General features: G+C 41.8%; 52 protein-coding genes, 1 other RNA gene and 1 pseudogene (2 of these 54 cut by a window edge). 24 read left to right on the top strand and 30 right to left on the bottom strand.

Annotated elements, in window-relative coordinates; genetic code table 11:
- The 12 genes from nuoM to ndhC form a co-directional block, all read right to left on the bottom strand.
- On the bottom strand, positions 1-1,296 hold the 5' portion of the coding sequence (gene nuoM, locus FTU98_RS02360) for an NADH-quinone oxidoreductase subunit M (protein WP_004975471.1). 318 nt of this gene lie to the left of the window's left edge; the window shows 1,296 of its 1,614 coding nt (coding positions 1-1,296); its start codon is at positions 1,294-1,296; its stop codon lies off the left edge, out of view.
- 1 nt (position 1,297) lies between these two features.
- The gene (nuoL, locus tag FTU98_RS02365) at positions 1,298-3,193 is read right to left on the bottom strand and encodes an NADH-quinone oxidoreductase subunit L (protein WP_096901802.1); all 1,896 of its coding nucleotides are present in this window, start codon (positions 3,191-3,193) and stop codon (positions 1,298-1,300) included.
- A complete protein-coding gene (gene nuoK / locus FTU98_RS02370; RefSeq protein WP_004975463.1) occupies positions 3,190-3,498 on the bottom strand; it encodes an NADH-quinone oxidoreductase subunit NuoK in 309 nt (102 codons plus the stop codon). Before nuoK ends, nuoL begins: the two co-directional genes overlap by 4 nt.
- Complete coding sequence (nuoJ, locus tag FTU98_RS02375) at positions 3,498-4,016, bottom strand: NADH-quinone oxidoreductase subunit J (protein ID WP_171062597.1); 519 nt, start codon at positions 4,014-4,016, stop codon at positions 3,498-3,500. The genes nuoK and nuoJ overlap by 1 nt, the downstream gene beginning before the upstream one ends.
- A complete protein-coding gene (gene nuoI, locus FTU98_RS02380; RefSeq protein WP_004975460.1) occupies positions 4,016-4,558 on the bottom strand; it encodes an NADH-quinone oxidoreductase subunit NuoI in 543 nt (180 codons plus the stop codon). The genes nuoJ and nuoI overlap by 1 nt, the downstream gene beginning before the upstream one ends.
- 18 nt (positions 4,559-4,576) lie before the next feature.
- The gene (gene nuoH, locus FTU98_RS02385) at positions 4,577-5,596 is read right to left on the bottom strand and encodes an NADH-quinone oxidoreductase subunit NuoH (RefSeq protein WP_004975457.1); all 1,020 of its coding nucleotides are present in this window, start codon (positions 5,594-5,596) and stop codon (positions 4,577-4,579) included.
- Between the two features lie 3 nt (positions 5,597-5,599).
- Positions 5,600-8,284 carry an NADH-quinone oxidoreductase subunit NuoG gene (nuoG, locus tag FTU98_RS02390; RefSeq protein WP_180050286.1) on the bottom strand — a complete coding sequence of 895 codons (2,685 nt, stop codon included), beginning with the start codon at positions 8,282-8,284 and terminating at the stop codon, positions 5,600-5,602.
- A gap of 11 nt (positions 8,285-8,295) precedes the next feature.
- Positions 8,296-9,633 carry an NADH-quinone oxidoreductase subunit NuoF gene (gene nuoF, locus FTU98_RS02395; RefSeq protein WP_004975453.1) on the bottom strand — a complete coding sequence of 446 codons (1,338 nt, stop codon included), beginning with the start codon at positions 9,631-9,633 and terminating at the stop codon, positions 8,296-8,298.
- A complete protein-coding gene (nuoE, locus tag FTU98_RS02400; protein WP_004975451.1) occupies positions 9,630-10,139 on the bottom strand; it encodes an NADH-quinone oxidoreductase subunit NuoE in 510 nt (169 codons plus the stop codon). The genes nuoF and nuoE overlap by 4 nt, the downstream gene beginning before the upstream one ends.
- Before the next feature lie 14 nt (positions 10,140-10,153).
- The gene (nuoC, locus tag FTU98_RS02405) at positions 10,154-11,941 is read right to left on the bottom strand and encodes an NADH-quinone oxidoreductase subunit C/D (RefSeq protein WP_004975450.1); all 1,788 of its coding nucleotides are present in this window, start codon (positions 11,939-11,941) and stop codon (positions 10,154-10,156) included.
- Between the two features lie 85 nt (positions 11,942-12,026).
- A complete protein-coding gene (locus tag FTU98_RS02410; RefSeq protein WP_004975447.1) occupies positions 12,027-12,704 on the bottom strand; it encodes an NADH-quinone oxidoreductase subunit B family protein in 678 nt (225 codons plus the stop codon).
- A 6-nt stretch (positions 12,705-12,710) separates the two neighbouring features.
- Positions 12,711-13,256, bottom strand: a complete 546-nt coding sequence (gene ndhC, locus FTU98_RS02415; RefSeq protein ID WP_004975445.1) for an NADH-quinone oxidoreductase subunit A — start codon at positions 13,254-13,256, stop codon at positions 12,711-12,713.
- Positions 13,257-13,696: 440 nt separating this feature from the next.
- Here ndhC and FTU98_RS02420 point away from each other — a divergent pair, with 440 nt between their 5' ends.
- Positions 13,697-14,053: a hypothetical protein gene (locus tag FTU98_RS02420; protein WP_004975444.1), complete on the top strand. Its 357-nt coding sequence runs from the start codon at positions 13,697-13,699 to the stop codon at positions 14,051-14,053.
- 124 nt (positions 14,054-14,177) lie between these two features.
- On the opposite strand, the gene FTU98_RS02425 is transcribed toward FTU98_RS02420, so the two are convergent.
- Together FTU98_RS02425 and prpF are read right to left on the bottom strand one after the other, a co-directional pair.
- Positions 14,178-15,113, bottom strand: a complete 936-nt coding sequence (locus FTU98_RS02425) for a polyprenyl synthetase family protein (protein ID WP_179996967.1) — start codon at positions 15,111-15,113, stop codon at positions 14,178-14,180.
- A 157-nt stretch (positions 15,114-15,270) separates the two neighbouring features.
- The gene (prpF, locus tag FTU98_RS02430) at positions 15,271-16,461 is read right to left on the bottom strand and encodes a 2-methylaconitate cis-trans isomerase PrpF (protein WP_179996966.1); all 1,191 of its coding nucleotides are present in this window, start codon (positions 16,459-16,461) and stop codon (positions 15,271-15,273) included.
- A 321-nt stretch (positions 16,462-16,782) separates the two neighbouring features.
- Here prpF and FTU98_RS02435 point away from each other — a divergent pair, with 321 nt between their 5' ends.
- From FTU98_RS02435 to FTU98_RS02460, 6 genes are all read left to right on the top strand, one after another.
- The gene (locus tag FTU98_RS02435) at positions 16,783-18,138 is read left to right on the top strand and encodes an amino acid permease (protein ID WP_178867000.1); all 1,356 of its coding nucleotides are present in this window, start codon (positions 16,783-16,785) and stop codon (positions 18,136-18,138) included.
- Positions 18,139-18,421: 283 nt separating this feature from the next.
- Positions 18,422-19,540, top strand: coding sequence for an ABC transporter ATP-binding protein (locus FTU98_RS02440; protein ID WP_180050289.1), 1,119 nt, complete (start codon positions 18,422-18,424; stop codon positions 19,538-19,540).
- A gap of 21 nt (positions 19,541-19,561) precedes the next feature.
- Complete coding sequence (locus FTU98_RS02445; protein ID WP_179989368.1) at positions 19,562-20,578, top strand: extracellular solute-binding protein; 1,017 nt, start codon at positions 19,562-19,564, stop codon at positions 20,576-20,578.
- 86 nt (positions 20,579-20,664) lie between these two features.
- Entirely contained in the window at positions 20,665-22,287 is a 1,623-nt protein-coding gene (locus FTU98_RS02450; protein ID WP_180050291.1) for an iron ABC transporter permease, read from the top strand.
- Between the two features lie 356 nt (positions 22,288-22,643).
- Positions 22,644-23,972 (top strand): OmpP1/FadL family transporter, encoded by a 1,329-nt coding sequence (locus FTU98_RS02455; protein WP_179994120.1) that lies wholly within the window; start codon positions 22,644-22,646, stop codon positions 23,970-23,972.
- A 309-nt stretch (positions 23,973-24,281) separates the two neighbouring features.
- Complete coding sequence (locus tag FTU98_RS02460) at positions 24,282-25,433, top strand: OmpP1/FadL family transporter (protein ID WP_180050294.1); 1,152 nt, start codon at positions 24,282-24,284, stop codon at positions 25,431-25,433.
- Between the two features lie 72 nt (positions 25,434-25,505).
- Here FTU98_RS02460 and thrH read toward each other — a convergent pair whose 3' ends face one another.
- Positions 25,506-26,123, bottom strand: a complete 618-nt coding sequence (gene thrH / locus FTU98_RS02465; protein WP_004975426.1) for a bifunctional phosphoserine phosphatase/homoserine phosphotransferase ThrH — start codon at positions 26,121-26,123, stop codon at positions 25,506-25,508.
- A 193-nt stretch (positions 26,124-26,316) separates the two neighbouring features.
- Between thrH and FTU98_RS02470 the strand changes: the two genes are divergently transcribed.
- Together FTU98_RS02470 and FTU98_RS02475 are read left to right on the top strand one after the other, a co-directional pair.
- Positions 26,317-27,048 (top strand): phosphoadenylyl-sulfate reductase, encoded by a 732-nt coding sequence (locus FTU98_RS02470; protein ID WP_180050297.1) that lies wholly within the window; start codon positions 26,317-26,319, stop codon positions 27,046-27,048.
- A 181-nt stretch (positions 27,049-27,229) separates the two neighbouring features.
- Positions 27,230-28,609 carry a wax ester/triacylglycerol synthase family O-acyltransferase gene (locus tag FTU98_RS02475; protein WP_168419207.1) on the top strand — a complete coding sequence of 460 codons (1,380 nt, stop codon included), beginning with the start codon at positions 27,230-27,232 and terminating at the stop codon, positions 28,607-28,609.
- 185 nt (positions 28,610-28,794) lie between these two features.
- Here the strand turns inward: FTU98_RS02475 and FTU98_RS02480 are convergent, their stop codons facing one another.
- The 6 genes from FTU98_RS02480 to FTU98_RS02505 form a co-directional block, all read right to left on the bottom strand.
- Complete coding sequence (locus FTU98_RS02480) at positions 28,795-28,965, bottom strand: PA1571 family protein (protein ID WP_180050300.1); 171 nt, start codon at positions 28,963-28,965, stop codon at positions 28,795-28,797.
- A gap of 129 nt (positions 28,966-29,094) precedes the next feature.
- Complete coding sequence (rng, locus tag FTU98_RS02485; RefSeq protein ID WP_104852376.1) at positions 29,095-30,549, bottom strand: ribonuclease G; 1,455 nt, start codon at positions 30,547-30,549, stop codon at positions 29,095-29,097.
- A gap of 39 nt (positions 30,550-30,588) precedes the next feature.
- Complete coding sequence (locus tag FTU98_RS02490) at positions 30,589-31,155, bottom strand: Maf-like protein (RefSeq protein WP_180050303.1); 567 nt, start codon at positions 31,153-31,155, stop codon at positions 30,589-30,591.
- A complete protein-coding gene (mreD, locus tag FTU98_RS02495; RefSeq protein ID WP_154320436.1) occupies positions 31,143-31,649 on the bottom strand; it encodes a rod shape-determining protein MreD in 507 nt (168 codons plus the stop codon). Before mreD ends, FTU98_RS02490 begins: the two co-directional genes overlap by 13 nt.
- Positions 31,636-32,493, bottom strand: coding sequence for a rod shape-determining protein MreC (gene mreC / locus FTU98_RS02500; protein ID WP_167846190.1), 858 nt, complete (start codon positions 32,491-32,493; stop codon positions 31,636-31,638). Before mreC ends, mreD begins: the two co-directional genes overlap by 14 nt.
- A gap of 16 nt (positions 32,494-32,509) precedes the next feature.
- Positions 32,510-33,556: a rod shape-determining protein gene (locus FTU98_RS02505; protein WP_004975408.1), complete on the bottom strand. Its 1,047-nt coding sequence runs from the start codon at positions 33,554-33,556 to the stop codon at positions 32,510-32,512.
- Between the two features lie 137 nt (positions 33,557-33,693).
- On the opposite strand from FTU98_RS02505, the gene gatC reads away from it, so the two are divergent.
- The 5 genes from gatC to FTU98_RS02530 are packed head-to-tail and all read left to right on the top strand — an operon-like array spanning position 33,694 to position 39,170.
- Complete coding sequence (gatC, locus tag FTU98_RS02510; RefSeq protein WP_004975405.1) at positions 33,694-34,008, top strand: Asp-tRNA(Asn)/Glu-tRNA(Gln) amidotransferase subunit GatC; 315 nt, start codon at positions 33,694-33,696, stop codon at positions 34,006-34,008.
- Positions 34,009-34,060: 52 nt separating this feature from the next.
- The gene (gene gatA, locus FTU98_RS02515) at positions 34,061-35,539 is read left to right on the top strand and encodes an Asp-tRNA(Asn)/Glu-tRNA(Gln) amidotransferase subunit GatA (RefSeq protein WP_004975402.1); all 1,479 of its coding nucleotides are present in this window, start codon (positions 34,061-34,063) and stop codon (positions 35,537-35,539) included.
- On the top strand, positions 35,539-37,014 hold the full coding sequence (gene gatB, locus FTU98_RS02520; protein ID WP_179996961.1) for an Asp-tRNA(Asn)/Glu-tRNA(Gln) amidotransferase subunit GatB: 1,476 nt from the start codon (positions 35,539-35,541) through the stop codon (positions 37,012-37,014). The genes gatA and gatB overlap by 1 nt, the downstream gene beginning before the upstream one ends.
- Before the next feature lie 60 nt (positions 37,015-37,074).
- Positions 37,075-38,568 carry an FRG domain-containing protein gene (locus FTU98_RS02525; RefSeq protein WP_179996960.1) on the top strand — a complete coding sequence of 498 codons (1,494 nt, stop codon included), beginning with the start codon at positions 37,075-37,077 and terminating at the stop codon, positions 38,566-38,568.
- A complete protein-coding gene (locus FTU98_RS02530) occupies positions 38,565-39,170 on the top strand; it encodes a hypothetical protein (RefSeq protein WP_179996959.1) in 606 nt (201 codons plus the stop codon). Before FTU98_RS02525 ends, FTU98_RS02530 begins: the two co-directional genes overlap by 4 nt.
- Before the next feature lie 210 nt (positions 39,171-39,380).
- Here the strand turns inward: FTU98_RS02530 and FTU98_RS02535 are convergent, their stop codons facing one another.
- Together FTU98_RS02535 and sbmA are read right to left on the bottom strand one after the other, a co-directional pair.
- Positions 39,381-40,346, bottom strand: coding sequence for a hypothetical protein (locus tag FTU98_RS02535; RefSeq protein ID WP_180050306.1), 966 nt, complete (start codon positions 40,344-40,346; stop codon positions 39,381-39,383).
- 281 nt (positions 40,347-40,627) lie between these two features.
- Positions 40,628-41,824: a peptide antibiotic transporter SbmA gene (sbmA, locus tag FTU98_RS02540; protein ID WP_004975393.1), complete on the bottom strand. Its 1,197-nt coding sequence runs from the start codon at positions 41,822-41,824 to the stop codon at positions 40,628-40,630.
- Between the two features lie 395 nt (positions 41,825-42,219).
- Between sbmA and FTU98_RS02545 the strand changes: the two genes are divergently transcribed.
- Positions 42,220-42,426, top strand: coding sequence for a hypothetical protein (locus FTU98_RS02545; RefSeq protein WP_004975391.1), 207 nt, complete (start codon positions 42,220-42,222; stop codon positions 42,424-42,426).
- A gap of 664 nt (positions 42,427-43,090) precedes the next feature.
- Positions 43,091-44,449: an NAD(P)-binding domain-containing protein gene (locus FTU98_RS02550; protein WP_180050309.1), complete on the top strand. Its 1,359-nt coding sequence runs from the start codon at positions 43,091-43,093 to the stop codon at positions 44,447-44,449.
- Between the two features lie 119 nt (positions 44,450-44,568).
- On the opposite strand, the gene glpK is transcribed toward FTU98_RS02550, so the two are convergent.
- Entirely contained in the window at positions 44,569-46,053 is a 1,485-nt protein-coding gene (gene glpK, locus FTU98_RS02555) for a glycerol kinase GlpK (protein WP_180050312.1), read from the bottom strand.
- Positions 46,054-46,183: 130 nt separating this feature from the next.
- Here glpK and ssrA point away from each other — a divergent pair.
- The 7 genes from ssrA (at position 46,184) to FTU98_RS02590 (ending at position 51,639) form a co-directional block, all read left to right on the top strand.
- Positions 46,184-46,543, top strand: a transfer-messenger RNA (tmRNA) gene (gene ssrA / locus FTU98_RS02560).
- 284 nt (positions 46,544-46,827) lie between these two features.
- Positions 46,828-47,070, top strand: a complete 243-nt coding sequence (locus FTU98_RS02565; protein ID WP_004975383.1) for a hypothetical protein — start codon at positions 46,828-46,830, stop codon at positions 47,068-47,070.
- 185 nt (positions 47,071-47,255) lie between these two features.
- A complete protein-coding gene (locus tag FTU98_RS02570) occupies positions 47,256-48,407 on the top strand; it encodes an efflux RND transporter periplasmic adaptor subunit (RefSeq protein ID WP_004975381.1) in 1,152 nt (383 codons plus the stop codon).
- Positions 48,404-49,612, top strand: coding sequence for an ABC transporter permease (locus FTU98_RS02575; RefSeq protein WP_136144179.1), 1,209 nt, complete (start codon positions 48,404-48,406; stop codon positions 49,610-49,612). Before FTU98_RS02570 ends, FTU98_RS02575 begins: the two co-directional genes overlap by 4 nt.
- Before the next feature lies 1 nt (position 49,613).
- A complete protein-coding gene (locus FTU98_RS02580) occupies positions 49,614-50,321 on the top strand; it encodes an ABC transporter ATP-binding protein (protein ID WP_096902281.1) in 708 nt (235 codons plus the stop codon).
- Positions 50,322-50,595: 274 nt separating this feature from the next.
- Positions 50,596-50,853 (top strand): hypothetical protein, encoded by a 258-nt coding sequence (locus tag FTU98_RS02585; RefSeq protein WP_180050315.1) that lies wholly within the window; start codon positions 50,596-50,598, stop codon positions 50,851-50,853.
- 30 nt (positions 50,854-50,883) lie between these two features.
- On the top strand, positions 50,884-51,639 hold the full coding sequence (locus FTU98_RS02590; RefSeq protein ID WP_180050318.1) for a hypothetical protein: 756 nt from the start codon (positions 50,884-50,886) through the stop codon (positions 51,637-51,639).
- A 94-nt stretch (positions 51,640-51,733) separates the two neighbouring features.
- Here FTU98_RS02590 and FTU98_RS02595 read toward each other — a convergent pair whose 3' ends face one another.
- The 3 genes from FTU98_RS02595 to FTU98_RS02605 all read right to left on the bottom strand — a co-directional run bounded on the left by FTU98_RS02595 (position 51,734) and on the right by FTU98_RS02605 (position 53,702).
- Entirely contained in the window at positions 51,734-52,051 is a 318-nt protein-coding gene (locus FTU98_RS02595) for a hypothetical protein (RefSeq protein WP_004975369.1), read from the bottom strand.
- Positions 52,052-52,191: 140 nt separating this feature from the next.
- Positions 52,192-52,974 carry a sulfite exporter TauE/SafE family protein gene (locus FTU98_RS02600; protein ID WP_180050321.1) on the bottom strand — a complete coding sequence of 261 codons (783 nt, stop codon included), beginning with the start codon at positions 52,972-52,974 and terminating at the stop codon, positions 52,192-52,194.
- Between the two features lie 44 nt (positions 52,975-53,018).
- On the bottom strand, positions 53,019-53,702 hold the full coding sequence (locus FTU98_RS02605; RefSeq protein WP_136144181.1) for an MBL fold metallo-hydrolase: 684 nt from the start codon (positions 53,700-53,702) through the stop codon (positions 53,019-53,021).
- A 193-nt stretch (positions 53,703-53,895) separates the two neighbouring features.
- On the opposite strand from FTU98_RS02605, the gene FTU98_RS02610 reads away from it, so the two are divergent.
- On the top strand, positions 53,896-55,233 hold the full coding sequence (locus FTU98_RS02610; RefSeq protein ID WP_180050324.1) for a sigma-54-dependent Fis family transcriptional regulator: 1,338 nt from the start codon (positions 53,896-53,898) through the stop codon (positions 55,231-55,233).
- Here the strand turns inward: FTU98_RS02610 and FTU98_RS02615 are convergent.
- From FTU98_RS02615 to FTU98_RS02625, 3 genes and pseudogenes are all read right to left on the bottom strand, one after another.
- On the bottom strand, positions 55,228-56,061 hold the full coding sequence (locus FTU98_RS02615; protein WP_180050327.1) for an SDR family oxidoreductase: 834 nt from the start codon (positions 56,059-56,061) through the stop codon (positions 55,228-55,230). The two genes, FTU98_RS02610 and FTU98_RS02615, sit on opposite strands and share 6 nt — an antisense overlap.
- 40 nt (positions 56,062-56,101) lie before the next feature.
- Positions 56,102-56,969 (bottom strand): annotated as a pseudogene (locus FTU98_RS14075) (TauD/TfdA family dioxygenase).
- Positions 56,923-57,671, bottom strand: partial view of an AMP-binding protein gene (locus tag FTU98_RS02625; protein WP_180050330.1) — the 3' portion only. Its footprint extends 943 nt past the window's final position; the window shows 749 of its 1,692 coding nt (coding positions 944-1,692); its start codon lies off the right edge, out of view; it ends in the stop codon at positions 56,923-56,925. Before FTU98_RS02625 ends, FTU98_RS14075 begins: the two are co-directional and overlap by 47 nt.

Here is a 57,671-nt window from a genome sequence, read left to right on the forward strand (position 1 = left end):
GAAGGCTGGGAACTGTTCAAATGAACCCATTAAAATCAGGAATTCACCAATAAAGTTACCTAAACCAGGAATACCGACTAACGCAGCCACAAAGAACATGAGGAAGAATGAAAGGTATTGGAATTGACCACGAATACCGCCCATTAAACGCATGTCACGTGTATGTACGCGCTCGTAAATTTGACCACACATAATGAACAATGCTGCAGATGACAAGCCATGTGCCAACATCATGATCATTAAGCCTTGGTAAGTCAGGATATTACCTGCATAAATTGCAAGTAATACAAAGCCCATGTGCGAAATTGAGGTATAGGCAAGTAAACGCTTCATATCGGTTTGCTGGAAAGCACACCACGCGCCGTAGAACACACCAATTAAACCCAAAATAATGGCAATGTCTGCAAACTGAGCAGAAGCCGCTGGGAAGAATGGAATCACGAAACGTAATAAGCCGTATGCCGCAGTTTTAATCAAAATACCTGCAAGGTCGACAGAACCCGCTGTAGGCGCTTGTGCGTGTGCATCTGGTAACCAACCGTGTAATGGGAAAACTGGAAGTTTTACCGCAAAACCGATGAATAAACAGATCATGAAAGCATAAGCGACTGCTGGTAATTGTGCGTCAAGGGTATTCGCTACAGCCAATAAATAGTTGTAGTTGAATGAAATAGTACCTGACATCATGTATCCATAGATCACTAGACCTAAGATACCAATCAACATGATTAAACCAGCAACTTGCGTGTAGATAAAGAATTTGGTTGCAGCGTAAACACGTGAACGACCGTTTGAACCTTTATGACCCCATAACGCAATCAGGAAGTAGATTGGTACAAGCATCATCTCCCAGAAGAAGAAGAACAGGAACAAGTCAATCGCAAGGAATACGCCAATTACCCCACCCAAAGACCATAAAAGGTTAAGGTGGAAGAAACCGACGTTCTTTTGAATCTCACCAAATGAACAGCCTACCGCTAAAATACCCAGTAATGCAGTTAAACCCACCATGAGTAAAGATAAGCCATCCACCGCTAAGTGAATGTTGATGCCTAGGGTTTGAATCCAAGGCAGCATAAATTCAGCCGACCAAGTTGGAACTTGAGCGCCTAATTCATAGTTATAGCTAGCACCTTGCCACAATGCGACAGTTAAGCCCAAAGTAACAAGCATGCCCACTAAAGCAATGTAACGCGGTAATTTATCGTCGAGTTTATCGACCAACCAGCAAATAAAACCTGCAATGAACGGAACAAGGATCAGCGCGGGTAGAATTAAATTGTTTGGAGTATCCATCTTATTTCCCCACGACCTGAATCACGATCAAGATCATTAGTAAGACCACCACACCAAGTGCCATACTTGATGCGTACTCACGCAATGAACCTGTTTGACGTGAACTTGTGAAGCTATGACCACCTTTCACCAGTGCAGGCAGTACCAACCACATACCATCAACTGGATCACGACCTAATAGTTTGGCAATCAGCAAGAATGGTTTTACAAATACGATGTCATACAACGCATCGAAACCAAGTGCATTACGGCAAATGTTGGCAAGGCCTGCGCCCAATGAAGTTTGCGCAAAACCTTTTACAGCATTGTAAGCAAAGGCAAATAACACCACACCTACTGCTAAACCAGCCAAAGCCACACCAATTGCAACATACTCTGCACCATGTGCGCCTGCTTCTAATGCTTCAGGAATCACAAATGCTGGGATTTTTGCAGCATCAAGAATGCTCATCACTGGTGCTTTTAATACAATCGCTAAACCAGTTGAAAGTACTGCAAGCACTGCCAATGGGAACCAGTAAGTTGCGCCTTTGATCTCGTGATACGGTGTGTTTTCTTTACCAAAGAATACAACCCAAATTAAGCGGAATGTATAAATTGACGTTAAGAATGCACCTGCTACACCCACCCAATATAAGGTGTTATATAGCGGAATACCTGCGATATGACTTTGCGTCCAAACTGCTGCCAAAATAGCGTCTTTTGAGAAGAAACCAATGGTCAAGAATGGAATCGCTGCCAACGCACCGCCACCAATCGCGAAACATGCAAACAGGAATTTGTTCTTGTAGAACAAGCCACCCATTTTGAAAATGTTTTGTTCGTGATGGTAAGCCAAAATCACCGCACCAGAAGACAAGAATAATAATGCCTTGAAGAATGCGTGAGTTAACATGTGGAATAGACCCGCTTGGTATGCTTCTGCACCAACTGCCATAAACATATAACCCAGCTGACTCATAGTTGAGTAAGCCAAAATACGTTTGATGTCGGTTTGAACCAATGCTGCAAAACCAGCAACTAGCAAGGTCACAGCACCTGTAATTGAAATGAATAACATCACTTCAGGTGCAAGTTCAAATACGCTGAACATACGGCAGCATAAGTAAACACCCGCAGTTACCATGGTTGCAGCGTGGATTAATGCAGATACAGGTGTAGGACCTGCCATCGCATCGGCTAACCAAGTTTGCAACGGAATTTGTGCAGATTTACCCGCAGCACCCAAGAACAACATTAACGCTGTCCAAATGGTGATGGATGAGCTTTGAGTCATTACATTGGCTGCATTTTCTACGATGTATTGCGTATTCAAGGTGCCGAATTGTTGATACAGCAAGAACAATGCAATCAGTAAGAAAACGTCACCCACACGTGTTACGGTAAATGCTTTGATTGCCGCAAAACCATTTGCAGGGTTTTGGTAGTAATAACCAATCAGCAAGTAAGAGCACAGACCTACACCTTCCCAACCTAAGAACAATAACGCTAAGTTATCGCCTAGAACCAACAGCAACATGCTCGCAACGAACAGGTTGAAGTAAGAGAAGAAACGTGCAAAGTCTTCTTCACCACGCATATACCATGATGCAAAGATGTGAATTAAGAAACCCACGCCTGTAATCATGCCCAGCATGAGCAAAGATAAACCGTCTAAGTGCAAGCTAAACGCAGGTGCAAAACCACCTACATTGAACCAAGTCCATAAATGTTGAGTCGTTGCAACTGAACCGTTGTTCACAAAGTCCATGCCTGCAATTAACGCAAATAATGCAGACAGACCGACTGAACCTACGCCAATAATCGCAGCAACTTTTTCAGGTAAGTTGTTACGCCCTGCCGCTAAAAGGATAAAACCAATGAGCGGAAACAATACTGTTAGATATAAATAACTCATCCGCGCATCTCACTAGCAGCATCCACATCCAAATGATGGAAGCGATGATAGAACTGAAGGACGATCGCAAGACCGATACACGCCTCTGCCGCAGCAAGTGTCAAGATCAGGATAAACATGATCTGACCATCTGGTTGTACCCATGCACTACCAGCCAAGACAAACGCCAATGCCGCAGCGTTCATCATGATTTCAAGGCCCATTAAAATAAATAGTAGGTTGCGTCGCACCATCACACCGTAAAAACCGAGTGCAAAAAGAATGGTTGCGACAATCAAACCATGTTCTAAAGGGATGTTGCCCATTATTCTTTTTCCTCTTCTGCACTTGGTTCACGTTTACCGATGTGGAAGCCTGCAACCAAAGCTGCAAGTAATAACATTGCGGCAACTTCAACCAACAATAAGTACTGAGTAAAGAGTGCTTGACCCACTGCTTTTGGACCCACCATTTCGGTGCCCATAAGTGCGCTTGGTGCAGTGTAGTCTGAGCTTAATGACCACACTAAAACCAAACCAATCAGGAAGCTCATCAAAGCTGGGTATGCCCAAGTTGATGAAGTCAACCATTTACGCTCTTGCTCAACAGTTTGCTGACCAAGGTTGAGCATCATCACCACGAATACGAACAAGACCATGATCGCACCCGCATAAACAATGATTTCCAAGGCGCCAGCAAATGGTGCACCCACGATCATGAACATGCCTGCAACCGCAAGTAATGACACGATCAAGCTTAATAAAGCATGTACTGGGTTCGCGTTAGTCACTACACGAACCGTAGAAACAATGGCCACGAGTGCCATCAAATAAAACGGCCACATCATGGTAATAGACTCCGTACATCAATAGGTGCGCTTTCACGTTGCGCTTGACCTTTGTCTTTACCTGTAACAGCCATACCCGTTACACGGTAGAAGTTGTAGTCAGGATATTTACCAGGACCTGAAATGAGTAAGTGTTCTTTCTCATACACCAAGTCTTGACGCACATATTCACCTAACTCAAAGTCAGGTGTTAACTGAATTGCAGTCGTTGGACATGCTTCTTCACACATACCGCAGAAAATACAGCGTGAGAAGTTGATACGGAAAAACTCTGGGTACCAACGACCATCTTCCTGTTCTGCTTTTTGCAGTGAAATACAACCAACTGGACAGGCAACTGCACAGAGGTTACATGCTACACAACGCTCTTCGCCATCTGGATCGCGTGTTAACACAATACGACCACGGAAGCGTGGAGGTACAATTTCTTCGGCTGGCACTTCCGGATACAAAATGGTGTCACGTTTACGTGTCACGTGTGAGAAAACCATCCACAGTGAACGTACAATTGACCCAAACCCAGCTAGAAACTTAAACATATTGTTCTCCCTGCTGTCTTAGGCCGAATGATTCATAAGAATCACAGCACCAGTTACCAAAAGGTTAACAAGCGCCAATGGCAAGCAAATTTTCCAACCAAAGTTCATCACTTGGTCATAACGTGGACGCATTAAAGAACCACGAGCCAAGACAAACATCATCACAAAGAATGCTGTTTTGATAATGAACCAGAAAGCTGCTGGAATGAATGGAATTTCAAGGTTAAACGGCGCTAGCCATCCACCGAAGAATAGAGTCACGATAAGCGCAGAGATCAGTACCACGTTGACATATTCTGCAACGAAGAACATCCCCCACTTCATACCGCCATATTCGACGTGATAACCTTCAGCCAATTCTTGTTCTGCTTCTGGTTGGTCAAATGGGTGACGGTGAGTTACCGCAACGCCTGCAACCACGAAAATCAAGAAACCTAAGAATTGTGGAATCACAAACCAAACATCACGTTGCGCTTCAACAATTTCACGCATGTTGAATGAGCCTGCAATAGCAACCACACCCATGAGTGAAATACCCAAGAACACTTCATAAGAAATGGTTTGAGCGGCTGAACGTAAACCACCAAGCAATGCGTATTTGTTGTTTGATGACCAACCACCAAATAACACCGCATACACTGCGATACCTGCCATTGCCATAAAGAACAACAGGCCAATGCTCATGTCTGCCACACCTAAATAAGGTGATACAGGAATAACCATGAACGACAGTACCGCAGTTGCCATTGCAACTGCTGGTGCCATACGGAACGTAAGTTTGTCGGCAAATTTTGGTGTCCAGTCTTCTTTGAACATGATTTTAAGCATGTCGGCTACAATCTGGAACATACCGCCTGGACCTACACGGTTCGGACCATAACGGTCTTGCCATAAGCCCAGTAAACGACGCTCAATAAAAGACATGAGTGCAGCAATCAATACCACAACCAGTAAGATGACAATCGCTTGAATGACTGAATAGGCAATTGGCCAGTTCTCAGCCCACAGCGGCGTCTGACGGATTAATTCTTGTTGCATGAATTACACTCCTACCGCGACTGAAACAGGCTCTGCAAGAGATACCGTTGGTGCAAGACCAATTGGGTAGCCAATATAACCTGTAGGTAAATATTCAATCACTTGTACTGGCAACACGATAGATGTTTCGCCTGCTTGTACAGTAATTGTTTGACCATCTTGTAGATTCAAACGCTGCGCATCCTGCGTACCTACAGCAAATACTGCTTCAGGAATACGTGATTCCATTGCAGGAGTTTTCACCGTAAATTCCCCCGATGCAAAAATGTGATGCATTGGAATTAAACGGAAGCTGTCTGGATTAGCAAGTACTGGTGCAGGTGCAACATAGCTACGTGCAGGACGTTTCGCCAAACGGTCGAATAAACGAATACCTGAGTCACCCCCTTTTAAGTGACCACCCACGTTGTCTTGGAATTTGTTCCAAGCTTGTGGCGAGTTCCAACCTGCAGACCAAGCAAATGGTACAAGTGCCGCTGGCGTTTGATTACCCACATAACCTTCCATAGAGAATGTTAATGCTGAATCTACATCGACAGGTTGTTTCGGTTCGTGAATGGATAGCGGTGCACGCATAGCGGTACGACCTGAGTAACGACGTGGTTCACGCGCAACTTTTAAACCATGCACACGGAAGCCTGCATCTGGTGCAACATCTTGAATTGCTTCAAGTGCTGGAACATTCTTCGCTACAGATTCAATCACGTCATCTAAAACAGTCCAAGCAATTGCTTTGCCTTTTAAGCCTGTTTCAAGTGCGTGTAACCAGCGCCAAGATTCCTTAATCGCCAATTCAGGTTTGTAGTAGCTTGGGTCATAAACCTGGAAGAAGCGTTGTGCACGACCTTCCTGACTCACCACCGTACCATCACCTTCCGCGAAGCTTGCTGCAGAAAGTACGATGTTGGCTTTTTGCACAGTTGCAGTTTCAGCATGATCTAACACAATGACATCTTGTGCTTTCGCTAAAGCTGCATCAACTTGTGCTGCAGGTAAACGACGGTATAAGTCATTTTCAACCACAATCACAGCATCGTAATCTTGCGCAAATGCTTGCTCTAAGCTTTGACCACCAAAAATAGCCAAGCCCATTGAGTTCACTTCTGGCACAGTTAAGCTTAAACCTGCGTTTTCACCCAAGTTTTGTGCCACTTGTGCAGCCGCTTCCATAATGGCAGCGTCTTGTAAGCTTGTACCTGAAATCACCAATGGTTTTTTCGCAGCTTTTAACGTGTCAGCAATGGTTTGTGCAAATGCTTTCGCATCGTCATCTAAACCTGTGATCACTTCACCAGCAACCGCAGCAGCAATAGCAAAACCTAAACGTGCGATATCATTTGGAGAAGCAACCACTTCACCTGTTGCGACATCGGCTAAACGAGTTTGCGTTGCAGCCAAAATGTAAATTGGTGATTTTGCATCTTGCGCAATACGTTGCACAGGCTCAGCCAACCAGTCTGGCGTACGACGCTCTGCTGCCATTTCTTTGGCTTTGTTTTTCGCCGCTTGACGAACAGACAACGCCATACGTGGTGCAGTTTGAGTTAAATCTTCACCCAAAATTAACACAGCATCGTAGTCTTCAATTTCACGCATACCTGGGTTATAAATTCCTTCGGTTTGCATGATTGAAGCAGCAAGTTCAACCAAGTTTTGCTCTTTTTGCGATAAACCTGTTGAGTAGTTGTCTTGACCCACCAACTCACGCAAAGCAAAGTTTGATTCAAGCGATGCACGCGGTGAACCAATACCCAAAACTTTTTTGCCTTGAACTTTGGCAATAATCGTATCAAGAGCAGTATCTACAGAAACGGTTTCTACGCTCGCACCGTTACGGAACTGTGGCTGACGTGGACGATCTTCACGGTTCACGTAACCTGTACCGAAACGACCTTTATCGCATAGGAAGTATTGGTTGACTTCACCGTTAAAGCGGTTTTCTACACGACGCAATTCGCCATAACGCTCACCCGGAGAGATGTTACAACCTGAAGAACAGCCTTGGCATACGCTAGGCGCATACTGCATGTCCCACTTACGGTTATAACGCGCAGAGTGAGTTTTGTCGGTGAATACACCTGTTGGACAGACTTCAGTCAAGTTACCTGAGAATTCAGATTCCAAAGTACCCGATTCAGGACGACCAAAGTAAACACGTGATGCGTTGGCATAGACACCAAAGTCTGTACCGCCTGCATAGTCTTTGTAGTAACGCACGCAACGATAACACGCGATACAACGGTTCATTTCATGCGCGATGAACGAACCAAGCTCTTGGTTATAGTGAGTACGTTTAGTAAAGCGGTAACGACGACGATCGTGCTGTGTCATTACAGTCATATCTTGTAAATGACAGTGACCACCTTCTTCACAGACTGGACAGTCGTGTGGGTGGTTGGTCATCAAGAACTCTACAATTGAAGCACGGAACTCAGTTGCTTCCTTGTCTTCAATCGAGATATAGGTATTGTCAGCAGCAGGTGTCATACATGACATCACCAAGCGACCACGAGTATCTTCAGGGTTCGCATATTGGGTCACGGCACATTGACGGCAAGAACCGACAGAACCTAAGGATGGATGCCAACAAAAGTACGGAATGTCGATCCCAAGGCTCAAACATGCTTGCAGCAAGTTTTCCGAGCCATTGACTTCGTACGATTTTCCATCGACATGAATTGTAGCCATAGTCGAATTCCTTAAGCTTGTTCTACGTTGCTAGCTTGAGCAGCAGGACGGCTATTTGCCACTTTTGCTTCAAACTCGCCACGGAAATATTTGAGTGCGCCCATTAATGGCTCCATCGCACCTGGTGCGTGAGCACAGAAGGTCTTACCAATCCACAATTTTTTGGTGAGTTCTTGAAGATGTTGAATGTCTTCTTCTTTCCCTTCGCCATTTTCAATTGCTTTGAGTGCTTTTACAGCCCACGGTAAACCATCACGACATGGGGTACAGAAACCACATGATTCGCGCGCAAAGAATTCTTCTAAGTTACGGGTTGCAGAAACCATACACTGGGTTTCATCGACCACCATAAGCAAACACGTACCTAAACGTGAACCTGCCTTCATGATGCTTTCTGCATCCATTGGCAAGTCAATGTGTTCTGCTGCCAAGAAGTCGGTAGATGCACCACCCGGTAACCATGCTTTTAGCTTCAAGCCATCACGCATGCCACCCGCATAGTCTTCAATTACTTCACGTGCAGTCGTACCAAATGGAAGCTCCCATAGACCTGGGAATTTCACCTTACCAGAAGCACCGTAAATTTTTGTGCCAGGGTCTTTCGATTTACCTGCAGATAAACCGATATACCACTCTGCACCACGCAACATGATTGCAGGTAAGTTGTTATAGGTTTCTACGTTGTTGACAATCGTTGGACGACCCCATGCCCCTGCAACTTGCGGGAATGGTGGTTTAGTACGTGGGTTAGCACGACGACCTTCAAGCGAGTTAATCAATGCGGTTTCTTCACCACAGATATAACGGCCTGCGCCCGTGTGCACGTATAGTTCAAAGCCCCAGTTAGTACCTAAAATGTTTTCGCCCAAATAACCTTTGGCACGAATTTGCTCAATCGCTTCATTTAAGTACTGTGCAGCTTCGATGTATTCGCCACGGATAAAGATATAGCCGTGGGTTGCTTCAAGCGTGTACGCAGCAATCAGCATACCTTCAATCAGTTGGTGTGGAAGTTTTTCCATCAACAAACGGTCTTTGAAAGTACCCGGTTCCATCTCATCGGCATTACAAATCAGGTAACGTGGACCTGAATTGTCGTTTGGCGCCATCAGTGACCATTTGATCCCTGCTGGGAAGCCTGCACCACCACGACCTTTTACTGTCGCAGCTTTAATGACTTCAAGCACATCTTTAGGCGGCATAGAAATCGCTTTCTTAAAGCCTGCATAACCTTCTAGTGCTTCGTAATCATCTGCATTACGCACGTGCTCTTGCTTGCTTAAACGCCAAGTTAATGGATGCGTTTCTGGGTTACCGTCACCATAAATTGGTCTTGGTTCGGTATTCATACATACTTCTCCAATAACTGTTGCACCGATGTCACCTCAACTAAACCGTGAGTATCTTCATCAATCATCAAGGTTGGGCCCTTATCGCAATTTCCTAAACAGCAAATTGGCAATAACGTGAAACGACCATCTGCAGTCGTTTGACCAAACTGAATGCCTAATTCACGCTGGAATGCTTCTGCAAGTGTTTCTGCACCCATCAGGAAGCATGCAATCGAGTCACACAATAAAATCACGTGACGACCTACAGGCTGGCGATAAATACGGTTATAGAATGTTGCAACACCTTCTAAATCAGCAACGCTGATGGTTAGAAGCTGTGCAATCGCATTTAACTGCGCATCATCTACCCAGCCATTACGGCGCTGTACACACTTCAAGGCATCTAAAGATGCTGCACGTGGGTACGGATAATGACCAATGTGATGTTCAATTTCATGGATTTCTTCCGCAGTCAAAATCCCTTCAACATTCACACGTGGCTTTTTATCAGTCAAAATCATCATAATGCGTTTACCCCTTAGCGATCCACGTCTGCCATTACGACATCAATGGTCGCTAAATAAATGATTAAGTCAGATACCAGACTGCCGTTAATCACAGAAGGCATTTGCTGTAAATGCGTGAAAGTTGGTGTACGAATACGGGTACGGTAACTCATCGTTGACTTATCTGAAGTCAAGTAGTAATTCGATGCACCTTTCACCACTTCTGCCATTACAGATGCTTCACCAGCAGGCATTACAGGACCCCAAGACACGCTTAAGAAGTGCGTAATCAGGGTTTCAATATCTTGTAATGTCTTGTCTTTTGGTGGTGGAACAGCCAATGGATGGTCTGCTTTATATGGACCAGATGGCATGTTATCTAGACATTGTTTGATGATTTTCAATGACTCTTCGATTTCACGGAAGTGAACCAGTACACGTGCGTAAGCATCGCCTTCGTACTCTACAGGTACTTCGAAGTCATAGTTTTCATAACCACTGTATGGACGGTATTTACGCACGTCAAAGTCGATACCTGTTGCACGTAAACCAGTACCTGTCACACCCCAAGCCAAGGCAGATTTCGCATCATACTGCGCTACGCCTTGCGTACGACCCATGAATACCGAGTTGCGTAATGCCGCAGTGTAGTATTCGTTCATACGTTTTGGCATCCACTCTAAGATTTCACGAATCAGGTGTTGCCAGTTGTTTGGTAAGTCGTGTGCGGTACCACCGATACGGAACCATGCTGGATGCATACGGTAACCCGTAATAGCTTCAATCGCATCGTAGATTTTTTGACGGTCTGCGAACATATAGAATACAGGGGTCATACCGCCCGCATCCTGAATTGCAGTACCAATGAACAATAAGTGGTTATTGATACGGAACAATTCCGACATCATGACACGGATACATTGTGCGCGGTCTGGCACAGTAATGCCTGCCAGTTGTTCCACACCCATGACATACGGCATGTTTTGCGCACAACCACCCAAATAGTCCACACGGTCAGTATACGGAATGAATGAATGCCAAGTTTGACGTTCAGCCATCTTTTCCACACCACGGTGGTGATAGCCGATATCTGGCACACAGTCTTTCACTTCTTCACCATCCAACTGCAAAATTACACGGAACGCACCGTGCGCAGATGGGTGGTTAGGACCCAAGTTCAGGAACATGAAGTCTTCGTCTTTATTACCGCGCTTTAAGCCCCAATCTTCAGGCACAAAGCGAAGGTGTTCTTGCTCGAAGTCTTGTTTGGCTTGGTTCTGCATATACGGTGTATATTCCGTTGCACGTGCAGAATACTCTTTGCGTAACGGGTGACCTTCCCAGTATGTTGGCAACAAGATACGACGAAGCATTGGATGCCCTTCGAAGTTGATACCAAACATATCGTAAGCTTCACGCTCGTACCAGTTGGCATTTGGCCAAATGTTGGTTGCTGTTGGAATGTTGAGATCGCTCTCATTCAACGCAACTTTAATACGAATGTCCGTGTTACGCTCAAGCGATAACAAGTGATAGAACACAGTAAAGTCAGACGCAGGTAGACCATCGCGGTGAGTACGCAAACGCTCATCTACCGCAGACAAGTCGAACAACATCACGTATGGACGTGACACTGTACGCAAGAACATTAAAACTTCTTGTACACGTGCGCGCTCAACCCAGACTGTTGGAAAATCTTCAAAAGTCGTTTGCACGTAGAAGTTCTCACCAAATTTGGTTTTGAGCTCTTCTACAATTGCAAATGCTGGGCGTGAATCAACTGCTGTTGATTCTGGCATAGCAATGTCAGTTTCAGCCATTGGCTTGGCTTCCTATTTAATACAAATTCAGTCAACCTAAACGACAACTACACCCGTCGGGTGCATCAATATTTGTACGTTTAAATTATTTAATTTCATCCATAGAGCGTAAGTTTTTCACCGCAATACGCTGTGCATTCTTACGGTCACGTTCTGGCATCATCTTCGGCTTATATACTGGCTTAAGATCATCACCAATCACCGCAGACAACGGACGACGCTCTAATTGAATTTGGTCTTGTAATAACATTAATGCTTGGATTAATGCTTCAGGACGTGGTGGGCAACCCGGAATGTACACATCCACAGGAATGATTTTATCCACACCTTGCACAACTGAATAAATGTCGTACATACCACCTGAGTTTGCACATGCGCCCATTGAGATTACCCATTTAGGCTCAAGCATTTGCTCGTACAAACGCTGAATTACAGGTGCCATTTTCACAAAACACGTACCTGCAACAATCATCAAGTCTGCCTGACGCGGTGAAGCACGAATAACCTCTGCACCAAAACGTGACAAGTCATGCACACCTGTTAAGGTCGTCGCATACTCTACGTAGCAGCACGATGTACCAAAGTTAAACGGCCAAACTGAGTTCTTACGTCCCCAGTTTACTGCTGTATGTGCCAAGTCCTCTAAACGAGTCATGAACACATTTTTATTCACTTCTTCTTCAAGCGGATCGGTTACGATCTGACGCTCTTGAAGTGGATATTGATCAGCATCGGGATTCGCACGGGTTAAGGTATATTTCATCCCGAGTTACTCCTTGTCAGATGAGGTAGTCGCAGATTTTTTTACACGACCAGAGGATTGAGCTGGAATTTGACCGGTAGGGTCCGTTACCAATTCTTCAATTGAGTTAAAGCGTGTGATTTCTGCAAGATCCATATTTGGCGAACCAATTTTAGGTTTAATCCCTGCTGCTTTACGCTTATCAGATGGAGCCCAGTTCAGCGCACCAGTTGATAATTCATAAATTAAGCCAACGAGTAAAACTAAAATAAATACAGCAGCCGTTGCAAAGCCCACCCAACCTACTTCACGAACAGAAGCTGCCCATGCGTATAGATAAAGTGCTTCTAAGTCGAAAACAACGAAGAAAATTGCAACCAAATAGAACTTTGCAGATAAGCGGATACGTGCTCCACCAGCACCTACAACACCCGACTCAAACTGCTCTTGCTTCGCACGCCCCCATGATTTACCCCCAAGGAGTAAAGGAACGGTCAGCATAAAGACGCATAAAAATGTAACGCCGATCACGAAGGCAATAATTGCCCATTCGTATGGAGTAATGGCACTCATGCGGGGATAACTCCTGGCAGGCCTATTTATTAACAAAGAATGTATGTATTGGCCTTCAAATACACCAAACACAAAATTAATCACGCCAATTGTACCTGATTTATGATTTCACTTGCTAGTTCATAAGTCTTAGTCTTTCGGATGATTTTTTATTCAAATACTTGATATTTTAGAATTCCACTACTCCGTAGGGCTCTTAATCGCTTTAACAAATAGATAAGTCAGTTGTGATTATTTTTTCCAAAACACCAATTGAGCGGTTCGTTGCAAAGTTTTTAAATTTATAGAGAGATCATCGCAACTTCAGGTTTCAGCTTAGTTTAAGCCGTACAAAAGTTTGTGTAGTTTTTGCAACTTAAGCCCTGAGTTTCTTTAATTTTTCACTCAGAGTGTGCTATTCCTAGTAAGCATTAAAAATTTGAATAATAAGGAGTAAACACATGAGCTTAGACTATACCCACAAACCAAATTACTTTATGTTTGCGCAATTATTTATTCGTCATTTGCAAAATTATTTTGAAAAACATCCTGACGCACAAAATGCAATTTTTGACCTGCGTGATATTTACGAATTATTTCGCCAAGACAAAGCATCTGCCACCATTAATTTAGACGGCATTATGAATATTGCAGATGAATACCGCCTTGAAACCTTACAAGGCGATCAAAAATTAATTAGCCGTTATGCGATTGATCCACAAAACAATTCTTTATTGGTAGATTTTAACCGTGAGGCTTTAGACAGCTTAAAACAAGGCAAAGTAATTTTGCCACCTGATGCAACGCTGCAAGAATAAAGCCGTATAGAATCTGCATTAAAGTGTGTCGCTTAAAACAGCTAACACTTTCATAAAGCACAAAAAAGCGAGCATCTGCTCGCTTTTGAGTATTTATTATCACAAGAACCACATCTAAAATAATTTAGCTTTTACGTGACAATAAAAACTCTGAAATCTGCTGTAACTCTAAGACGGTATCAGTTTTAAAATATGCCAATGCAGCAAAGGCTTGATCGTGCAATTCTTGTGCATAAGCCTGTGCTTTTTCCAAGCCCATGAGTGCAGGATAGGTCGACTTTTCAACTTGTTCATCTTTCCCCGCAGTTTTACCTAACACTTCAGTATCCGAAATAATATCTAAAATATCGTCTTGTACCTGAAAGGCTAAACCAATCGCCTGTGCATATTCACGCAATTGCGGAATCGCTTTATCTCGTCCATCAAACACGGTCACAGCTGCCATCATCACCGCTGCAGAAATTAACGCCCCTGTTTTATTACGGTGGATATTTTCCAAAGTCGCCTGATCCACCTGTTTACCTTCAGACTGCAAGTCTAAAACCTGACCACAGACCATTTTTGAAGAAGCGGTGGCTAAAATTTGCATCTGTTTGAGCACAATGCCTTGATCTACTGCAACAGCCTGATCAAACAAACGGCTGCCTAAAACCTCAAATGCCATCGACTGTAAAATATCGCCTGCCAACAATGCTGTATCTTCACCATACGCTGCATGGCAAGTGGGCTGCCCACGACGCAACAAGTCATTATCCATACATGGTAAATCGTCATGTGCCAGTGAATAGCAATGAATCAGCTCAATTGCAACTGCAGCACGGCGTACTGCCGCATAGTTCTGATTAGGTCTTAACGCAGCTGTGGCATAACACAAAGCTGGACGCACACGCTTACCACCCAACATGACGGCATGATGCACGGCAGACTTTAACGGTTCTGGCAATGCAAAAGCCTCTAAAGCGGTAAGCAAGTCTTGCTGAATACGTTGTTGGGCTGCGGTTAATGCATGCGCCTGTAAATCGTGAAGTGATGACACATTCGCCTCGAGTTGTTGGTTCATGTCTAATAAGCAGTAAGCTGCCTGTGTTGCAGCATTGTACCTGTAATTCAAAGTTTTTTAAGCCTTAACTGAACTGATATAACATTTCAGCCATAAATAAGCCCCTATCGAAATAGAGGCTGCATTTAGTTAATTAGGGTCTGTTCGACAGCAAAACTTATTCTAATGTTTCCGCAGGTACACGCACCCAACCTTCCATTAATACACGTGCACTACGGCTCATCACAGCTTTTTTGACTTGCCATTGTCCATTTTCCTGCACGGCTTGCGCACCCACACGAAGCGTACCTGATGGATGTCCAAAACGTACAGCTTCACGCTCACCCCCGCCCGCAGCCAAGTTGACCAATGTTCCCGGAATGGCTGCAGCTGTACCAATCGCGACTGCTGCTGTGCCCATCATGGCATGGTGTAATTTACCCATCGACAATGCACGTACCAATAAATCGGTATCTTCAGCCTGAATTTGTTTACCACTTGAAGATACATAACTTTTTGGCGCAGAAACAAAGGCAATTTTTGGCGTATGTTGGCGTTTTTCAGCTTCGGCAATTTCCTGAATTAGTCCCATTTGTTTAGCGCCATAAGCACGAATGGTTTCAAAACGTGCCAAAGCTTGTGCATCACCATTGATTGCATCTTGCAGTTCTGTGCCTGTATAACCAATTTCTTCTGCATTTAGGAAAATTGTTGGAATACCCGCATTAATAAAGGTCGCTTGGAATGTACCAATATCTGGCACATGCAAAGTATCCACCACATTTCCAGTGGGGAACATTGCCCCACCTTCTTCGCCATCATCGGCAGGGTCTAAAAATTCAATTTGTACTTCTGCGGCAGGAAAAGTCACGCCATCCAACTCAAAATCACCCGTTTCCTGCACCTGACCATGCGTCACAGGCACATGCGCGATAATGGTTTTTTCAATATTTTTTTGCCAAATGCGTACGGTACAAATGCCATTTTCTGGAATTTTACTGGCATCGACCAAGCCATTGCTGATCGCAAATGCACCGACTGCAGCTGTTAAGTTACCGCAGTTGCCACTCCAATCGACAAATGGCTGATCAATCGAAACTTGCCCAAACAAATAATCGACATCGTGATCGAGTTGAGTGCTTTTGGCTAAAATTACGGTTTTACTGGTACTTGAGCTTGCACCGCCCATTCCATCAATTTGCTTGGCATAAGGGTCTGGACTGCCAATGACGCGCAATAAAATTTGATCTCTAATTTTGCCTGGCTGCTGTGCTGCTGCAGGTAAATCATCAAGTTTAAAAAATACGCCTTTACTGGTACCTCCGCGCATATAAGTCGCTGGAATTTTAACTTGTGGTGCAAAACGCATGAATTTTATTCCCTTGTTTTTGATTGTTATGGTCAATATAAAAAGACCCTTTTGCATGATAACGGTTTTTATTCAAAAGGTATCGTGGTCTTGACTTAAGTATAAAAAAACAACATTTGGTAAAATTTACCCTAGTCAGTCATCTTGATTTATAAGACAAAAATAAAATTAATATATTGATTACGCTAATTTTTAAAATAAAAACCAACTAAACTTATTTTTATAATTTGCATAAATTTAATTCATAAATGTATAGCTACTAGGCTAATGAAATTTGATCTATTACAATCTTGTCACTTTTTCATTGTCGGGCTGAATACTTTGAACAACGAGTCTTCACAACTTCAGCGTGGCTTAAAGAACCGCCATATTCAATTGATTGCCATGGGTGGCGCAATTGGTACAGGCTTATTCTTAGGTTCCGCGCAGGTCATCCAATCTGCTGGCCCTTCTATTATTTTGGGTTACGCCATTGGTGGTCTTATTGCATTTTTAATTATGCGCCAATTGGGGGAAATGATTGTTCATGAGCCCGTTGCAGGATCATTCAGTCACTTTGCCTATAAATATGCAGGTAAATTCCCTGGCTTTTTAGCAGGTTGGAACTACTGGATTTTGTATATTTTGGTGGCAATGGCAGAACTCACCGCAGTTGCCAAATATATTAACTACTGGTGGCCGCATATTCCTGCTTGGACTTCGGCATTGTTCTTTTTCATTGTGATTACCATTATTAACTTGGGCAATGTAAAGTTCTATGGTGAGTCAGAATTCTGGCTAGCAATCATTAAAGTCGCTGCTGTGGTTTCGATGATTGTGTTTGGTTTATATCTCTTACTTTCTGCAGATGCCAATTCAACCGCATCATTCAGCAACCTTTGGGCGCATGGGGGGTTCTTCCCGAATGGCTTTGAAGGTCTGTTCTTCATGCTTGCATTCCTCATGTTTGCCTTTGGCGGCATTGAGTTGATTGGTATGGCTGCCGCAGAAGCGCAAGATCCTGAAAAAACCATTCCTAAAGCCATTAACCAAGTGGTGTTCCGTATTCTAATTTTCTATATCGGTTCACTCACCATTCTATTGTCTTTAGTGCCTTGGAATCAGTTAGATTTAGGTGGTTTAGATAAAAGTCCATTCGTAATGATTTTTAGTCAAATGGGCATCGAATGGGCAGCGCACTTACTGAATTTCGTGATTTTGACTGCGGCACTTTCTGTGTATAACAGTGGGATGTATGCCAACAGCCGTATGCTGTTTGGTTTGGCCAAACAAGGTAACGCACCAAAAATTTTCCTAAAAGTGAATAAACAAGGTGTGCCAATTCCAGCAGTATTATTCTCTGCGGTATTAATTTTCGGCTGTGTATTGTTGAACTACTTTGTACCTGAAGAAGCTTTAAGCCACCTCATGTATATTGTTGTGGGTGCATTGGTTTTAAACTGGGCGATGATCAGTTTGACTCACCTCAAATTTACCAGCACACTGAAAAAATTAGCGATTCCAACCAAATTCCCTGCACTCTGGTCACCATTCAGCAACTATTTGGTTTTAGCGTTTATTGCAGTGGTACTTTATATTATGTGGACACAAGGCTTTAAAGAATCAGTCATTATGATTCCTCTATGGGTGGTCTTGATGTACATTTTATTTAGAGTGCTTAATGCGAAAAAACCTTAATTTGCATAGTACGCATAGTACAGATTTCTAAAAATTAAAAAGTTATTGCTTCGGCAGTAACTTTTTGCTTTTAAGCCCCCCTTTTAATAGCCCATAAATAAAGTGCTGCACTTAAAATAATTTAAATTCCAACCCATTCTTTTCAGTTGATATTTCAACTTTTTTGTAGCAAAAGCTACATCATTTACATTCTAATCATTTACATTCTAAATGATAAAAAGACTCTACATGAGAAGAGTTCTTAGTTATCATTTGAGCACAAAATTTGTCGTGTGAATAAACTATGAATGCGTACGCTGCTCAACCTGCCAATGTCTTGACGATCCAACAGCTCAGTAAAAAGTTTGGTTCGCGTTTTGCAGTGCAACAAGCAACATGGTCAGCGATGAGTGGACAAATTGTGTGTTTATTAGGTCATTCAGGCTGCGGCAAAACCACAATGCTACGTCTGATTGCAGGCTTGGAAACACCAAGCAGCGGCACAATCCAACTGGAACAAAATACCTTGTGGAGTGAGCAAGCACAGATTCCTGCGGAAGCACGCAATATTGGTTTAGTGTTTCAGGATTATGCACTTTTCCCACATTTAAGTGTGTTAGACAATGTTATGTTTGGCTTAAAGAAATTTCCCAAAGCGCAGCGGGAAACCATTGCCAAACAAGCTTTAGCGCATGTTTCCATGTTGCATCATCAAGATAGCTACCCATATACACTTTCAGGCGGCGAACAACAACGCGTTGCCTTAGCACGTGCCTTAGCACCAGAACCGCAAGTTTTGTTGATGGATGAACCTTTTTCAAATTTGGATCATCGTCTGCGTGATCAAATTCGTCAAAACACCATTCAACTGCTCAAGCAAACTGAAACGACTACGGTTATCGTGACACATGACCCAGAAGAAGCACTGCAAATTGCCGATCAAATTATTTTGATGCATCAAGGTCAAATTATTCAAATTGGTTCACCGAAACAACTTTATTTACAGCCTAAAACCTTGTTTGCTGCACGTTATTTTTCAGCATTGAATGAAATCCCAGTGCAAATCAATCATCAAGAAATTCATACAGTATTTGGCAAAATTGATTTACCAGAACATACCACCGCTCAAGATTCACTGGTTTGCTGCTTCCGTCCGCATCAATTGCGTGTCAGCCAAACACCAAGTGAAAATGCATTGCCAGCAAGCATTGTGTCATCAAGTTTTATGGGCCATGCGCAACAACTGCGTCTAAAACTACGCGATCACGATCTCACTCTTTTGGCACAAGTCAGCCATCTTCAAGATATTCAGCCCGCTGAACAAATCTATGTTTCTGTCGATTTAAACAGCTGTTATTTCTTGGCGTCTGATGAACAATCACCCACTGCTTCATCTTCTACTCAAGCTGCTGTTCAGGTTTAAATTTTTAATTAGGAATACTGTATGAAACCATTGTCGAAACTATCATTGCTTGTTACAGGTTTACTTGCATTTGGTGCAAGTGTCGCACAAGCAGCGGAAGTCAATTTATACACCACACGTGAACCTGTACTCATTCAAACTTTATTGACTGAATTTACCCAAAAAACTGGGGTAAAAGTGAATACGGTTTTTATTAAAGATGGTTTATTAGAACGTGTGAAAGCGGAAGGCCGTCGCTCGCCTGCCGACGTTATGTTGACTGTAGATTTTGGGAATTTGGTTGATTTAGTTGAAAGTGGTCTAACTCAGCGCGTGAGTTCTAAAACCTTAAATAGTGCAATTCCTGCCAATTTACGTGCTGCCAATGGTCATTGGTATGCCTTGTCGATGCGTGCACGTGCCGTCTATGCCTCTAAAGACCGTACACCGCTTAATGCGATTACTTATGAAGATTTAGCCAATCCAAAATGGAAAAATAAAATCTGTATTCGCTCAGGCAACCATCCATATAACACTGCTTTAATTGCGGCTTATATTGCCCATCATGGTGAAAAACAAGCCGAAACTTGGTTGCGTGGTGTGAAAGCCAATTTAGCTCGCCCAGCCAGCGGTGGTGACCGTGATGTGGCACGTGATATTTTAGGTAAAATTTGTGATATTGGCGTTGCCAACACCTATTATGTCGGCACGATGCGTACAGGTGATACGGAACAAAAGCGCTGGGGCAATGCGATTAATGTTGTGTTACCACGTTTTAAAAATGGTGGAACGCATGTCAACGTATCGGGTGCAGTGGTTTCTAAACATGCACCAAACCGTAAAGAAGCGGTACAGCTGCTCGAGTTTTTAGCCTCGGATCATGCGCAAGCCATCTATGCACAAAACGGCTTTGAATACCCTGTCAAACCTGGGGTAAAAATTGACCCGATTATTGCTAGTTTTGGCAAACTGAATATTGATTCAATTCGTTTAAGCGATATTGCACGTCACCGTAAAGCCGCCAACTTATTGGTCGATAAAGTCCAGTTTAACCGCTAAAATTTTCTGCTTTTGTCTTACAGTGCAGCGCTTTGCACTGTAAGATGCTCAGCTGTTCCCTCCCCTTATTTAGTACCTCTATTGCAATGCTTAAAAATAAATTTAATTTTTTATTTTCGCTCAGTGGGTTATTGACGCTACTCGCCTGTTTACCTGTGCTCACTTTAATTTGGACAGCATTACAAGGTGATAGCGAAATTTGGGGGCATCTGCTGCGTTATGTAATTCCACACACGTTGGCAGAAACAGGGATTTTATTGTTGGGTGTGGGGATTCTCACCATCCTGATTGGTACAGGCAGCGCATGGATTGTAACAGCGTATCAATTCCGAGGTCGTGCATTTTTAGATTGGGCCTTACTGCTGCCTTTAGCCGTACCAACTTATATTATTGCGTATAGTTATATCGACATTTTGCACCCCATTGGTCCTGTGCAAAGCATCCTGCGTGATTGGTTTAATTTAGAATTACAACAGTTTTGGTTTCCTAATATCCGTACTGTTTGGGGCGGCATCTTCTTACTCAGTTTTGTGCTGTATCCGTATGTGTATTTAAGCACCCGTGCAATGTTTCTGATGCAATCGGCCAGTTTAATTGAGGTTGCTCGTTCATTAGGATTAAAACCCGATCAAGTGTTTTTACGTGTTGCAATTCCACTGGCACGTCCTGCGATTGCTGTGGGTACTAGTCTGGTTTTAATGGAAACCATTAATGATATTGGTGCAACAGAATTTTTAGGCATTAAAACCTTAACTTTGTCGATTTATTCAACCTGGACCAATCAGTCCGATTTAGCCAGTGCCGCACAAATTGCCATTTTCATGTTGATGATTATTACTTTATTGGTGTTAGTAGAGCGTTTAGGACGACGTAAACAGCGCTATATGAACTCGGCTCAACGCAGCCGCTTAATGCCTGCACAATCGGTCAAAGGGCTTAAAGCGCTTGTGTTACTAGGTTTGGGCTTAATTCCTGTTTGTATTGGTTTTTTAATTCCCACCAGTCACTTACTTGTAGAATCTTATAAACGCATTCAATATGCAGGCTTTTCAGATTTCCTATTACAAGCCTCAATCAACACACTAATCCTTGCCAGTCTTGCAACTGTGGTAACTATTTTGATTGGTTTCTTTATTGTCAGTGCGGCACGTTTTAGTAAACACACTTGGTTTAGCCGTATTGCCAGTTTAGGTTATGCCATTCCAGGAACTGTTTTAGCCATTGGTCTCATGCTGGCTTTGGGCAAAATTGATCATGCCATTGCCGACTTTTTAGAATTTAAATTGGGGATACACACTGGTTTATTATTTCTCGGTACTAGTTTTACCCTTATTTATGCTTATGCTGTGCGTTTTTTAGCTATTTCGGTGGGCGGCATTGAGTCAGGTTATAACCGTATTCATGGTGTTTTTGATGATGCTGCACGCAATTTAGGGCAAAACAACTTTGCATTGTTGTGGCGTGTACACCTACCATTATTACGCCCTGCTATTATTTCTGCAGCTTTATTAATTTTTGTAGATTGCATGAAAGAGCTGCCTGCTACTTTGTTGCTCCGTCCCTTAAATATGGAAACACTCGCTACCCAACTATATGCAGAAGCCTCTAGGGGCACTTATGAAGATGGCGCAGTAGCAGCTTTACTAATTGTATTGGTTGGGCTGATTCCTGTCATTCTTTTGGCAAAGCTTGGAAAAACCACACGTTAATGCACCCCATTTTGTTGCAAAATATGCCTTGCAACAAAATGAGTTTAGATAAAAAAGTATTTTTTTTAACCAATTAAAAACATTTAAACAAGAGATTGATTTTTAAATTTTATTATTTAATTTCAATCACTAACAAGCCAAAAACCCACGCCAATTAGAACAAATACTCTATTCAGCTTAATTTTTAAACTAATTAGTTTTTCCTAGAGCATTTACTCTTATTTTAATTGTGATATTTTTGTCACATGGAGTAACAAATGATCTCGGTGGATACAAGCTGAAATCATTCTCAACGAAAGCTTAAAGCATCAACAAAAACTGTCATAAAAGACTTTATAGCCCAAGGGAAATGAATAATGAAATTAAAAGCACTTAGCACAGCAATGATTTTAGCAACTGTACCAATGACAGGCGCATTTGCAGCAGCACTAGATCGTTCAGGCCAATCTATTGCAGCCTTCCTACAACCTGGTAACTATTTTGAAGCAGGTATTTCTGTTTTAGATCCATCTGTATCTGGTAAAGCTAATGCAGGTTATACACCTAACGCTGCTATTCCTGCAGCTTTAGCTGGTCTTGAGAATACCTCTCTATCAGACATGGGCGAAGATTATTACTTCCCAAGTGCAGCATTAAAGTTTCAAGTAGCTGATAAATTATCAGTGGGTCTTTTATACGATCAACCTTTTGGTGCTGATGCAGCCTATTCAGTTGGTGATGCTGGAGCAAACCCAGCATTAGCAGGCTTGGGGCTTCCAGCTGCATTATTTGCTGGACAGGGCTTATTCCATGATGGCCAAGAAGCAACTGAAGTAGAAGTTACAACCGAAAATTTAACGTTCCTATTAGGTTTCCAACCAACTGAAAACTGGAATCTATATGGTGGTGCGGTATACCAGACCGTTAAAGGGAATGTTCAACTACGTGGTACTGCATACGGTTCTACTATTGCATTAGGCCAATATAATGCAGATATGAAGGAAGATTCTGCAGTAGGCTGGATTGCAGGTTTAGCTTACCAAATTCCTGAAATCGCATTAAAAGCATCTTTAACGTATCGCTCTGAAATTGATCACGAAGCAGCAACGAATGAATATGGTACAAGCTTAATTTTAACTGGTTTAGTTCCTGGACCAGGTGCGGTATATAACGAAAACACTACTACCAAAATTACAACTCCACAATCTGTAAACCTTGATTTCCAAACTGGTATCATGGCTGACACAGTCGCTTTTGCTAATTTGCGCTGGGTAAACTGGGAAGATTTTTCAATTCGTCCTGAACAGTTTGGTACAGTTTCAGAAGCTTTAGGTGCCGCAGGCTTAACCCCAGATAATCCAAATGGTTTTGACTTAGTGGGTTATACAGATGATCAATGGTCAGCTACTGTAGGTGTAGGCCGTAAATTTAATGAAAAATGGGCAGGTAATGTCTCTGTAGGTTGGGATTCAGGTGCAGGCAACCCTGTTTCAACTTTAGGTCCAACTGAAGGTTACTGGAACGTTGGCCTAGGTCTACAATTCTCACCTGCTGCAAACTACTTTATCGCTGGTGGTGTGAAGTACTTCTGGTTAGGTGATGCTAAAGCTCAACCTGCATCAATGTTTGGTACAGGAAACTCTGTGGCACAATTTGAAGATAACCATGCTTTAGGTTATGGCTTAAAAATGGGTTACCGTTTCTAATCTTTTATTTTTTTAAAGGAGCCGCCCTTCAGGGTGGCTTTTTTACACTTAAAACTCCCAGTTTTTATACAAGTGTTAACCAAATGTTCAAATTTAAAACAATCAAACTTATACTTACCCGAACATCCATCCAAAAAATTATTCAATAAAATTCAATGAATTAAAATTAATTAATAGTATATTTACTCTAATCAAGTACAATTTATAACTTATTCAGTTCATTTATTCTGCGAAGTCGAGCATTTACTCTTTTTTTAAATATGTTACTTTTCCTGCACTTTTTGTTACATAAAGCATCAGGGAACGGCCATGAAGCTCAATAAAATTTATTCGGCTATTTTACTTAGTACTCTCCCACTTACACCTGCGCTTGCTGCTGGTTTAGACCGTTCTGGTCAATCTATTGCTGCATTTTTACAACCGGGTAATTATGCAGAAGCAGGTATTTCAGTTTTAGATCCCAAAGTTCAATCTAATCAATTGAAAGTTAACGATATGGCAGAAGATTATTATTTCCCTTCTGCTGCGATTAAAGTACAAGCAACTGAACACATTTCTATAGGTCTTTTATATGACCAACCATTTGGCGCCGAATCTCTCTACCCTTCAAATAATCTAGTTTTTGGCGCGAATGGTGAAGCAACCCAAGTAGAAGTAGAAACACACAATCTTTCAGCTTTAATTGGTTACCAACCTACAGAAAACTGGAATTTCTACGCAGGTCCTGTTTATCAAACAGTTAAAGGTAATGTATCTTTACGCGGTACAGCCTACTTATTACTTTCTGGCTACAACATTGACCTGAAAGAAGACGATGCATTTGGTTGGTTAGCTGGTGCAGCTTACCAAATCCCTGAAATTGCTCTAAAAGCAGCGATCACGTATCGCTCTGAAATTAAACATGAATTAGATACTTCAGAAACTTCAAATGTTTATATTCCATCATACGGTATTGATCTACGTTCTATGACAAGCCAAACAGAAGTGGTTACACCACAATCTGTGAACCTTGATTTCCAAACAGGTATTGCAAAAGATACTTTAGCTTTTGCTAATCTACGTTGGGTACATTGGGATCAGTTTGCCGTAAGCCCAGCAGCTTTAGCAAGTGCTAGTAAACTCGCTAAAGGTAAAGCTCAAAATTTAATTGACTATTCAGATGATCAAATTTCTGCAACCGTTGGTGTAGGTCATAAATTTACTAGCAAATGGTCTGGTTCTGCATCTGTAGGTTGGGATTCTGGTGCAGGTAACCCTGTAACTACTTTAGGCCCTGTTGAAGGCTTCTGGAGCGTAGGTTTAGGTGGTCAATATAGCCCTGCGGAAAATTATTTTATTCAAGCTGGCGTAAAATACTTCTGGTTGGGTGATGCCACTGCACGTACGGGTACAACAGACGTTGGTGAATTTGAAGACAATTATGCTTTGGGTTATGGTCTAAAAATCGGCTACCGCTTCTAAATCAATACACTGTTAATATCGCATAAAAACAAAGGGCATCAAATGATGCCCTTTGTTGTACTCAGCTTCAGATTAAGCTGGAATATCACGTACCGAAGCACCACGAATTGCTTCTTTTAATGCTTCATAACCATGAATTGCAGGGAATTGTGGGAATTCTGCAATCACATTCTCAGGTGCATCAAATAAGAAACCATGATCCGCTTCACCTAGCATTGTGGTATCGTTATATGAATCGCCTGCAGCAATTACACGGAAATTTAAACCGTGTAAGGCTTTAACGGCTTGACGTTTTTGGTCTGGTTGACGCAATTTATAAGCGGTAATCATGCCATTTTCATCTGATTCTAACTTGTGGCAGAAAATTGTTGGCCAGCCCAATTGCTTCATCAACGGATGTGCAAATTCATAGAACGTGTCTGAAAGAATAATCAATTGGAAGTGTGTACTCACCCACTCTACAAACTCTTTCGCGCCAGGGAATGGCCCCATGTCTGCAATCACGGCCTGAATATCATTTAAGCCCAAGCCATGCTGTTTTAGAATATTTAAACGCTGAGTCATCAACACATCGTAGTCAGGAATATCACGTGTAGTTGCTTCAAGTTCTTTAATGCCAGTTTTTTTAGCAAAGTTGATCCAAATTTCTGGAACTAACACACCTTCAAGATCAAGACATACGATTTCCATGGGTTCTCCCAAAATACCAATAAAAATTTTCACTATCATAGCCGAAGATTCGGTTTTTGCCTTGTTCTTTTTTAAATCTATTTAGTTCATAAGCATTTATTTTTTAGTGATAATAGAGTTTTGACAATTCTATTAAAATAAGCGCTTAATTCAGTAAGATTAGCTTCTCCAAGCCGAATGCTAGGAACATATAATGACCACCATTCCAACTATAGATATCGTTGATGCACTCGCAACCGAATATGCAGACAAATCGCCTAGCGAGATTTTAAAACTTGCTTTGAACCAGCAGGGTGAAGTTGCAATTTCTTTTTCTGGCGCAGAAGATGTGGTACTGATTGATATGGCGTCTAATTTAGGTTTGCCATTTCGTGTATTTAGTTTAGATACAGGACGTTTGCATCCTGAAACCTATCAATTTTTAGAAACTGTACGCAAATATTATAATATTGAGATCGAAATTTGCTTTCCTGAAACCGAAGCTACGCAACAACTGGTACAGCAAAAAGGCTTGTTCAGTTTCTTTGAAGATGGCCATCAAGAATGTTGCGGTATTCGCAAGGTTCAACCGCTGCGTAAAAAATTAGCAACGCTGGATGGTTGGATTACAGGACAGCGTAAAGATCAAAGTCCTGGCACACGTCAGGATATTCCTGTGGTGCAAGCCGATGCAGGTTTTTCAGGCCCAGGGAAACAATTAATCAAATACAATCCACTAGCGAACTGGTCAAGCAGTGATGTTTGGAATTATATTCGTATGATGGAAATTCCATACAACCGCTTGCATGAAAAAGGTTTTATTTCGATTGGCTGCGAACCATGCACCCGACCTGTATTGCCAAACCAACATGAACGTGAAGGCCGTTGGTGGTGGGAAGAAGCCACCCACAAAGAATGTGGTTTGCATGCAGGGAATCTAAAATAATCTCCTAGTTAAGGTCAATAAAAATCACAGACCCACTGGTGATTTTTATTGACGGATGATGGCGCAAAAACCACTATATTTGTTTGATAAAAAAGATATACTGAAATTAAATCTTATATAACTCTAAAAAGCCTGTTCAGCAAAGAACAGGCGTAGAAATTGCAGTGAGGCAATCCATAATATGCGTCCATTACACCCTATTGATTTTATATTTTTATCATTAGAAAAACGCCAACAGCCCATGCATGTGGGTGGATTATTCCTATTTCAAATTCCAGAACATGCACCTGCCAGTTTTATTCAAGACTTAGTTGCCGATATACGTGAATCTAAGTCTATGCCAATCGCACCTTTTAATAACAAACTGAATGGCTTGTTTTGGGATGAAGATGAAGAATTCGATCTTGATCATCATTTCCGTCATATTGCCTTGCCTAAACCAGGGCGTATTCGTGAATTATTAACCTATATTTCACAAGAACATAGCTCACTGATTGATCGTGCTAAACCACTCTGGACTTGCCATATTATTGAAGGTATTGAGGGCAACCGCTTTGCAATGTTTTTTAAAATTCACCATGCCATGGTGGATGGTATTGCAGGCATGCGTTTGGTGGAAAAATCCCTCTCTCACGATGAAAATGCAAAAAGCATTGTGCCGCCTTGGTGTGTTGAAGGGCCACGCGCCAAACGCCTAAAAGAACCTAAAGTGAGCCGTTTAAAGAAAATTTTTGGTGGGGTCAAAGGTCATGTTGAAGCCACTCCGCGTGCAGTCTATGAAGTGTCGCAAACCGTTGCCAAAGACATGGGACGCAACCCTGACTATGTTTCTAGCTTCCAAGCACCAAGCAGTATTCTCAATCAGCGTGTAAGCGCATCACGTCGTTTTGCCGCTCAATCTTTTGAATTTGCACGTTTGCATCGTATTGCCAAATCATTGGGTGTGACCATCAATGATGTTGTTCTTGCAATCTGTTCAGGTGCGCTACGTGAGTACTTACTTGGTCAATACGCACTGCCGAAAAAACCCCTGATTGCAATGGTGCCTGCGTCTATTCGTGATGATGATTCAGAAGTTTCTAACCGCATCACCATGATTTTAGCTAACTTGGGTACACACAAAGAAGACCCGCTAGAGCGTTTAAAAATTGTACGTCGCAGTGTGCAAAATGCTAAACAGCGTTTTAAGCGTATGAATGCCAATCAAATTATGAACTACAGTGCCTTTGTATATGGCGCTGCAGGCATCAATATTTTGTCTGGCATTATGCCAAAGCGTCAGGCCTTTAACTTGGTCATTTCTAACGTGCCAGGCCCACGTGAGCCTTTATATTGGAATGGTGCGAAGCTAGATGCGCTCTATCCTGCTTCAATTGTGCTAGATGGACAAGCTTTGAATATCACTATGACCAGTTACTTAGATAAGCTGGAAGTTGGTTTAACGGCATGTCGTCATGCCTTACCAAAAATGCAAAACTTATTACAGCATTTGGAAGATGAAATTCAGCGTTTTGAACAGATTATTGATGCACCTGAGGGTGTAAATAAAATTGTAGATTGATCTTTGAACAAGGCTTGCTAAAACTCACTCGATCTTCACCTTCAACCTGAAGGGCTTTCCCAATATTTGGAATAGATTTGAGTGGGTTTTTATCCTGTATTTCATATAACACTCAATATGTTATATGACGCATAAAATGAGTTAAGGATAGATTTTACAATCAATTAAGGGGCAATTTATGCCCCTTATTTTTGAATACTACGACACTGTTTTAATAATTGCTGACAAACTGCGCTAACCATTGCAGTGGTAATTTGAGTTTCTTTACCTTGCTCATCCACAATATAACCGTTATGTGTCACTTTACGATCTAATACTTTTAAACTCTTTTGAATCACAACTTTACTCATACCCATGACATACCTCATTTGCTAAACCGAGGGAGATATTCGGTTTTGGCTACTCTGTATGCTTAGTATTGAGAATTCACTCAAAAAAGTAAAATTTCAGATGTAACAACTGTTTAGCGATATCCTGTTACAATTTCAGCTCAAAATGATATCGTATTGCTCTTGCGTATATAAATTTTCCACCTGAAATTTAATCACACGGCTGACAAAGTGCTCTAAATCCGCCACTGCTGGCGCTTCGGCAGTTAACAATCGGTCAATCACCGATGGGTGCGCAACGACAGTAAAGCCACGTTGTGATTCAAATGCGCGTGCGTATCTTAAAATTTCTCGAAAAATTTCGTAACATACTGACTCTGCTGTTTTGACATATCCCCGTCCCTGACAAGTTGGACAGGCTTCACAAAGTAAATGTTCTAATGATTCACGGGTGCGTTTACGGGTCATCTCGACCAAGCCCAGTTCAGACACTTGGGTAATTTTGGTCTTGGCATGATCTCGTTCAAGCATACGCTCAAACTGACTCAAGACTTCATCACGATGCTGTACTTCTTGCATATCAATGAAGTCGATAATGATGATGCCACCCAAATTACGCAAACGTAACTGGCGGGCAATGACCTGTGTCGCTTCCATATTGGTTTTAAAAACAGTGTCTTCTAAAGTCCGACCACCGACATAAGAACCCGTATTCACATCAATGGTGGTCATGGCTTCGGTCTGATCAATCATCAGATAACCGCCTGACTTTAATGCCACACGGGTTTGCAACGCTTTTTGAATATCTTCTTCGACATTGTATAAATCGAACAGTGGGCGCTCGCCTGGGTAATGAATCAGGCGATTGTGCATATTGGGCACAAACTCATCCACAAATTCTTTTAATTTGGCGTGAATTTCACGAGAATCGACATAAATTTTGGCGGTGTTATCATTCGCCAAATCACGAATTACGCGTTGCGGTAACGGCAACTCTTCAAAAATCAAAGAAGGCACAGCAATGCTTTTTTGTTTACGCTGAATGTATTCCCACAATTTTGCCAAGTAACACATATCTTGCACTAAGGCCGCTTCATCGACGCCTTCGGCTGCTGTGCGTACAATCACTGAGCCTGGTAATTTATGCTCAGCCTGAATGGTTTCAATGATCCCGCGTAGACGCTCACGTTCTTCACTCGATTCAATGCGTTGTGATACGCCAATATGACTGCCATACGGCATTAGAACCAAATAACGCGAAGGAATGGAAAGATCAGTGCTCAGTCGTGCGCCTTTAGTACCGAGCATATCTTTCATCACTTGCACGGTTAGAATTTGCCCAGGCTGCAATAATTCAAAGACATTCGGTGTAGGTTGGCTGCGCGGCCAAATCATGTCATTGATATGCAAAAAAGCAGTACGCGATAAACCAATATCGACAAAAGCGGCTTGCATGCCTGGCAGCACGCGCACCACTTTGCCTTTATAAATATTGCCCACCAAACCACGCTTGGCGGTACGTTCAACGAATAGTTCATTGACCGTGCCGTTTTGAATTAACGCCACCCGACACTCCATCGGTGTGACATTAATCAACAACTCGTCAGACATAATAAAACTCAAAACATTATAAAGATTTTTGTGCGGCAGTTAATTTAGTGCCTTAACTGTCTGTAATAACTGTACGGTTTCATAGAGTGGCAAGCCAACAACATTGCTATAACTGCCCTCAATACGCGGAATATAACGTGCTGCGATGCCTTGAATTGCATAAGCACCCGCTTTTCCAATGGGCTCACCTGTTGCCCAGTAACTTTCCATATCATCTAGGCTAAGCGATTGAAATTCAACCTGTGTACGTACCACTATACTGGATTTTTTCTGTTTTGTACCCACACAAACTCCTGAAAAAACATCATGTTTTCGACCAGAGAGTTGTGACCAAATGGCAAAGGCATGCGCCTTAGACTCAGGCTTACCCAAAATCTGCCCATCTACCCCTAAACTAGTGTCGGCAGCAATCACAATAGCATCAGGAAATAGCCGTAAAACCGCATCGGCTTTGGCACATGCCAACCGCTCAACATACGCGGCAACATCTTCGCCCGCTAAAATAGATTCATCGATGTCTGGACTGTAAATTTCAAATTCCAGCCCAAGCTGTTGCAGGAGTTCCCGACGGCGCGGTGAACTTGAGGCAAGAATTAAATGCGCCATTTTCGCAAGAAATAATACAGCACAGGCCAGAGCAAAATACTACTCAGCAAAGGTTGCCAATGACGGGCAAATGGGAACTGAATCCCACCCATGACTTGCATCACCCAAATCAGGGCGAGGTGAGCCAAAATTGCGATTACACTAATGACCCATAAATTCGCAAACGTCATAATACGGCGCTCACGAGTCAGGAAACGCGCCACAAAAGTAATCACCACAAAACTTAGGGCATTCATGCCCAAAGGTGCATCGAGGAGCAAGTCTGCAAACAAGCCTGTACCAAAGGCAAACCAAATACCACACCAAGTTGGTTGCCCAAGCACCCAAAACAAGGTCACCATCAACATAAACAATGGTCGCCAACCCGAGCCTGTATAAGACAGCGGATACACCATGAGTACAGATGCAGCAATTACAGAAAAAATAATCGGAAATAGTGGATCTTTATTCTTGTTTTGTCCGAGTCGGGTTTGTCCAATTTTAGCGATTGGCATTTGGCTGCTCCTTCGCTAAAGATTCTGAGAACAGCACCACCACATGATGACCACCCGCCAATTGTGCTGCAGGCATCACATCAATTTGTGCAAACTCACCAGAATTATGTCGGCTGATTTTGGCAATGCTTCCAACCAAATATCCTGCAGGGAAATGCTCGCCCAAGCCTGAGCTATAGACTTTCTCTCCAACCTGAATATTGGCACTGGTCGGTACATATTCCATTTTCAAACGCCCTAAATCGCCCGTACCCGACACAATGGCTCGCATGCCTGTATGTTCCAAACGCACTGAAAGTGAGTGTTCTTTGTCAGAAAGCAACATGACACGGCTACTGTGTGGATACACAGCAATGATCTGCCCCATAATGCCTTTATCATCCAAAACGGTTTGCCCGACTTTGAGCTGATTTTGTGAACCACGGTTAATCACAATAATGTGGCGCAAAGGATCGGCATCGGTACCAATTACTTCAGCAATTTCCATGCGTCCATCAATGATTAGAGGCGTATCGAGTAGACCACGCAGGCGGGTATTTTCTGCAGAGAGTTCAGACAATTTTTGCAAACGGACTTGAGCCTGTAATAGCTCTGCCTGCATCGCGGTATTTTCACGACGCAATTGAGCCTCAGACTTACTTTGTTGACTTAGCCATTCTCGCGACAATACAGGATAGCTTGCAAGGGCATAAATTGGGTTATATGCCGCATACAAAACATCACGTGCGGGTTGAATTACATGAGGTACACGCCAGTTAAAAAACAGGATGACCAAACAAGTAATGACCGCAATGATAAAAGAGCGAAAAGATGGCGGTTGTCTGGAAAACAGATTTGTTTGCACCGCCGAATCCTATGTATTAGCCAACAAATAACATATCGTGGTTTGGATTATCAAAGAATTCCAAGACCTTACCGCCACCACGGGTCACGCAAGTTAATGGTTCTTCTGCAACTACCACAGGCAAGCCTGTTTCTTGTGCCAAAAGCTTGTCTAGGTTACGCAATAACGCACCTCCACCAGTGAGCACAATTCCACGCTCTGCAATATCGGAAGAAAGTTCTGGTGGAGTTTGTTCCAGTGCAGATTTTACTGCCGATACAATGCTTTGTAACGGATCAGAAATAGCTTGGGTAATTTCATCAGAAGTTACAGTAATGGCACGTGGCACACCTTCTGCCAAGTTACGACCACGTACTTCAATTTCCAGTGGTTTAGCACCTTCATCTGGCAATGCCATGCCAACTTCTTTCTTAATAGTTTCTGCTGTGGTTTCACCAATCACACAACCATGTGCCTTGCGCACGTAGTTAATGATTTGCTCATCAAACACATCGCCACCAATACGCAATGAATCTGAATAAACACAACCTTGTAATGAAATAATCGCGATTTCTGTCGTGCCACCACCAACATCTACCACCATTGAACCACAGGCTTGCTCGACTGGCATACCTGCGCCAATTGCTGCTGCCATTGGCTCTTCAATTAAACGTACATCACGTGCGCCTGCGTTAAACACGGCTTCACGAATCGCACGGCGCTCTACCAAAGTAGATTTGCATGGTACACACACCACTACACGCGGTGCAGGTGGGAATAAACGTTTTTCATGCACTTTGCCAATAAATTGGTTCAGCATGGTTTCAGTCACTTCAAAATCAGCGATGACACCATCTTTCATTGGGCGAATTGCAGAAATGTTTGCAGGGGTACGACCCAACATTTGTTTGGCATCAAGACCGACTGCGGCAACAATTTTCTGTGAACCGCTGTGACGAATTGCCACAACTGTCGGTTCATTTAATATAATGCCTCGTCCTGGCGCATAAATAAGTGTATTTGCTGTACCTAAATCAATGGCTAGGTCTGGCGAAAACAAGCCAATTAGTCGTTTTAGAATCACGGAGTCGTTCTCGATTAAACTTTATGTGGACGCAAGTTGGCAACTTTAACTAAATGTGGTGCGTTGAACAAGTCAATCGCTTATTATAACGCACGATATTTTGAAATTTTTTATTAATACTGATTTTAGGTGATGTTATGTCTACCTCGGATGCTCAGCATTCTGCAGATTTAAATGCACAAACAGTTTCAGCAATTGCCCATCTTGCTCGTCTTAAACTCAATGATACGCAATCTGCTGAGTATGCTCAAAGTCTAAATAAAATTTTAGGCATGATGGAAAGCTTAAAAGGCATAAATACCGATGACGTTGAGCCTTTAAAAAGCCCATTTGACCACCCTCAACCATTACGTGAAGACGTCGTAACCGAACAGAATCATCGTGAGCAATATCAAGCTGTTGCCCCTGCAGTTCAGGATGGCTTGTACCTTGTTCCACGTGTGATTGAATAATTTATTCGGCTGTTACATTTTGACTTCATAAAAAGGTAAAAGAATTTTTCTCATGACAGATTTACATCGCTTATCGATTCGTGAAATCTCTGAGGGTTTAGCGGCAGCCAAATTCTCCTCTCGCGAACTAACAGAACATTATTTAAAACGTATTGCCAAAATTGATCCGCAAGTGCGCTCTTATGTCACCGTGACCAATGAAGTAGCACTGGCACAGGCGGATGCAGCCGATGCATTACGTCAGGCGGGTCAAGCGACAGCACTGACAGGTATTCCTGTTGCACATAAAGATATTTTTTGTACCCAAGGCATTAAAACCTCTGCGGGTTCAAAAATGCTGGACAATTTTATCTCGCCTTATGACGCAACTGTGGTGGCACAAGGTAAAAATGCAGGTTTGGTCACTTTAGGTAAAGTGAACATGGACGAATTCGCAATGGGTTCAACCTCTGAAAGTTCGTTCTATGGCGCGACTAAAAACCCATGGGCACTTGACCATGTACCAGGTGGTTCATCAGGTGGTTCGGCTGCGGTCGTAGCGGCTGATCTTGCACCATTTGCTACAGGTACAGATACAGGCGGTTCAATCCGTCAGCCTGCGTCTTTCTGTGGTTTAACAGGTCTAAAACCAACTTACGGACGTGTTTCACGTTACGGCATCATTGCTTATGCATCATCTTTAGATCAGGCAGGTCCAATGGCACGCTCTGCAGAAGACTGCGCATATTTAATGAATGTGATGGCAGGTCATGACGCCAAAGACTCAACCTCTATGGATAAAGCGGTTGAAGATTATGTCGCGAACCTGAATGCAACAACGCTAAAAGGCTTACGCATTGGTATTCCGAAACAATATTTCAATGTGGCAGGTTTAGATGCTGCGGTGAAAGCACGTGTTGAAGAATCACTGAAAAAATTAGAAGAATTGGGCGCAGTATTGGTTGAGATTGATCTCAACATGACTGAAAGCTACGTGCCAACTTACTATCTAATTGCCCCTGCAGAAGCATCGTCTAACCTTTCTCGTTACGATGGTGTGCGTTATGGCTACCGCGCAGAAAATCCTCAAGATATTTTAGACCTCTACAAACGCTCACGTTCTGAAGGTTTTGGTGCAGAAGTGCAACGTCGTATCTTGATTGGTACTTATGCTCTTTCTGCTGGTTATTACGATGCTTATTACGTGAAAGCGCAAAAAGTCCGTCGTTTAATTCAGCAAGACTTCTTAAAAGCCTTTGAACAGGTCGATGTGATTGCAGCACCAACTGCACCAACAACTGCCTACAAAATTGGCGCGTCTTTAGACCCAGTTGAAATGTATTTGGGTGATATTTACACCATCGCGGTGAACTTAGCGGGCTTACCTGCAATTAGTGCGCCTGTTGGTTTTGACCAAGATCACTTGCCTGTAGGTTTACAATTGATTGGCAATTACTGGTCTGAATCACAACTGTTATCTGTGGTACATCAGTATCAACAAGCGACCGATTGGCATACTCAACGCGCTGCAATTGCTGAGGAGAACGCATAATGGCGAAGAATACTGCTAAACCCAAATCAAACCTGATTGATGGCTGGGAAGTCGTAATTGGGATTGAAATTCACACGCAACTTGCAACCAATTCTAAAATCTTCTCAGGTTCATCCACCGAATTTGGTCAAGACCCAAATACGCAAGCCAGCCTTGTTGATTTAGCTATGCCGGGCGTCTTGCCTGTGTTGAATAAAGAAGTGGTGGATTTGGCAATCCGTTTTGGCTTGGGTATTGATGCCTACATCGACCAAGCCTCTGTATTTGCACGTAAAAACTACTTCTACCCGGATTCTCCAAAAGGCTACCAGATCAGCCAGATGGATAACCCGATTGTAGGCTTGGGTCATATCGACATCCAACTTGAAGATGGCACAACCAAACGCATTGGCGTAACCCGTGCACACCTTGAGGAAGATGCGGGTAAGTCGATTCATGATCAATTTGAAGGCATGTCAGGTATTGACCTCAACCGTGCAGGTACGCCTTTGCTTGAAATTGTATCTGAACCCGATATGCGTTCGGTTGAAGAAGCCGTAGCTTATATTAAAGCGATTCATACACTGGTACGTTGGTTAGGTATTTCTGACGGTAACATGGCTGAAGGTTCATTCCGTGCCGACTGTAACGTGTCATTACGCCGTCCGGGACAACCTTTCGGTACACGTTGTGAATTGAAAAACCTGAACTCATTCCGTTTCATTGAACAGGCAATCAATGTTGAAATTGAACGTCAAATGGAAATCTTGGAATGGGATGGCACCATTGATCAGGAAACACGTTTGTTTGACCCTGTGAAGATGGAAACGCGTTCAATGCGTTCGAAGGAAGAAGCGAACGATTACCGCTACTTCCCTGATCCAGATTTGTTGCCTGTGGTTATTCCAGATGCGCAAATTGAAGCCATTAAAGCGACTATGCCTGAGCTTCCTGCTGCACGTCGTGCACGTTTCGTGGCGGACTTTGGTGTAACTGAGTACGATGCGCACGTGCTTACATTGACTCGTGAAATGTCAGAATTTTACGAAGCTGTAGTTGCTGCAGCAGGTGGTACGGCACACGGTAAAATTGCAGCAAACTGGGTGATGGGTGAATTCTCAGGTGCTTTAAACAAAGCAGGCTTAGAGTTGGCGGATTCCCCTGTTTCGGCTGAACAGTTGGGCGGCATGATTGCACGTATTGTGGACAACACCATTAACGGTAAGATTGCGAAGCAAGTATTCGGCTTTATGTGGGACGAAGGCAAATCTGCGGACGAAATTATTGCGGAAAAAGGCTTGAAACAGGAAACTGATACAGGCGCGATTGAAGCAATTATTAAAGACGTACTTGCTGCCAATGAGAAGATGGTTGAAGAGTATAAATCTGGTAAAGAGAAAGCTTTCAACGGTCTTGTGGGTCAAGTCATGAAAGCTGCGAAAGGTAAAGCCAACCCTGCGCAAGTGAATGAGTTGATGAAGAAATTGATTGGTTGATTTATTCGCTAATCATTTGATTTCATGTTATAAAAAACCTCGCACAATGCGGGGTTTTTTATGGCTTACTTCAATCTACTACAGTGCTATTCAGAACAAGAAATAGATACTTTAGATAATAATTTTATATCCATTACTTATAGTACCAGTCGTTTCGCTGAATATACAGATGAGCCTATTCGATTAAAATTCAAAGAACTAACAGAAGAGTCTTTACTAATCTTACGTAACTTCCCTTGCTTTATCTGTTTTGAAAACTTTCAAGATTTTGTGGCAATAGCAGAATTACGAGAGACAAAGTTAAATAATGATAATAATACTATAACCGCAACTTTTAGATTACTATCAGATAAAATATCAACATTAAAACCTAAAGAGGGACATACTAATAGATATACTTATATTTGTGATTTAGAAGAATTAGAAAAAGCATTAAAATTTGAGGGTTGGGAAAAAACCAGAACACATTGGGCGATTAAAAATTCTAATTTATTTGAAAAATTAGCACCTCTTAATATCTTTTCAAATTTAGAAGAGATAAAAGAAACTTTTCCAAATCAAAATATTGACTTACTAAGTCCACCTCAAATTATTGGTCATATAAATGTATCAATTGAAACTAGTTTTAGCGTAGAAGCTGAAATTATTGTTACACCACCATATATAAATAGTATTTCTACTTATATAGAAAAAATTAAAGATATAAATACATTCATTGCTAGCAAAAAAGAAAATAGCGAAGTCTTTTATAGAGGTCATGGAAAATTTTCGTACCAATTATTACCATCACTTTTACGTGAAGATCCCAGTGGCAAAGGAAAAATTTATTTAGAAGGTGAACATCTGTTATTCCGTGAATTACTCACAATGGAACCTAATTCATTCAGTAATGACATCAGTGGTTTTGACATCCTCACACGAATGCAACATTATGGAATGCCAACTAGATTGCTTGATATATCTAGCAATCCATTAACTGCACTCTACTTTGCTTGTGAAAATTTAAACCACAATGAAGATGCTGAAGTTGTAATAATTTCCGTAAAAAAAACAGATATATGTTTTTATGATTCTGATAAAATTTCTTGTTTAACAAATTTAGCAAAACTTACTTCTAATCAGAAAGATCAACTATCCCAATATATTATTAATTGCCAAAAAAACGACTCAACCAAAACCCATCTAAATGAGTCTGATCTTAATCAGAAAGTTTATGAACAATACTTACACTGTATATTAAATGAAAAACCATACTTCAAACCTAGAATTGAAATCAAAGATCTTAAAAATACCTTCTGTGTAAAAGGTCGGTTAAACCAAGAAAGAATTATTGCTCAATCAGGCTCTTTTCTAATCTTTGGTTTAGATGCAGAAGCAATACCAGAACATGGTAATAATGATTTCACCGTTCATAAAGTCAGAATAAAAAAAGATGATAAAAAGCCAATATTAGATGAATTAGATTTACTCAACATCAACCAAAGAACGGTTTATCCAAGTATTGAAAATTCAGCAAAATATATCAAAAATCGATTAGAAAACTTTAAAATATGACCATCAAAAAAGTATCCTCCATCGCCAAACTCGAAGACTTAGGACGAATTCAACTTTCAAAGTCTTTCTTTATGCGTGACTTCCTCTATAGCGAAATCGCTAATTGGTATGGTGTACCCAACTTCCCCGACCATCCTGACATTGCCATTCGCACAGGCAAAGAACTCTGCCAACAACTGCTCGAACCACTCCAAGATAAATTTGGACGAATTGCGATTCGCTCCGCTTATCGCTCACCAAGCGTGAACCAACTCGGAAATGAAAAAGGACATAACTGCGCAAGTAATGAGAAAAACTTTGCCAGTCACATTTGGGACTATCCCGATGCAAAAGGTTATGGGGCAACGGCGTGTATTGTCATTCCATCATTTTTAGCACTGTATGAAAAAGATCAAGTCAATTGGCAACAACTCGCCTATTGGATTCATAATAATTTGAATTACAACCATCTACAATTTTTCCCAAAACTTTGTGCATTTAATATTGGCTGGCATGAACAGCCTGCACGAGAAATTTATAGTTATATTCAGCCCAAAGGCTATTTATTACGTGGTGAGGCGATAAATAAAGAATTTGAGCAGTTTTATCCTGATCTTATTTAGTTTTATCTTTTAAATTACCCCTCCCCCTTGCGCAGCAGTACTGCTCATCCAAGTGGGAGAAGGAGCTTCCATTACAAATTAAATGCCATCAAAACTTTAATATTGGAAAGGTCTTTAAAACAAGCACTAGTGATAAACTGCACTGTGGTGCAAGGGAGAGATAAATATTTAAATTTTAAAATGAAGAGCAGATCAGAAATTATGCGCTCCTCATTTCATTCCTCTCAACATATTCTTAGCCCCTGCATGATTATAATTATTGGCTAAATTCTGCAAAATACGTTTCGCCTGCACATCTGAATTTGGAAAACGACTCCGATAACTCGAAACACCCGTTAAACAACGTGCCACCAACATGCCAGATTCTGTATAAATACGTGTACCTTCTGCACCTTGTAACTTGCCATAGTTATAAGCACGTTGTGCATTATTACAGGCATTAATCTGATTACGCCCACTGTTTAAATCACGACGCGCTGCGACATATAAACGTGTCTGTTGCTGTTGTGGTGTTTCAACCACGCGTGGTGGAGCTGTTTTTACTGGTGCAACTACAGGCTCTTTTTTCTCTTCAGGTTTTTCTTTCACTTCAGCAACTTTGGTTGCATTTGTTGTTTTTGGATTACTTGGAACTGCTTTAGGTGCGGCCTTTGCAGGTGCAGAAGCCGTGCGATAAAAACGTCGCGCTTCATCTTCAGACATTATTTTAGTGACCAAACTCACCACTCGCGCTTCACCACGCTGTTCCAACTGGCGCTCCGCCACTGGCTCAATCGATACAATCCAACTTTCGCCCTGATTACCTACACAACGGTATGCCCCAATCCCTTGCTTTACATCTCGATACGTATTGAGTAATTTTTTAGACCACGCATTTTTGACTAAACTCATTGAGCTTTTATAGGCCAGCGTTAAGCGTCCATGTTGTGACTGACAATAGCTGCCCATATATTTACGTGGAATCATAGATTCAGCAGGCTGATCTTTGCGCTGCGGCCCCCAATAATAGACATATTCTTTGGCAGCACCACTGGGCTGATTTAAGTTTTTTTGAACAATCAGTTCTTGTGCAGATGCAAAATGCTTCACCGAATTTGGGCTAAATTGATCAACTGTTGCACAACCAAATAATAGGCTGCCAATCCCCCCAATCAAGAGTAATTTTTTGCAGGTCACGTCTCAATTCTCAATTGTTTTTATATCAATGAAAATATATGAATTGGTGCAAAATAACAAATACAACACCTTGATTTTATAGTTAATTAATCATAATTTTATTTGAATCAAGTTTGATATTTTTATAAAACAATCCAATTCATCACAGTTTTTTATGATTTTGAATACTAACACTCATATTATTTTTTATACAACTGTTCAGATCTATTTATATTTAGCAATCATGGCTCTGAACATGTGAACGCGACATCCACAACAAATCATGGATGTCGCCACCACAACTAGTGATCCAATGTCGATTCAAATGCTTTTAAACGCTTATAGATAGACAAGAGCTCAATAATGGTTGGCCAAGATGCAATCAGATACTGAAAAGATTCACGGACTTTGCCAAATACGTTGGCAATTTGCATCATCAAACCCAATGTAATAGCCCCTGCGGCAATACTTGGGAACAACACAAATAAACCATAAATATTGTCCAATTGCATGTACCAAATGCGTACCAAGTTAAAATAGGCATAGTGGAAATATAAACGGAAATAGTTCAAACGCACTTTGCTAAACAGTTCTTTTAAACTCAGCGGATCAGCACGTTCAGCGTGATCTTCACCATAAACCAATTCTTTACGATAAGCCGCCTCAACTTTTTGGTTATTAAATTCCAGACCTGGTAACTTCGCACCCACCACAATTAACACCACTGTACCAAATACTGCCCAACCCACTGCAGCCCAAACTAAGGCATACGAAATTTCCCCCACTATAGGCAGGGCTTTGACATGCACAGACAAACTAAACAGCACAGGTAAAAATGCCAACAAAGTCATTAGGGCTTCGACTAAATTTACCCCTAAAGTTTCCATGGTTCTGGCAAAGCGCATGGTATCTTCTTGAATACGCTGTGAAGCCCCTTCAATATGTCTGAGTTTTTCCCAATGTGCGGTGTAATAATTATTCATTGCCGTACGCCAACGAAAAACATAGTGACTAACAAAAAATAAATTCAAAACCATTAAGGTCACTGCCACCATGGCGATGTATAAAAAGGTCAGCACACCTGCATAGAGTTCATTGACATCTCCACCGCCACTACTGAGCATTTTTTGAATCAGGTCATAAAATGGGTTGTACCAGGCATTCACCACAACATTGACTTGTACCCCAAACCAAATATTAAACAGGATGAATGCCGATCCCCATACCGACCAGCGCTGCCATGGGTGATTTGCTTTAAGTTTCCAGAAAATGGCAAACAGCGTCGTTGCCACAAAAAACCACAGATAAAACCATAAAAATGCAGGTGACCAAAAACGGCTGACATCGATGGGTAATGTTGCTTCGGCATAGCCTTGCGGGAAGCCAATCCAACTACCCCATGCGCTACCGCCCGAGTACCATAAAGCCAGATTGATCGCGAACCAAACAAGCAATGAAATAAAAAACCACTTTGGATTTGGAAAAAATGACTTAAACATGCAGACAAAAAGCCTTTATTTTTTAAATTGGAATGTAAAACCCAGTGCCTTCACCACTTAAAAAAGCGTGAATGGATACTTTAACTTTTATACTTTATACGCTGTTTTTTCAGCAATAATTTTATTTTTATACTGAAAACTGTAAATTTCATCAATCGGCTATATTTTACTGCGCTGTTCATTTGCCATTCATCTAAGAAATTACATCAAATTTCAATTTCTTATATTTTTAAAATGTCAAATTATGAAGTATTGGGCAAATTTATTGCGATTTTTTGACCAACAATTCAAGTACAAAATATTTAAACCCGACACAAATTTACGATTTTGTGTAGATTATTCATCAATTTACTATATAATACAGTTGATTAAAAATAACTCATTTAGGGTGCGGTATGGAATCTCCAACAGAAAACATTGCTATTGAGCTACTTGAACCTATTGTTCTACGTAAAGAAAACTGCGCACCAATTGAATTCGAGCAAGGTACAATTTTAAAAGTTTTATTGGTTAATCCTAACTCCTACTTGGTTACCGTAGACGACGAATTTAACTTTACTGTCTCTTTAGAAGATGAAAATAAGGTGTGGCGTAAACTTTAATTACTGAGTCGCCACAAACTTTAATGATTGAATGTACGCAAAGCACATTCAATCATTAGATAAAGCTTGATAAATACGCTACTGCTTTCATGGCTTATAAAAACTAAACTTTCATTACACCTATCAATCACAGCATCCTTTTAATTTTTCAGAAGTCCACTTCGGGTATGGCTCTCTGAAAATGTTGCCTAAGATTCAGTTTTCAATCCTCTGTATATCATTGTAGATTTTGCAACAATCTCATCAAAATCACCTTTATATTGGGCAAAATGAGATAAAAATTAGCTTTAAATTTTCATCTTATTTTCTCTATAAAAATCAATAAAATATACCAATTGATCAAACCAAAACAACAACAGCAATGACTTTAAATTCACTTTTACAACTAAGCAAAACCAAAATTAATCAAAAATTATGATAAGATCATGCTTCTTGTAAAACACATTTTTTTATAAAGATGAGTTGCTTAAGCAATTTTTACTGTCTTTAGTGTGTTTTATTTTTTCTATTTTTTTAATTCACATCCTATTTTGACAAGATCTACTTGATCTCTAAATTTAGGATTGTATTTGCTTATTTTTATAATGCGGATATTTAAAATCCTGAATTGTGTCACTCAAAATTGGAGAAGTAATTAAGAACTCAAAAACTAATGGAGATAGCAATGGATCGAATTGCAATTATTGGCGCTGGCCCAAGCGGCATGGCCCAATTAAGAGCGTTTCAGTCAGCAAAGGCCAAAGGTCTACAAGTTCCTGAAATTGTATGTTTCGAAAAACAAAATGATTGGGGTGGACTCTGGAACTATACTTGGCGCACAGGTATAGATGAACATGGCGAACCTGTCCACGGCAGTATGTACCGTTATTTATGGTCAAATGGCCCTAAAGAAGCGCTAGAATTTGCCGATTATACTTTTGATGAACACTTCAAAAAACCAATCGCGTCTTATCCGCCACGCGCAGTGTTGTGGGATTATATTCAAGGTCGTGCAGAAAAAGCACAGGTGAAAGACTTAGTCCGCTTTAATACCGCCGTTCAGCATATTCATTATGATGATGCGATGCAAAAATTTACGGTTGATGTCGAAGATTACGCACAGCAACGTCATTATTCAGAACAGTTTGATTATGTTGTGGTGGCCTCTGGGCACTTTTCTACCCCGCGTGTCCCTGTTTATGAAGGCTTTGATCAATTCCATGGTCGTATTTTACACGCGCATGATTTCCGTGATGCACTGGAATTTAAAGGTAAATCAGTGCTGTTGGTGGGCAGCAGCTACTCTGCCGAAGACATTGGTTCGCAATGTTATAAATACGGCGCCAAACAAATTTACAGTTGCTATCGCAGTAAAGCCATGGGCTTTAAGTGGCCCAAAAACTGGTCTGAAAAACCACAATTACTGCGTGTAGATGAAAATACTGCTTATTTTGGTGATGGAACATCGGCCAAAATTGATGCCATTATTTTATGTACGGGCTATTTACACCACTTCCCGTTTATTGAAGATGGCTTGCGCCTCAGAACGCATAACTGCCTTTATCCACTAGGTTTATATCAAGGTGTGGTTTGGGAAAAGAATCCACGTTTGTTCTATTTGGGTATGCAAGATCAATGGTACACCTTCAATATGTTCGATGCGCAGGCATGGTTTGTCCGCGATGTGATTTTGGGCAAAATTGCGTTGCCAAGCATAGACGAAATGCAAAGCCATACCCAAACCTTGCATGAAAAAGAACAACGCTTAATGAGCGATGAACAATCTGCACGTTTTCAAGGGGATTACATCAAACGCCTGATTGCGCAGACCGACTATCCATCTTTCAATATTGATGCAGTACACGATATTTTCATGCAATGGAAAAAGCATAAAAAAGAAAATATTATGGGCTTTAGAGATAAAGTTTATCGCTCAGTGATGACAGGAAAAATGGCTAAACCGCATCACACACCATGGCTTTATGCACTAGATGATTCTTTGGAAAGTTATCTAGAAGATGAAGCTCAACGTGAGGCAATGTAAGGCGTAATCTAAAAGATCAAAGTAACGAAAAAACAGCTACAAGCCTCAAAAGTTTTGCTGATGAGGCTTGTGGTTTAAAGATTTATTTCAACTTAGCGTTATTTTAGAAATAGCGCTGATTATAAGTCTGACTTAGCACGTTTTAAGGCTTGTTGCCAACGCGCTAAATGTTCTGCACGCTCTGCTTCATTCATTTGGGGTTCAAATACCCGATCTAACTGCCAAGATGCTGAAATTTCAGATAAGTCAGAAAATACACCCGCCTTTAAACCTGCCATAGCTGCTGCTCCCCAAGCGGTTGATTCCAACATTTTAGGACGTAACACAGGCACATTTAAAATATCGGCTTGGAATTGCATCAACATATCATTTTGACTAGCACCACCATCGACTCGAAGCTCTTTCAGTGGATGATCTAAATCGGATTGCATCGCAGTGAGTACATCCGACACCTGAAATGCAATGGATTCCAAGGCAGCACGGGCAATATGTGCCTTGTTGGTGCCACGTGACATTCCACATAAAAGCGCTCGCGCTTCACTGTCCCAATGTGGCGCACCAAGCCCTGTAAATGCAGGAACTAGCACTACACCATCGCTAGAAGTTACACTATTGGCAAGTTGTTCCACATCGCTGCTTTTTTGGATAATACCCAAACCATCGCGCAGCCATTGCACTACAGCACCTGCCATAAAAACACTGCCTTCAAGGGCAAAATGGGTTTGATTTTGACATTGCCACGCCAAAGTAGTGAGTAACTTATTTTGGCTAAATTGCACCTGATTGCCTGTATTAAACAACATAAAACAGCCTGTGCCGTAGGTGTTTTTTGCTGTTCCAACTTCAAAGCACGATTGCCCAAACAACGCCGCCTGCTGATCGCCTAAAATACCTGTAATTGGGATATTCGCCCCCAATAAACCCGTTGCGGTATCTGCAATATAGCTGTCGGATGCAATAATTTTAGGTAAAACTGATGCGGGAATTTGAAATAATTCCAGCAATTCTTCATCCCAAGTTTGGTGATGTAAATTCATCAACATCGTTCTTGAAGCATTACTCGCTTCAATGACATGCTCTGCGCCTTGGGTCAAATTCCAGATTAACCAACTGTCGATGGTGCCAAAAGCCACATGCCCCTGCTGTGCCAATGCTTTTAATCCATCGACATGCTCAAGCAGCCACACCAGTTTTCCTGCACTAAAATACGGATCTATACGCAGACCTGTTTTTTCCTGAATCAATTGCATCTGATTATTTTGAATCAAGTGATGACACCAATCAGCCGCACGACGATCTTGCCAAATTATTGCAGGCGCTAATGGTTTGCCTGTGCGTTTATCCCACACCACTGTGGTTTCACGTTGATTGGTCACACCAATTGCGCGAATGTCTTTAGCCAAAATACCTACAGTCGCCAGAGCCTGTTGCACCACAGCAATTTGATTTGACCAGATTTCTTGAGCATCTTGCTCCACCCAACCTGAATGTGGGGTCTGAATATGGGTTTCTCGTTGTGCCGTTGCCTGAACTTGTCCGTGTTCATTGAAGATGATAGCGCGACTAGAGGTTGTGCCTTGATCGAGTGCTAGTAAATAACTCATATTTTTTATTGTGTTTGACTTGAAAAATAAAATATTAGCGCAATTATGTAACTAAGCGCATCGAAATGTGTAATTGTGCAGAAAATACATCGTAATTTTTGCCAGCTATGCTATGATTGCGCTGTGATATGGGGATGTTATTGGCTTCGACGCTGATGATGAAGCTCATAGATGCATGCCGAGAGCGCATTTTCTCTCGTAAATCAAATTTGCATTAAAATAGTCGCAAACGACGAATCTTACGCTCTAGCTGCCTAAGGGCCGCTTGTCCGCTTCACTGAATACTTGTGGTCAGTGAACCCGACTGAAGCGCACGCACACAAGTCCGTATAGAGTTGAGCCTCGGGACTTTATACCAAACTTAGAGGATCGCACTTTAAACCCTGTTCGTCGGGTCTTAGAGTGTTAAAACAATAGACGATATCTAAGCATGTAGTATTCTCGAGTGTAGTGTTGGCGGACGCGGGTTCAACTCCCGCCATCTCCACCAAATTCTTAAATTCATATGAAGTTACATAACTAAATATGACTAAAAAAGCCTTAAACATCAGTGTTTAAGGCTTTTTCTATGGGTTTTGCGTCCAATGCTATCCAGAACAAATTGACCCAAATTTGAATAAATTGGGTCAAAATTGCGTCAATTTGACCCACAACTTTTAGATCTATAATGACCTGAAGCGAAGTACATCTCTCAAACAACCCTTGTCATAAATTTGTAATGTTTGTTGCTTATAAATTCTTAGAAATTTCAACTTTATATTTTAAGGTTCAGGAATGTCAGCAAACATCAGCTTAAAGTATCTAAATTCATTGATCAGTGATGCTCAGACTAAAGGCAATAAAATTGAGAAAATATTATTGGGCTATAAGGCTTATTATTTTTTCATGTCAGATAGTGATTTCCATAAGGCAGTGACTAGCTCTGCACTCTCGCCAAGCAAACGTAAATATAAAGACCATAAAATTAAAGTGACCCAAGACGACTATCAAATTGAGGTAAAACTTCACGAAAAATGATCAGGATTGCTCACTTTTGCACAATACAGGTTCAAATCCACTTTTAGGATTTGAGCCTTTTTATTGGACGGTTTATTCATCTCCAAACATTTTTCGCTTTCACTCCCCAAACCGAATAACTCCCCCGCACAACAACAAAATAGATTATATTATCCTTAATTGATAAAAAATTATGCGGAGTACACATGCAGGTATTTCCCTTAGGCAAGCGAACGATTTCCGTGATTGTGGTCATTGTAGCTTTGGTTTTATTGTTAATTTACGTAGTCTTACGCACAGGCCCATTTGCCCCTGTCAACGTCACCCTCACGCAAGTCAAATATCAATCCATTCAACCTAGCCTGTTTGGCGTAGCAACCGTTGAAGCGCGTTATAATTATAAAATTGGCCCAACTGCAGCAGGTCGCTTAAAAAACTTAAAAGTAGATATTGGCGATAACGTACAAGCAGAACAACTGTTAGGCGAAATGGATCCTGTCGATCTAGAAGATCGTTTATTGGCTCAACGTGCGATAATCCAAAAAATTACCGCTCAGCAACAAGACACTCAAATCCGTCAAAATTTTGCGCAGCAACAAGTCAATCGTTATCAACAACTAGCTAAAATCAATGCCACCAGCCAAGAATCTTTAGCCATTAAACAACAAGAGCTCGATTTGGCAACGGCGGCACTCAGCGCGATGCAACAAGAACTCAATAAAGCACGTGCAGACCTGAATACCTTACAAGCACAGCGTGATAATTTAAATTTAGTGGCCACAGCTGCAGGTGTCGTCACTGCACGTTATGCAGAACCGGGTTCAACGGTGGTAGCAGGTCAAACCGTACTAGAAATTGTCGATCCTAACTCCATTTGGATGAATGCCCGTTTCGATCAATCCAGTGCGATTGGTTTAGCTGCTGACTTACCAGCTCAAATTCATTTACGTTCACGGCAAAATAATGCTTTGGCAGGTCATGTGTTATGGGTAGAACCTCGTGCCGATGCCATTACCGAAGAAATTTTAGCTAAAGTGGTTTTTAATCAACCTCCAACGCCTCTTCCGCCTTTGGGTGAGTTAGCAGAAGTCACCATCAGCCTCGCACCATTGGCACGCAGCTTAACCATTCCCAATGCGGCAGTTCACCGTATCAATAACCAAGTAGGCGTGTGGAAAGTTGTGGCCGAAAAGCCGCAATTTGTTGAAGTTCAATTAGGACGTTCAAATTTAGCGGGCGATGTGCAAGTGCTCGCAGGCTTATCCGAAAATGATCAAGTGGTGCTGTATAGTGAAAAACCCCTACATGCCAAAAACCGTTTACGGGTTGTCAAGCAACTTGCAGGAGCAGCTAAATGATTAGTCTGGCAGGTCGTGATATTTTCCATTCATGGGGTAAATTTGTATTTACTGGCTTTGGACTCGGCTTGCTGATTGGTGTGACCTTAATTATGGCTGGCGTGTATCGCGGCATGGTAGATGATGCCAAAGCCCTGCTGAATAACAGTGGTGCTGACCTATGGGTAGTGCAGCAAGATACACTTGGCCCTTATGCAGAACCTTCAAGTGTGCGTGATGATTTATATCGCAGCGTGATGAATATGCCCGGGGTGGCGCATGCTTCAAATATTACTTATTTAACCATGCAAGTGCATCATCAAGATAAAGATATTCGCTCGATGGTGGTCGGGATTCAAACAGGTGAACATGCGTGGAATAACTTGGGGTGGCCGCCACATTTATTGGCAGGACGTCAATTGACCCGCGGGCACTATGAAGCCGTAGCCGACATGAGTACGGGATTAAAGTTGGGTGATCGTATTAAAATCCGTCGTAACACCTTTACCGTGGTGGGTTTAACCCGACGCATGGTGTCTTCGGGTGGTGACCCGATGATTTTTATTCCGCTGAAAGATGCACAACAGGCGCAATTCCAAAAGGACAATGCTGCCATTTTACAAGACCGTAGACGAATTGCAGTAAACCCAATTTATAACCGCCCTGCTTATCCTGACTTGCTTGAAAGCGTACTCAATGCACAAAGTAGCAACCGTTATGTGAATGCTATTTTAGTCCGTTTAAATGCAGGTGCTTCAGCTGAAGAAACAGCAGCACATATTCAGCGTTGGCAACAACTAACAGTCTATACCCGCCCGCAGATGGAACACATTTTAATCAGCAAAATGATTGCCACATCCGCCAAACAAATTGCCATGTTTTTGGTGATTTTGGCCTTGGTCAGCGCCGCGATTGTGGCATTTATTATTTATACCCTGACTATGGACAAAATTCGTGAAATTGCGGTCTTAAAATTAATTGGCACACGCAATCGCACAATCGCTTGGATGATCTTGCAACAAGCACTCGCGCTTGGATTAATTGGGTTTGCTGTTGGTAAAATCAGTTCAACCTTTGCCGCACCATATTTCCCGAAATATGTCTTATTGGTTCCGCAAGATTCTATTTTTGGATTTATTGCGGTGATGCTGATTTGCATGTTAGCCAGTTTGGTTGCAATTCGGATGGCACTGCGCATTGACCCTGCCGAAGCAATTGGGGGATAACATGACACACGGCATTTTAATTGAAGGTTTAAAAAAGCGTTTTGGACAAGGTGACAATGCCTTTTATGCCTTAAAAGATGTCAAAATGCAGGTTGCACCCGGTGAAGTGGTTGGGCTGATTGGCCCCTCAGGTTCGGGTAAAAGCACCTTGCTCAAATGTTTAGGTGCCGTGATTGATCCTACCGAAGGACGCATGACTTTGGGCGATGAGGTGATTTTTGATCAACGTTGGTTAGTCAAAGACTTAAGTGCCTTACGCCGCGATAAAATTGGTTTTATGTTCCAAACCCCGTACTTAATTCCTTTTTTAAATGTTTTGGATAATGTAGCGCTGCTGCCGATGTTAGCAGGCGTAGCCAATGACATTGCCCGCGCCCGCGCATTGGAAATTTTAACGGCGCTCGATGTGCAGCATCGGGTACATGCCATGCCTGGGCAATTGTCTGGTGGTGAACAACAGCGTGTCGCCATTGCACGTGGTTTGATTAATCAACCGCCTGTGATTTTAGCCGATGAACCCACTGCACCATTGGATAGTGTACGCGCGATGACCGTGATTCGCTTATTACACGAAATGGCAGAAAAATTTCAAACTGCAATTATTGTAGTCACACATGACGATAAAATCATCCCTACCTTTAAACGCTTGTACCACATTCGAGATGGTGTGACTTATGAAGAACAAGGCGAAGGACGTCCTTTTAAGTAGGCTCTAAAGTTTTCAGCGCTGGAAACTGATGTTTTAGCTCAATATCAAAAGCAATAAAATATCTGCATTTCAAGTTACATGCGACACAATGCTAAAAAACGGTTGATGTGGTATTCTGATAGCATCAGAAATGCAAAAATATAATACTTACTAGCTTCATACTGTTCTTGGAATTTAATCAAAATACGCATATATTGATTAAATAGAGCAATTTATTCTTAATCCAAGAATTGACGCGCTAACCATGAAACTTAATCACCTAGAGGTTTTAGATATGTCAACTAGAAACCGAACCAATGAAAGTGAAATCGCTACAGCTGCAGCTGACGTTTTGCGTGAACGCTTCATTGCAGTAGCTCACAGTGATCGAGTACTTTATGTGGAAAATGATGCCTTAGTCAGCAAAACCCCGAATGGCAAACCAGTTTTAATCAAACAGTTATCTGATCGGAACCCTGATCTAGCCCGCCAGTTTAATGGTCGCAGAACCTTTAAAATTAGAAAACGTAACATAGAGGCTACTGCAGAATAATTTATGTTGCCAAAAACACCTCGAATCAGAATGTTTGCGGGTCCAAATGGATCGGGCAAAAGTACGATGATTAATGGTTTAGATAGCCGTTTATCTAAATTGTTTTTGAATGCTGACAACCTTGAGCGCGATCTTAAAGCCACACCCATTCTTGATCTAAGTCAATTTGATATACGCATTAATGCAAACATATTGGTTGATTATCTTACTCAAGCAAGTCGACCACTAAAAAATGCAGATGGTACTCTAAGCAAAAGTCCTCTCCTCTCAGTAGATCCTGTGATTGATGGAAGCTTAATCGACTTAAGCGGGAACACGATTGATTCCTACCTCGCAGCCCGAATTCTTGATGTCATCCGTAAAGAGTTACTTACGCTTAAGGTTGGATTTACATTTGAAACCGTAATGTCTCATGAGAGTAAAATCGAGTTTTTGCGAGATGCTAAAACGCAAGGCTATCGTACCTATTTATACTTTGTGACGACTGAGGACCCTGATATTAATGTGGACCGAGTTAAACAAAGTGTGAAAAATGGTGGTCATCCAGTCGAAGAAATTAAAATCCGTGAACGCTATTTCCGCACTATGCACATGTTGATTGATGCGATTGAAGTATCCGACCGAGCGTATTTATTTGATAACTCAAGTAATGCGACCAAGAATATGGCTTCTTATATCTGTGAAGTGACTAACGGAGATACATTGATCATTAATCCAGATTTTAAAGGAGAGTTTCCGATCTGGTTTGAAAAATATGTACTTGTTCATTTGGTTGATGAAGAATAAAAAAACCGCGCTTGAATCATTCAAACGCGGTTTTTTAAATATTCACAGGTCAGTAAACTGAACCCATCGGCATCTTACTCAGCCAACATTTTACTCAGTATTCATAGCCATTGTTGATTGACCATTGCTGCAATTTGCCATAATAGATTTCATCGTTGAACAGTAGGTCTGCTTTAGAGGCAGCATTACTTTCTTCAGTTGGGCAGAAACCATCATCACAATCGGCATCGACAACCCAGCAACCACGAACGAACAATACTTTATTGCCTTCTTGCTCCAGTTGTTTCTGAACGCGATCAATCGCTTCATGTAAGTCATCTGCGCCTAAATATGCGGTCAAATACGCATAAGAGCCTGTTTCATCGGATGCTTTGCGGAACTCGACACCCACACAAAATAAATGTTTTTTCATTCTTGGCTCCTTGTCATCTTATACAGCTAAACTAATCTTTAATTTGGTCTAGGTCTAGTGCTTTTTCTTACACTTAACAATACGTTACCTATTCACAATACTGCAGTTCAAAGTAAAAACATAGTATCCAAATATTAGACTTAAGCCATAATCGCTGTATAAATGAGGTAGAACGCAACACCAATGACTGTTGTAGCAAATACCTTTTGTACAGTATTGCTATTCATGCGATGTACCAAAGTACGTCCAAGTAACATCCCGACAATACACGCCAGAACAAAGGTGATGGTGACTGCCATTGGGTACTGAAAGACATCTAAAACGTGTGCTGAAATACTCACGCCACCAATCAGGAAAATAATCATCAAAGAGGTTGCGACGATACTGCGCATATCCAAATCGGTAAATTTACGCAATAACGGCACAATAATAAAACCACCGCCCACACCCAACAAACCCGTCAGCAAGCCTGCAATTACACCCACACCACCAAGCAAAGACGCCGTTTTAACATTCCAAATTAAGCGTCCTGTGTTTTGGTTTACCTTACACGGTGGGTTAGTTTGGTCGTTGACCTTATTAAAGAAAATACGATACGCCACAATAAACATGACCAGACTGAACGCCAGTGTTAACCACATGGGCGGCACAATACCTGCCAAATGCACCCCATAACGCGCAGATGGAATACTGATTAGGGCAATCCACAATGCAGCACGATAACGTACAATACGTTTGAACAAGCCTTCAACTGTGCCAACCAAAGCCGCCAAAGTGACTGCCAATAAACCGACAGGTGCAGCCTGCGCCACAGTCCAGCCCTGACTTGCCATAAGTGCAGGAACGGCAAGAATACCGCCCCCTGCCCCAGTTAAACCCAGCAAAGTACCAATCGCCAAGCCTTCTAGGATTAACATCCACATGCGTATTTCCCCCTATTCCATCACTATGTTGTGCTGTGCAAACATCACTTGCCACAAACTTTGTTGGCAGGCAAAGCCACATCAATATGTTTTGGATAAGGCAGGTTTAAATTCTGCATGAGGGTAATAAATTCCGCTTTGGTGCGCCCTTGTCCTAAACGCGAGTTATTGCGTTTTTCCTGCCCAACGGTAGAAGACACACGCCCTTTGTAGTCATGCCCTGGGTACACCAAAGTGTCATCAGGTAAGCTAAAAATTTGTAGATGAATGCTGTCATATAAAGTCGCTGGGTTGCCTTCCTGAAAGTCAGTACGACCACAACCATCAATTAACAACGCATCGCCAGTGAATACCATGCCATTGACCACATAGCTGGTACAGGCGTTGGTATGACCCGGGGTATAACGTGCTTCAATCAATAATTCACCCACACGAATGGCGCTGCCATCGGTAATGAAAATATCGCCACACACCACACCTGAATTACGATGTAATACAGTTTTACAACCAAAACGTGTTCTGAGTTCGTTGGCAGCAGTAATATGGTCAGCGTGTACGTGCGTATCTAAGCTATACACCAATTGCAAATCATGCTGTTCTAGAAAAGCAGCATATTGCTCAACCTCTGAAATTACAGGGTCAATCAGCACCGCTTCACGGGTTTGTTCAGATGCCAATAAGTAAGTATAGGTCGAGCTGTCAGCTTCAAAAAATTGATGAAAGATCATGAGATAGATACTGAGTTTTATATTTTGTTATTCTTAATTTTGCAAATATAGTGCCAACTTAATCTCTTTTAAATATATTAATAAAATACAATATATTAAGAGATATTGTTTAATTTAGATCATTCTCCATGTTTCACATCTGTTGCATTTTGTGTTTCAATTGAATCAATAATGAAACAAAAGATGAAACATCATGAATGCGATACATGACTTTGAACAACAAGCCAGTCTTGAAAGCTTTTTGTTTCATTTACAACAACTTTGTCCAGACAGTTTGCTCTATGTTTATGACGACATTGCTCAAACATGGATTTATGAATATGCACAAGATGCTTCTGTTTCTGCAGCTACGGGTAAAACATTAAAAAACCAATTATTGAAATTAAAACTACAATCACAATCAACATCACAACCACAGACAGGTCTGCTGCAACTCCCGAATAGTGCTAAGGCATGGCACTACCACAGCTTAAATATTCGTGTCCATACAGCCGATTTCACAGGATGTTTATTCTTTCTGCAGCCTAGCGTTGCAACAGTGTCATCACAAACACTCACCCCATCTGCCCAAGCACAAAATAGTTTGGCGGAGTTTTTCCATAGTGATTCGCCACAAATGCAGCATATGTATTCCATTATTGAACGGGTAGCGATTACTGAGTTTCCTGTTTTGGTGCGTGGTGAATCTGGTAGTGGTAAAGAGTTGGTGGCGCAAGCAGTACATGCACGCAGCCAACGGCATGCACAAGTCTTTATTGCGATTAACTGCGCGGCTTTAAATGCCAATATTTTAGAAAGTGAATTGTTTGGGCATGTGAAAGGTGCATTTACAGGGGCAATTCGTGAGCATAAAGGTGTGTTTGAACGTGCTGCAGGTGGTACTTTATTTTTAGATGAAATTGCAGAAATTCCACTGGAACTGCAAGCCAAATTATTGCGAGTATTAGAAACGGGCGAATTCACCCCTTTGGGCGGTGAAAAAGCGATTAAATCGAATGTCAGAATTATTACCGCAACCCATCGCGCTTTACGTGAAGAAGCGCGTTTAGGCAGATTTCGCCAAGATTTACTTTATCGTTTACGGGTGATTCCAATTTTTGTGCCACCACTACGTGAACGTAAACAAGATATCCCTAAAATTGCAGCATTTATTTTGCAACAACAAGCCCAGTTTCAGGTCACGCCACATTTGACCGAGCAAGCACTGAAGGTATTAATCAATTACGACTGGCCGGGCAACGTGCGTGAATTAAAGAATACCTTGCTGTATGCATTGACCATGTCAGCAGGTAAAACGGAAATTGATCAACACGATTTACCCGATGAAATTGTGCATGCTAGTTTGAAACTCGCCACAGCTACCCCAACGCCACAACCTATTGAGCTGCCCATCAAAACCAACAATAAAGTAGATAAAGACACACTGCAGGATTTACTGGAAAAATATCAGGGGCAAACTGAATTGGTGGCACAAGCCTTGGGCATTAGCCGAACCACCTTATGGCGTTATCGAAAAAAATATCATTTATGAGGCGGAAGTTTGCTGAATAAAGGACGCTTTGCTTTGATCTGCATATTCATAAATGGTGTCTAAATCTTTTTGAATGGCAGCCGCAACTCGGCTAGGCATCAACTGATTCAGTTTGACAAAGACTTTTTCAGGATAACCGACCTGATAGGATTGACGGTCTGTTTGTAAAAATTGATACAGTTCTTGTGCCACAAATTCAGGTGAATCCACTTTTGTACCCATTTTGATATTCATTTCAATCACATCGGGATTGTTCATACTGGTATTGGTCGCGCGTGGGGAGAAATATCTAAAACGAATGGCAGTCTGACAATACTCTCGCGCCAACGCTTCAGTTGCACCACGCAAGGCAAACTTACTGGCGCAATAACTCACATAGCCAGTATAGCCGATGCTGCCAAAAGTCGAGCCAATATTGATGATCTGACTCGGCTGACTGTCCGACATATATGGAATCACATCCTGAATCAGTTGCAGCGGATAAGCCACATTGACCAACATCATTTGCTCAATGGTATCCTGTGATTGCTGCGCAAACAGACGAAAATCATTCATGCCTGCATTGTTAATATAGTAATGAATCGGCTGTTTTAATGCGGCAAGTGCCTGAATAAAATCATGACGACTGCTGGCATCAATTAAATCACAACGCAGACTGTGTAATTGCAACTGAGGATACTGCTGCGCCAGACTTTGCTCTAGTTGTTGCAAGGTGTCTTGCTTACGCCCAACCAAAATTAAGTTTAAGCCTTTTTCAGCAAAATGATGCGCAATCGCATGACCAATCCCGCCTGTTGCCCCGAAAATCACCGCAGTTAAATTTGACATAAAAGATACTCTCAATTTTAAGATATTCGATACAACTCAATTATAAAAATGCAGGATTCAGTCCCAAGCCCATACAAATATAGAGTTTACGATCTTCTAATGGCACCAATATTTCACGTCTGCCATGCATAAAGCGCTTGTTATCAATGAGCACCACATCACCATCTTGCCAGTCAATTTCTGAGGTTTCACGCTCGCATCGCTCTGCCAACTCTTCCAATAATTCCGCTTGGATTTCGCTGCCATCGGCAAAGTAAAAACGCGGCTTTTCGTAATTATAAGAAGGCCCCAACAAGGTGTTGGCAAAGGCAGGCACAGCTTTTAAATTGTCATGGCGAATCATCGGCATGCTTAAATCGTACTGTACGCCTTCATCATGCGCAGGGCGAATCCGTTGTCTAGGAATCATCGCAATAAAATGAGCGAGTTCCCGCTGCCCGACCTGTGCAGCATCGGCAATATTGAGTGCAGTTGCCACATACTTTTGCCACATACTTTTGCCACATTACTTTAGGTAAGTAACGGCTGATGGTCATCGGTTCAGCAAATTTCTGTTTCAGTGTGTCAGGCAGTTTTTGCCATACCTCATGTCCATCACATAAAGTAGTCTGCGAACCACGCGAAGCACTTTTTTCACTAAAAAAAGCAATAATATCAGGCGGCATTGGGGTTGAACCATTTTCTATATGCAGTCCCATTGCCTGCGTACCTGCATCTACTTTTTGCGATTGTCGGGTCACATTTTCACGTGCAGGGTCATAGGTCAGCTTTTGGCAAATATTGCTCATCAGCCCACTAAACGCATTCACATCATAATGTTCATTTCTAAGTAAAACCCAACCGTGCTCCACCAAACGATCTTTAATTTGTTGTGGGGAATGTTTGAATTGCTGTTGTGCAATATTCATGTGATTTCTCTCTATCTCTATTGATGACTGACAGGTTGATGTCTATCTGTGAAACATCTCCAAGATCAGCCATTAAATACGTTGTAGGATGTGCCAAAGCTGTCTGATACTGTTGCTGAATGACTGCTCTACGCAATTTTCCGTTATCGGTTAACATCTGATTATTTAAAGAAAAAGGTTGTTCAGCACGGCACCAGTGTTTAATTTGGGCATAATCAGGCATACGGGTATTGGCACGATAAATCGCGGCTGCCAATTGCGCATCTGAACGATGTTCCTCGGCATAAATCACTGCAGATAATGACGGCTGCGCTTCACCAAACACGGCAATCTGTTGAATTTCAGGCTCACTCAAACTGTTCGATTCAACCCATTCTGGTGAAATATTGCGCCCAAAACTGCTGACAATAATTTGCTTGATACGCCCCGTGATATATAAATAGCCATCTTCATCAAAATAACCTGCATCGCCTGTGTGAATATCGGCTGATACCGCATCCTGCTCACGCCCAAGTTCATGCATATATCCCAACATGGCATTGCCCTTGACCACCACTTCTTGATTGGCAGCAATTTCGACTTGAACATGCGGCAATACGCGGCCAACACTGCCAATTCTGCGAGCTTCAGGCAGGTTTAAACTCACGACCGATGCACATTCAGACAGACCATAACCTTCATAAACAGGTAAATTGAATTGCT

Origin of the sequence: Acinetobacter sp. YH12211 (assembly GCF_013418015.1) — a bacterium.
Lineage (GTDB): Bacteria > Pseudomonadota > Gammaproteobacteria > Pseudomonadales > Moraxellaceae > Acinetobacter > Acinetobacter towneri.

Excerpts from the sequence above, each read along its gene's own strand:
- nuoL (WP_096901802.1), bottom strand. The coding sequence starts at position 3,193 with ATGAGTTATTTATATCTAACAGTATTGTTTCCGCTCATTGGTTTTATC.
- nuoK (WP_004975463.1), bottom strand. The coding sequence starts at position 3,498 with ATGGGCAACATCCCTTTAGAACATGGTTTGATTGTCGCAACCATTCTT.
- nuoJ (WP_171062597.1), bottom strand. The coding sequence starts at position 4,016 with ATGTGGCCGTTTTATTTGATGGCACTCGTGGCCATTGTTTCTACGGTT.
- nuoI (WP_004975460.1), bottom strand. The coding sequence starts at position 4,558 with ATGTTTAAGTTTCTAGCTGGGTTTGGGTCAATTGTACGTTCACTGTGG.
- nuoH (WP_004975457.1), bottom strand. The coding sequence starts at position 5,596 with ATGCAACAAGAATTAATCCGTCAGACGCCGCTGTGGGCTGAGAACTGG.
- nuoG (WP_180050286.1), bottom strand. The coding sequence starts at position 8,284 with ATGGCTACAATTCATGTCGATGGAAAATCGTACGAAGTCAATGGCTCG.
- nuoF (WP_004975453.1), bottom strand. The coding sequence starts at position 9,633 with ATGAATACCGAACCAAGACCAATTTATGGTGACGGTAACCCAGAAACG.
- nuoE (WP_004975451.1), bottom strand. The coding sequence starts at position 10,139 with ATGATGATTTTGACTGATAAAAAGCCACGTGTGAATGTTGAAGGGATT.
- nuoC (WP_004975450.1), bottom strand. The coding sequence starts at position 11,941 with ATGGCTGAAACTGACATTGCTATGCCAGAATCAACAGCAGTTGATTCA.
- FTU98_RS02410 (WP_004975447.1), bottom strand. The coding sequence starts at position 12,704 with ATGAAATATACCTTAACCCGTGCGAATCCCGATGCTGATCAATATCCA.
- ndhC (WP_004975445.1), bottom strand. The coding sequence starts at position 13,256 with ATGAGTGCCATTACTCCATACGAATGGGCAATTATTGCCTTCGTGATC.
- FTU98_RS02420 (WP_004975444.1), top strand. The coding sequence starts at position 13,697 with ATGAGCTTAGACTATACCCACAAACCAAATTACTTTATGTTTGCGCAA.
- FTU98_RS02425 (WP_179996967.1), bottom strand. The coding sequence starts at position 15,113 with ATGAACCAACAACTCGAGGCGAATGTGTCATCACTTCACGATTTACAG.
- prpF (WP_179996966.1), bottom strand. The coding sequence starts at position 16,461 with ATGCGTTTTGCACCACAAGTTAAAATTCCAGCGACTTATATGCGCGGA.
- FTU98_RS02440 (WP_180050289.1), top strand. The coding sequence starts at position 18,422 with ATGAATGCGTACGCTGCTCAACCTGCCAATGTCTTGACGATCCAACAG.
- FTU98_RS02445 (WP_179989368.1), top strand. The coding sequence starts at position 19,562 with ATGAAACCATTGTCGAAACTATCATTGCTTGTTACAGGTTTACTTGCA.
- FTU98_RS02450 (WP_180050291.1), top strand. The coding sequence starts at position 20,665 with ATGCTTAAAAATAAATTTAATTTTTTATTTTCGCTCAGTGGGTTATTG.
- FTU98_RS02455 (WP_179994120.1), top strand. The coding sequence starts at position 22,644 with ATGAAATTAAAAGCACTTAGCACAGCAATGATTTTAGCAACTGTACCA.
- FTU98_RS02460 (WP_180050294.1), top strand. The coding sequence starts at position 24,282 with ATGAAGCTCAATAAAATTTATTCGGCTATTTTACTTAGTACTCTCCCA.
- thrH (WP_004975426.1), bottom strand. The coding sequence starts at position 26,123 with ATGGAAATCGTATGTCTTGATCTTGAAGGTGTGTTAGTTCCAGAAATT.
- FTU98_RS02470 (WP_180050297.1), top strand. The coding sequence starts at position 26,317 with ATGACCACCATTCCAACTATAGATATCGTTGATGCACTCGCAACCGAA.
- FTU98_RS02475 (WP_168419207.1), top strand. The coding sequence starts at position 27,230 with ATGCGTCCATTACACCCTATTGATTTTATATTTTTATCATTAGAAAAA.
- FTU98_RS02480 (WP_180050300.1), bottom strand. The coding sequence starts at position 28,965 with ATGGGTATGAGTAAAGTTGTGATTCAAAAGAGTTTAAAAGTATTAGAT.
- rng (WP_104852376.1), bottom strand. The coding sequence starts at position 30,549 with ATGTCTGACGAGTTGTTGATTAATGTCACACCGATGGAGTGTCGGGTG.
- FTU98_RS02490 (WP_180050303.1), bottom strand. The coding sequence starts at position 31,155 with ATGGCGCATTTAATTCTTGCCTCAAGTTCACCGCGCCGTCGGGAACTC.
- mreD (WP_154320436.1), bottom strand. The coding sequence starts at position 31,649 with ATGCCAATCGCTAAAATTGGACAAACCCGACTCGGACAAAACAAGAAT.
- gatC (WP_004975405.1), top strand. The coding sequence starts at position 33,694 with ATGTCTACCTCGGATGCTCAGCATTCTGCAGATTTAAATGCACAAACA.
- gatA (WP_004975402.1), top strand. The coding sequence starts at position 34,061 with ATGACAGATTTACATCGCTTATCGATTCGTGAAATCTCTGAGGGTTTA.
- gatB (WP_179996961.1), top strand. The coding sequence starts at position 35,539 with ATGGCGAAGAATACTGCTAAACCCAAATCAAACCTGATTGATGGCTGG.
- FTU98_RS02525 (WP_179996960.1), top strand. The coding sequence starts at position 37,075 with ATGGCTTACTTCAATCTACTACAGTGCTATTCAGAACAAGAAATAGAT.
- FTU98_RS02530 (WP_179996959.1), top strand. The coding sequence starts at position 38,565 with ATGACCATCAAAAAAGTATCCTCCATCGCCAAACTCGAAGACTTAGGA.
- sbmA (WP_004975393.1), bottom strand. The coding sequence starts at position 41,824 with ATGTTTAAGTCATTTTTTCCAAATCCAAAGTGGTTTTTTATTTCATTG.
- FTU98_RS02545 (WP_004975391.1), top strand. The coding sequence starts at position 42,220 with ATGGAATCTCCAACAGAAAACATTGCTATTGAGCTACTTGAACCTATT.
- FTU98_RS02550 (WP_180050309.1), top strand. The coding sequence starts at position 43,091 with ATGGATCGAATTGCAATTATTGGCGCTGGCCCAAGCGGCATGGCCCAA.
- glpK (WP_180050312.1), bottom strand. The coding sequence starts at position 46,053 with ATGAGTTATTTACTAGCACTCGATCAAGGCACAACCTCTAGTCGCGCT.
- FTU98_RS02565 (WP_004975383.1), top strand. The coding sequence starts at position 46,828 with ATGTCAGCAAACATCAGCTTAAAGTATCTAAATTCATTGATCAGTGAT.
- FTU98_RS02570 (WP_004975381.1), top strand. The coding sequence starts at position 47,256 with ATGCAGGTATTTCCCTTAGGCAAGCGAACGATTTCCGTGATTGTGGTC.
- FTU98_RS02575 (WP_136144179.1), top strand. The coding sequence starts at position 48,404 with ATGATTAGTCTGGCAGGTCGTGATATTTTCCATTCATGGGGTAAATTT.
- FTU98_RS02580 (WP_096902281.1), top strand. The coding sequence starts at position 49,614 with ATGACACACGGCATTTTAATTGAAGGTTTAAAAAAGCGTTTTGGACAA.
- FTU98_RS02585 (WP_180050315.1), top strand. The coding sequence starts at position 50,596 with ATGTCAACTAGAAACCGAACCAATGAAAGTGAAATCGCTACAGCTGCA.
- FTU98_RS02590 (WP_180050318.1), top strand. The coding sequence starts at position 50,884 with ATGTTTGCGGGTCCAAATGGATCGGGCAAAAGTACGATGATTAATGGT.
- FTU98_RS02595 (WP_004975369.1), bottom strand. The coding sequence starts at position 52,051 with ATGAAAAAACATTTATTTTGTGTGGGTGTCGAGTTCCGCAAAGCATCC.
- FTU98_RS02600 (WP_180050321.1), bottom strand. The coding sequence starts at position 52,974 with ATGTGGATGTTAATCCTAGAAGGCTTGGCGATTGGTACTTTGCTGGGT.
- FTU98_RS02605 (WP_136144181.1), bottom strand. The coding sequence starts at position 53,702 with ATGATCTTTCATCAATTTTTTGAAGCTGACAGCTCGACCTATACTTAC.
- FTU98_RS02610 (WP_180050324.1), top strand. The coding sequence starts at position 53,896 with ATGAATGCGATACATGACTTTGAACAACAAGCCAGTCTTGAAAGCTTT.
- FTU98_RS02615 (WP_180050327.1), bottom strand. The coding sequence starts at position 56,061 with ATGTCAAATTTAACTGCGGTGATTTTCGGGGCAACAGGCGGGATTGGT.